General features: G+C 42.4%; 43 protein-coding genes and 1 pseudogene (2 of these 44 cut by a window edge). 25 read left to right on the forward strand and 19 right to left on the reverse strand.

Annotated features, from left to right (window positions below):
* From I2I13_RS05575 to I2I13_RS05620, 10 genes are all read left to right on the forward strand, one after another.
* Window positions 1-28 carry the end of a DUF4984 domain-containing protein gene (locus tag I2I13_RS05575; protein WP_195649048.1) on the forward strand. Its footprint begins 878 nt before the window's first position, so 28 of the gene's 906 nt are visible here — the last part of the coding sequence; its start codon lies beyond the left edge, outside the window; it ends in the stop codon at window positions 26-28.
* A 24-nt stretch (window positions 29-52) separates the two neighbouring features.
* Window positions 53-1,657, forward strand: coding sequence for a DUF5003 domain-containing protein (locus tag I2I13_RS05580; RefSeq protein ID WP_195649049.1), 1,605 nt, complete (start codon window positions 53-55; stop codon window positions 1,655-1,657).
* Window positions 1,658-1,678: 21 nt separating this feature from the next.
* On the forward strand, window positions 1,679-4,396 hold the full coding sequence (locus I2I13_RS05585; RefSeq protein ID WP_195649050.1) for a DUF4458 domain-containing protein: 2,718 nt from the start codon (window positions 1,679-1,681) through the stop codon (window positions 4,394-4,396).
* Between the two features lie 17 nt (window positions 4,397-4,413).
* On the forward strand, window positions 4,414-6,399 hold the full coding sequence (locus I2I13_RS05590; RefSeq protein ID WP_195649051.1) for a BACON domain-containing protein: 1,986 nt from the start codon (window positions 4,414-4,416) through the stop codon (window positions 6,397-6,399).
* 33 nt (window positions 6,400-6,432) lie between these two features.
* Window positions 6,433-8,526 (forward strand): subtilase family N-terminal domain-containing protein, encoded by a 2,094-nt coding sequence (locus I2I13_RS05595; protein ID WP_195649052.1) that lies wholly within the window; start codon window positions 6,433-6,435, stop codon window positions 8,524-8,526.
* Window positions 8,527-8,538: 12 nt separating this feature from the next.
* Window positions 8,539-9,312 (forward strand): DUF1573 domain-containing protein, encoded by a 774-nt coding sequence (locus I2I13_RS05600; protein WP_148366152.1) that lies wholly within the window; start codon window positions 8,539-8,541, stop codon window positions 9,310-9,312.
* A 20-nt stretch (window positions 9,313-9,332) separates the two neighbouring features.
* Window positions 9,333-9,806 carry a lipocalin family protein gene (locus I2I13_RS05605; RefSeq protein WP_148366153.1) on the forward strand — a complete coding sequence of 158 codons (474 nt, stop codon included), beginning with the start codon at window positions 9,333-9,335 and terminating at the stop codon, window positions 9,804-9,806.
* A gap of 289 nt (window positions 9,807-10,095) precedes the next feature.
* The gene (locus I2I13_RS05610) at window positions 10,096-10,524 is read left to right on the forward strand and encodes a Fur family transcriptional regulator (RefSeq protein WP_195649053.1); all 429 of its coding nucleotides are present in this window, start codon (window positions 10,096-10,098) and stop codon (window positions 10,522-10,524) included.
* 22 nt (window positions 10,525-10,546) lie between these two features.
* Window positions 10,547-11,107, forward strand: a complete 561-nt coding sequence (locus tag I2I13_RS05615; RefSeq protein ID WP_004297333.1) for an NADH peroxidase — start codon at window positions 10,547-10,549, stop codon at window positions 11,105-11,107.
* A gap of 94 nt (window positions 11,108-11,201) precedes the next feature.
* Complete coding sequence (locus tag I2I13_RS05620; protein WP_167511816.1) at window positions 11,202-11,837, forward strand: SagB/ThcOx family dehydrogenase; 636 nt, start codon at window positions 11,202-11,204, stop codon at window positions 11,835-11,837.
* Between the two features lie 109 nt (window positions 11,838-11,946).
* Here I2I13_RS05620 and I2I13_RS05625 read toward each other — a convergent pair whose 3' ends face one another.
* On the reverse strand, window positions 11,947-12,411 hold the full coding sequence (locus I2I13_RS05625; RefSeq protein WP_117937480.1) for a thioredoxin domain-containing protein: 465 nt from the start codon (window positions 12,409-12,411) through the stop codon (window positions 11,947-11,949).
* Window positions 12,412-12,428: 17 nt separating this feature from the next.
* Window positions 12,429-12,728, reverse strand: coding sequence for a thioredoxin (trxA, locus tag I2I13_RS05630; RefSeq protein ID WP_004306008.1), 300 nt, complete (start codon window positions 12,726-12,728; stop codon window positions 12,429-12,431).
* 170 nt (window positions 12,729-12,898) lie between these two features.
* Here trxA and I2I13_RS05635 point away from each other — a divergent pair, with 170 nt between their 5' ends.
* The gene (locus I2I13_RS05635; RefSeq protein WP_195649054.1) at window positions 12,899-14,026 is read left to right on the forward strand and encodes a glycosyltransferase family protein; all 1,128 of its coding nucleotides are present in this window, start codon (window positions 12,899-12,901) and stop codon (window positions 14,024-14,026) included.
* The gene (locus tag I2I13_RS05640) at window positions 14,023-14,205 is read left to right on the forward strand and encodes a type II toxin-antitoxin system HicB family antitoxin (RefSeq protein WP_004297339.1); all 183 of its coding nucleotides are present in this window, start codon (window positions 14,023-14,025) and stop codon (window positions 14,203-14,205) included. Before I2I13_RS05635 ends, I2I13_RS05640 begins: the two co-directional genes overlap by 4 nt.
* An 86-nt stretch (window positions 14,206-14,291) precedes the next feature.
* On the opposite strand, the gene I2I13_RS05645 is transcribed toward I2I13_RS05640, so the two are convergent.
* The 3 genes from I2I13_RS05645 to I2I13_RS05655 are packed head-to-tail and all read right to left on the reverse strand — an operon-like array spanning window position 14,292 to window position 19,888.
* On the reverse strand, window positions 14,292-16,451 hold the full coding sequence (locus tag I2I13_RS05645) for a S46 family peptidase (RefSeq protein WP_195649055.1): 2,160 nt from the start codon (window positions 16,449-16,451) through the stop codon (window positions 14,292-14,294).
* Window positions 16,452-18,611, reverse strand: a complete 2,160-nt coding sequence (locus I2I13_RS05650) for a S46 family peptidase (protein ID WP_195649056.1) — start codon at window positions 18,609-18,611, stop codon at window positions 16,452-16,454.
* 32 nt (window positions 18,612-18,643) lie between these two features.
* A complete protein-coding gene (locus tag I2I13_RS05655; protein WP_074637393.1) occupies window positions 18,644-19,888 on the reverse strand; it encodes an anaerobic sulfatase-maturation protein in 1,245 nt (414 codons plus the stop codon).
* Window positions 19,889-20,045: 157 nt separating this feature from the next.
* Between I2I13_RS05655 and I2I13_RS05660 the strand changes: the two genes are divergently transcribed.
* From I2I13_RS05660 to I2I13_RS05670, 3 genes are all read left to right on the forward strand, one after another.
* Window positions 20,046-20,780 carry a DUF4369 domain-containing protein gene (locus I2I13_RS05660; RefSeq protein ID WP_074637391.1) on the forward strand — a complete coding sequence of 245 codons (735 nt, stop codon included), beginning with the start codon at window positions 20,046-20,048 and terminating at the stop codon, window positions 20,778-20,780.
* A 42-nt stretch (window positions 20,781-20,822) separates the two neighbouring features.
* Window positions 20,823-22,577 (forward strand): hypothetical protein, encoded by a 1,755-nt coding sequence (locus I2I13_RS05665; RefSeq protein WP_195649057.1) that lies wholly within the window; start codon window positions 20,823-20,825, stop codon window positions 22,575-22,577.
* 165 nt (window positions 22,578-22,742) lie between these two features.
* A complete protein-coding gene (locus I2I13_RS05670) occupies window positions 22,743-23,219 on the forward strand; it encodes a polysaccharide deacetylase (protein ID WP_148366165.1) in 477 nt (158 codons plus the stop codon).
* 99 nt (window positions 23,220-23,318) lie between these two features.
* On the opposite strand, the gene I2I13_RS05675 is transcribed toward I2I13_RS05670, so the two are convergent.
* Complete coding sequence (locus I2I13_RS05675; RefSeq protein ID WP_004297350.1) at window positions 23,319-24,077, reverse strand: 1-acyl-sn-glycerol-3-phosphate acyltransferase; 759 nt, start codon at window positions 24,075-24,077, stop codon at window positions 23,319-23,321.
* Window positions 24,078-24,197: 120 nt separating this feature from the next.
* Between I2I13_RS05675 and I2I13_RS05680 the strand changes: the two genes are divergently transcribed.
* The 3 genes and pseudogenes from I2I13_RS05680 to I2I13_RS24685 form a co-directional block, all read left to right on the forward strand.
* Entirely contained in the window at window positions 24,198-25,451 is a 1,254-nt protein-coding gene (locus I2I13_RS05680; protein ID WP_148366167.1) for an exonuclease SbcCD subunit D, read from the forward strand.
* Entirely contained in the window at window positions 25,448-28,315 is a 2,868-nt protein-coding gene (locus tag I2I13_RS05685; RefSeq protein WP_195649058.1) for an AAA family ATPase, read from the forward strand. Before I2I13_RS05680 ends, I2I13_RS05685 begins: the two co-directional genes overlap by 4 nt.
* 511 nt (window positions 28,316-28,826) lie before the next feature.
* Window positions 28,827-28,871, forward strand: a pseudogene (locus I2I13_RS24685) (hypothetical protein); the annotation flags it as partial.
* 72 nt (window positions 28,872-28,943) lie between these two features.
* Here I2I13_RS24685 and I2I13_RS05695 read toward each other — a convergent pair.
* From I2I13_RS05695 to I2I13_RS05710, 4 genes are all read right to left on the reverse strand, one after another.
* A complete protein-coding gene (locus I2I13_RS05695; protein WP_074637383.1) occupies window positions 28,944-29,456 on the reverse strand; it encodes an RNA polymerase sigma factor in 513 nt (170 codons plus the stop codon).
* Between the two features lie 68 nt (window positions 29,457-29,524).
* The gene (locus I2I13_RS05700) at window positions 29,525-30,427 is read right to left on the reverse strand and encodes a vitamin B12 dependent-methionine synthase activation domain-containing protein (protein WP_099146416.1); all 903 of its coding nucleotides are present in this window, start codon (window positions 30,425-30,427) and stop codon (window positions 29,525-29,527) included.
* 172 nt (window positions 30,428-30,599) lie between these two features.
* Window positions 30,600-31,940 (reverse strand): dihydroorotase, encoded by a 1,341-nt coding sequence (locus I2I13_RS05705; RefSeq protein ID WP_099146417.1) that lies wholly within the window; start codon window positions 31,938-31,940, stop codon window positions 30,600-30,602.
* Window positions 31,937-32,680, reverse strand: coding sequence for a polyprenol monophosphomannose synthase (locus I2I13_RS05710; RefSeq protein WP_148366176.1), 744 nt, complete (start codon window positions 32,678-32,680; stop codon window positions 31,937-31,939). Before I2I13_RS05710 ends, I2I13_RS05705 begins: the two co-directional genes overlap by 4 nt.
* Window positions 32,681-32,972: 292 nt before the next feature.
* Here I2I13_RS05710 and mfd point away from each other — a divergent pair, with 292 nt between their 5' ends.
* Window positions 32,973-36,347, forward strand: a complete 3,375-nt coding sequence (gene mfd / locus I2I13_RS05715) for a transcription-repair coupling factor (protein WP_148366178.1) — start codon at window positions 32,973-32,975, stop codon at window positions 36,345-36,347.
* A gap of 286 nt (window positions 36,348-36,633) precedes the next feature.
* Here mfd and I2I13_RS05720 read toward each other — a convergent pair whose 3' ends face one another.
* The 8 genes from I2I13_RS05720 to I2I13_RS05755 all read right to left on the reverse strand — a co-directional run bounded on the left by I2I13_RS05720 (window position 36,634) and on the right by I2I13_RS05755 (window position 46,237).
* A complete protein-coding gene (locus I2I13_RS05720; RefSeq protein ID WP_195649059.1) occupies window positions 36,634-38,520 on the reverse strand; it encodes a YgiQ family radical SAM protein in 1,887 nt (628 codons plus the stop codon).
* An 86-nt stretch (window positions 38,521-38,606) separates the two neighbouring features.
* Window positions 38,607-38,849 (reverse strand): sulfurtransferase TusA family protein, encoded by a 243-nt coding sequence (locus I2I13_RS05725; RefSeq protein WP_074556428.1) that lies wholly within the window; start codon window positions 38,847-38,849, stop codon window positions 38,607-38,609.
* Window positions 38,849-39,166, reverse strand: coding sequence for a hypothetical protein (locus I2I13_RS05730; RefSeq protein ID WP_074556429.1), 318 nt, complete (start codon window positions 39,164-39,166; stop codon window positions 38,849-38,851). The genes I2I13_RS05725 and I2I13_RS05730 overlap by 1 nt, the downstream gene beginning before the upstream one ends.
* 79 nt (window positions 39,167-39,245) lie before the next feature.
* Window positions 39,246-42,155, reverse strand: coding sequence for a xanthan lyase (locus I2I13_RS05735; RefSeq protein WP_195649060.1), 2,910 nt, complete (start codon window positions 42,153-42,155; stop codon window positions 39,246-39,248).
* A gap of 226 nt (window positions 42,156-42,381) precedes the next feature.
* Entirely contained in the window at window positions 42,382-44,373 is a 1,992-nt protein-coding gene (locus I2I13_RS05740) for a glucosamine-6-phosphate deaminase (protein WP_195649061.1), read from the reverse strand.
* A 148-nt stretch (window positions 44,374-44,521) separates the two neighbouring features.
* Window positions 44,522-45,298, reverse strand: coding sequence for an amidohydrolase (locus I2I13_RS05745; protein ID WP_074556432.1), 777 nt, complete (start codon window positions 45,296-45,298; stop codon window positions 44,522-44,524).
* A 106-nt stretch (window positions 45,299-45,404) separates the two neighbouring features.
* Window positions 45,405-45,959: a 1-acyl-sn-glycerol-3-phosphate acyltransferase gene (locus tag I2I13_RS05750; RefSeq protein WP_074556433.1), complete on the reverse strand. Its 555-nt coding sequence runs from the start codon at window positions 45,957-45,959 to the stop codon at window positions 45,405-45,407.
* A gap of 8 nt (window positions 45,960-45,967) precedes the next feature.
* Window positions 45,968-46,237: a hypothetical protein gene (locus tag I2I13_RS05755; RefSeq protein ID WP_074556508.1), complete on the reverse strand. Its 270-nt coding sequence runs from the start codon at window positions 46,235-46,237 to the stop codon at window positions 45,968-45,970.
* Between the two features lie 743 nt (window positions 46,238-46,980).
* Between I2I13_RS05755 and I2I13_RS05760 the strand changes: the two genes are divergently transcribed.
* From I2I13_RS05760 to I2I13_RS05775, 4 genes are all read left to right on the forward strand, one after another.
* Window positions 46,981-47,934 carry a tyrosine-type DNA invertase cluster 3b gene (locus I2I13_RS05760; protein WP_099146420.1) on the forward strand — a complete coding sequence of 318 codons (954 nt, stop codon included), beginning with the start codon at window positions 46,981-46,983 and terminating at the stop codon, window positions 47,932-47,934.
* Window positions 47,935-48,345: 411 nt separating this feature from the next.
* Entirely contained in the window at window positions 48,346-49,098 is a 753-nt protein-coding gene (locus tag I2I13_RS05765; RefSeq protein ID WP_195649062.1) for a YjbH domain-containing protein, read from the forward strand.
* Window positions 49,099-49,105: 7 nt separating this feature from the next.
* Entirely contained in the window at window positions 49,106-50,323 is a 1,218-nt protein-coding gene (locus I2I13_RS05770) for a hypothetical protein (RefSeq protein WP_195649063.1), read from the forward strand.
* Window positions 50,324-50,370: 47 nt separating this feature from the next.
* On the forward strand, window positions 50,371-51,819 hold the full coding sequence (locus I2I13_RS05775) for a carboxypeptidase regulatory-like domain-containing protein (RefSeq protein WP_074556437.1): 1,449 nt from the start codon (window positions 50,371-50,373) through the stop codon (window positions 51,817-51,819).
* 244 nt (window positions 51,820-52,063) lie between these two features.
* Here I2I13_RS05775 and I2I13_RS05780 read toward each other — a convergent pair whose 3' ends face one another.
* Window positions 52,064-54,280 carry a patatin-like phospholipase family protein gene (locus I2I13_RS05780; RefSeq protein ID WP_148366183.1) on the reverse strand — a complete coding sequence of 739 codons (2,217 nt, stop codon included), beginning with the start codon at window positions 54,278-54,280 and terminating at the stop codon, window positions 52,064-52,066.
* 272 nt (window positions 54,281-54,552) lie between these two features.
* Here I2I13_RS05780 and I2I13_RS05785 point away from each other — a divergent pair, with 272 nt between their 5' ends.
* The gene (locus tag I2I13_RS05785; protein WP_074556439.1) at window positions 54,553-55,809 is read left to right on the forward strand and encodes an efflux RND transporter periplasmic adaptor subunit; all 1,257 of its coding nucleotides are present in this window, start codon (window positions 54,553-54,555) and stop codon (window positions 55,807-55,809) included.
* 3 nt (window positions 55,810-55,812) lie between these two features.
* A protein-coding gene (locus tag I2I13_RS05790; protein WP_195649064.1) for an efflux RND transporter permease subunit crosses the window boundary here: on the forward strand, window positions 55,813-57,671 show its 5' portion. It continues 1,246 nt past the right edge of the window; the window shows 1,859 of its 3,105 coding nt (coding positions 1-1,859); it begins with the start codon at window positions 55,813-55,815; its stop codon lies off the right edge, out of view.

Consider the following 57,671-nt stretch of genomic DNA (forward strand, 5'->3'; position numbering starts at 1 on the left):
GGAAAAATTAAAAGAACAAGGATATTAAAAAAATAAGTAATAGAAAATAGATATGAAAAAGTTTAGTTTAAAACCACAAGGAGGTTCCTGCATGAAGATGTTCTGCAAAAGTTGGCTCTTCATTGGCTTGCTCGCAACTTTCTGTTTGGCGGCATGCTCGGACGATGATGATAAGGCGGAGACTCCTGTATTTCCGGCAAAGCAGAATATCGTCTGCAATGCTGGTGAAACAACCGATTTTACTTTTACGGCGAATACAAACTGGAGCTTGGCTTCTTCTGCCATTTGGTGTAAGTTCAAAAGTGATACTACGGAAGAATATGTGGTATCCGGAACTGCCGGTACGCATACAGTAACCGTTATGGCTACGGACGACGACCAAAAGATAGAGAAAGCGAGCGTAGCTAAATTGGAATTGACAATGGATGGTGAGACTATCGTGATTGGTGAAGTTACTCGTTCGGCTGTGGGTACGGAATTGAAGATATTCGACCTTGAGGGAAATGAAATCGATAAAACCATTGGACTTAAGGTAGGATATGACAACTTTGCTCAATTCAAAGTAAAAGCTAACTTCCGTTTTGCTGCTACTAATCTGCCGGGCTGGGTAGAACTGCAAGGTGGTTCTTTTGTTGGCGCTGTGGATAAAGAAGTGACAGGCGGTTTGAAGATCATACAAGATGAAAATCGTGAGAAGTATCCGGTTGAAGCAAATATTGAGAAAAATGTGATTACGTTTGCCGATGAAGAAGGAAAAGCATTCTATGAGTTTCCTGTTTATTATGAGGGAATGAATCCAACGGAGATAAAACTTACTACTCCAACAACTTTTGCTACAGGTTGGGTTGTTACAATGGATGGAAAGACACTTACTCAACAAAGTATAGGTGGTACAGGAACTACAACTCTACAAAGGAGACTGCCATTTACTATTAAAACTTTGGAAGATGACTATGTAATTGTATTCATGAGTAAGGGTTGGGACGATAAAATTCACCTTGTAGGTTCAATGTATGACTTCTTTACTTATGACTGGATGCATTGCGAAGGGGAAAAGGGGAATTTAAGTATCATTATTGATGAATATAAGCCTAACTCTTGGAATGGTGATCCAGAAGAAAGAAGCGGGTATATTCTTGCATTTCCACGTGAAGTATATGAAAGGGATATTAAAGATAAGGAAGAAGAAGTTATTCTTGATGAAGAAGGAGAAATAGAGTATAGATATGAACAAAGTAATCTTATCATGGCTTTTACTCAAAAAGAAGTGAAAGAAGAAACGGGACCGAAAAGCTTTTTGATAAAGAAATCTGGATATGAAGAAATTTCAGCAACGCAAGCAACTGATGAGGATATATTAAATCTTCTTCAAGGAAACTATCAGCTAGAGAATGCTAAGGTTTATTCAATCTCCGCTGATGCAGGAAATTACTTCTCTATTTATCCCTTATTATCAGACAGTGAATGGACGGGAGAGGCTTATGTTATTAATCGTGAGGATAAAGATGTAGAAGTACGTCTCGAAACTTCAATGGATTCTGATGGTATGTATTTGGGAATCACTATACCTACTCCTTTTACAGAGGATTTAATAGTTGTTTTTAAAGGAACTGATTGGATCTTTAAGAAAGCTCTGGTAATTACTCCTGCCAATTAATTAACTTAGATAACTTAGTAAATGAATTTACATAAATTATACTCAATATTCTTCCTGCCGCTAATCGTCAGTCTACTGACAATAGTGGTAGTAAGCGGTTGTTCCGACGATGATGAGGAAATACTGCAAAGCCAATACGGCTATGTGCAGTTCAAACTCTACAAGGACGCCTCTTTTGGAAAGGAAGGAACCACCCGTGTGACGGACAAACTGGAAACGTTGTCTACGGCACAGAAGATAAAGGTGGTGATGGTGCACAACGGTACCACCGTTTCACAAACATTGCCCTTGAACTCATATAATGCAGGCAATGCGGAATATGGTGTGCGCAGTGATAAATTGAAGTTAGTAGTCGGTACGTATAAGGTGATCGGTTACGTGCTGTATGACAAACTCGATAAGGAAATCATGGCAGGTCCCGGTGGAGATAACGAAGATTTTACCGTTATAGCCGGAGGACTTCAAGAGAAAGCATTGACAGTAGATGCCGTATCTCGTGGTATGCTGACTTTCAAGTTGACGAAACAATGGGCTAACACACGTGCCACAGGTGAATATCTGTTCAGCAGCATTCGCTTTATCGATGTCACCTTGATGAATACCTTTACCCGTGAAACTACAGAGTTGAAAGGCATGAAGGTTACTTATAAAGAAGGTTCAAAGGAAAGTGTGAATCCTGCTAATCCGGAAGATAAGTACATGGATATAGAAGAAGCAACCTGCGACTCTGCCGTATGGGTTCCTTCCGGTACTTATCAGGTAGTAGCTTATACCACTTACACACAAAAGGGTATCACGAAACCCCAACTGGAAACGCAAGCTGTAAGAAGCGAGCCTATTGTTGTGAAAGATAACGAACTGACAAGCGAAGCGATCGTACCTATCCAGTTAAAGGAAACCGCAGAATATATCAAGGACTATAAAGCCTTGAAACAAATCTGGGAGGCTTTGGACGGAAAGAATTGGAGCTACAATGGCGGTACGGTGGATAATACAGTTCACAGTAAAAACTGGAACTTCAATAAGGAACTGGATATGTGGGGGAACCAGCCGGGCGTCGAACTGGACGAAAACGGTCGTATAACCGGACTTTCGCTCGCAGGCTTCGGTGCTAAAGGAAGAGTGCCTGATGCTATCGGACAATTGACGGAGTTGAAAACCCTTGCTTTCGGTACACACAGCGAAATGCTGAGCGGCAGACTATTCGGTGACGAAGAATTGACACCAGACATGGACGATGCGAAGAAAGAGAGGATACGCATGCACTATAAGCGGACTTTCCTTGATTACGACCCGCGCTCTCATATGTCGGAAATGCTGCAAGAAAGCATCAACCGTGATCCGGATATGAAGCCGATAAAGAAGGATAACCGCATCACGCTGAAAGATACGCAAATCGGTACGCTTACCAACCGTATCACATTTATCTCGAAAGCTCTCATGCGGTTGACAAAATTGCAGAACCTTAATATCGCCAATTCACCTATTCTCGCCGATGCTATTGCTACGGAGTGGGAGAATGAGAACTCGGAATATGCTAAGCAGTATGCTGATGAAGATTTGAGTTGGAGCAATCTGAAAGATTTAACAGATATAGAGCTTTATAACTGTCCTAAGATGGATAGGGTTCCGGATTTTATCTATGAATTGCCCGAGATACAGTCTCTGAACCTTGCCTGCAACAAAGGCATTAGTGCCGGTCAACTGAAAGCTGACTGGACAAAGCTTGCTGAGGAGAAGACTGGTCCTAAAATCCAGATACTTTATCTGGGTTATAACAATCTGGAAGAATTTCCGCCGTCTGAGTCTTTAGGGAAGATGGTTAAGCTTGGCTTGCTCGATTGCGTGCATAATAATATACATACGGTACATGCTTTTGGTACGAAGGTTAAACTGACCACCCTGATGTTGGGCAATAATCAAATTGAAGAAATTCCGGATAACTTCTGTGCTTTTACCGAGCAGGTAGAAGGACTGAACTTCTCTAATAACAAGTTGAAATATATCCCGAATATCTTCAATGCCAAATCAGTATATGTAATGGCATCAGTGGATTTCTCTTACAATGAGATCGGCTCGGTGGATGGAAAGAATATTAATTGTTCTATGGCGGATTATAAGGGTATCAATGCCAGCACAGTCAGTCTGTCAAATAATCAAATCAGTAAATTCCCTACAGAACTGTTTGCAACAGGTTCTCCAATTGGAACTATTGATTTGAGCGGTAACATGATGACCTCTATTCCGGAAAACTCACTGAAACCGAAGAACGGAAACTATAAGAATACGCATCTGCTCACGGTGATAGATTTGCGCTTCAATAAGTTGACAAGCCTGTCGGATGACTTCCGTGCAACGACTTTGCCTTATTTGACAAATATGGATGTCAGCTACAACTGTTTCTCCAAGTTCCCGACGCAGCCGCTGAACAGTAGCCAGTTGAAAGCTTTCGGTATCCGCCACCAGCGCGATAAGGATGGTAACCGTACTTTGCGTGAATGGCCTACGGGTATCACTACTTGTCCGAGTTTGCTGCAATTGCAGATTGGTTCGAATGATATTCGTAAAGTGAACGAAACACTCACTTCACGGCTCTATATATTAGAGATTGCAGACAATCCGAATATCTCTTTGGATGTAACCAGTGTATGTCCTTATATCGAGGCAGGCATGTATGTATTGCTTTATGATAAGACACAGGATATTCGTGGTTGTGATGCTTTGGGTATTGAACGATAATATAAAAGATTCTATTAATGAAGTATATTAGTAAAATAACATTAGGACTGATTCTTTGCACGGCGTTAGTGACCTCGTGCAAGGATGATGACGAACCGGGAATCGAGGGGCTTGCATTGGATAAGACCGAAATTACGATGGGTGCCGAAGGTGGAGTCGAAAAGATTGCCGTATCGTCCAGCGATCAATGGGTGACGAGCACCAAGGAACCTTGGTTAGCCATTTCGCCTGCCAACGGTATCGGTTCGGCGGTATGTGAGATAGCTATCGACTCCACACTGCAAAACCTTGCACGTACAACGGAGATACTTTTCGCCATGAACGGCAGAACACCTCAAAAGGTAACGGTTACACAGTTTGGTTTTAGCAAGCAAATCTTGATAAAAGAGTCGGAAGTGAAAATAGCTAGTTCGGATCGTTACGACGAACGTGTTTTCAAAAGTACTATCTCTACAAATGTCAAATTCAGAATAGACGGAGTAGATTATTCTTTCGCTGAAGAGGCAACTATGTCGGAGGAACAAAAAGCGGATGCAGAGAGTGACCGCGCAGATTGGTTGACATTGCCGAAAGAGAAAGATTTGAATGTGGAGTTAGACCGTGGAGCGCGTCCGCGTACCATAAAAGTAGATTTCCGTTGGGGAATGAATGTGGTTCCTTATACCCGTGTAGCTAAAATTCGTCTGATTCCGGAAGATCCCGAGGACCTGAAGGATTTGGTCGATGAAAACGGTAATAAGATAGATGCAGTGGTGCTGACTGTGAGACAGGAAGCTGCTATGAAGATTGAAGATAACCGTTCGGGCGACTCGCTGGCGGTGATTACTATCAATAATAAACTTCAGTCTATGACGCAGATTGATGCCAGTGAAAATATGATGAACTGGGCGAATGTGACGCTTTGGGAAGCTACGGATAAAGAAATACAAAACAACGAACTTCCTGAGGAAGCGGTAGGCCGTGTGCGTTCTGTAAGTTTTGCGATGATTAACCTGCAAGATGGTGAAGCCTTGCCCAAGGAGATTCGGCATTTGAAATATATAGAATCATTCGCAGTTCAGAGTAATGAAAACAGTCAGATCCGTACAATCTCTCTAGGAGAGGAAATCGGTGAGTTACAATATTTGAAACATTTGACTGTATATTCTGTAGGCATCAATGCTTTCCCCGATAATTTTATTAACTTAGGGAATAAGCTGGAAACATTGTATTTGGGAAGTAACAATTTCCCGTCATTGTCTGTGATTACCAATGTGGTGAATCAGAAGAATTTCGGCAAGTTGAAGGCTTTGACATTGACCGGATGCCGTGCTACGGATGTATTGCGTGATTTAAGTCTTATTAGTGGAGGCAAATATAATGGAAGAGACGTCGGCTTGCATGCAGACGTATCCAAAGAATACACGGAAAAAGAAGCCTTCTTGAAATTGTTGACATGGGATAAGTTGATTTCATTAGAAATGTCGTATAACTTCCTCGAAGGAGAATTCCCGACGGACGAAGAAGTGAAGAATGCGTTGACAGCAGCGAAGAAACCGCTTACTTATCAGCAAGAAGATTTCTTTACTAAAGATGAACTGGATGCTACTCCTGCTATCTATGAGTCTAAGTTATCTCAGGATACTTGCCAATGGTTGTTATCCACTGACAATTGGGTTACTTATAAGGATCAGGATGCGTTAAGAGGACAGGATATTCTGCGTGTATTGCCGTTTGCCCGTACGTTACATCTTAATCAGAACTTCATGACTGGTAAAATACCGAATTGGTTGCTGTTCCATCCGTACTTTGCATACTGGAATCCGGAAACGATGGTATTTAACCAGCAGGAAGGGGGTAAGAATTCTTCAGGAGATACAGTTGGATTCAGCAATGTGGAACTCGTGAACTACGATTATTCTTACTACTACGGCAGTGAAGACCCTGGAACAAACCAAAAGGTTGACGGCGTAGCTTATCCGTTGTATTACAAAGTATTTGTATTATCGGATACAGTAGAATAAATATCATTAACAAGAATAATTTAATAAGGAACAATGAAGAATAAATTCTTATATACAGCACTGTTTGCCTTGACGCTGACTGCCTGCTCGGAACAAGAGCTGATTGAACAACCGTCCACCCCGACAGGGGGGACGGAAGTCCAACTTCCGACGGATGTCACTTCCGGTGAATTGCTGATAAAGTTCGACCCGGCAATGACGGAGATCCTTGACCGGACTCTTGCGGTTGCTACCAGAAGCGGGGGAGCTATGACCCGTTCCGGGATTCCTTCTACCGACGAGGTGTTGGCTATTCTGGGGGCTTATCATTTTGAACGTATATTTCCGGTAGATCCCAGAAATGAAGAACGGACCCGCACCGCAGGATTGCATCTGTGGTATCGGGTGAAGTTTGATGAAAATACGGATGTGAAAGAAGCAGCCCGCCGGCTCAGTCAGTTGGGCGAAGTTTCCAAAGTACAGGCAAACAGCCGCATTCAACGTGCTTACAAGAAACAATCCTATCGCACTTATATTAGCGAAAGCGCTTTGAAACAAAAGGCAACTACGCGTGCGGGGAAAACAGAAAGCATATTCGATGATCCCGGTCTGTCGTATCAATGGCATTATATCAACAGCGGAGTTAATGCATTTGATAATCAGAATGAACTGCAGAATGGTTCGAAAGCAGGATGTGATGTCGGTTGTGCGGAAGCATGGAAGAAATGTACGGGTGACCCGTCTATTATTGTTGCCGTGCTGGACGAAGGCGTCATGAATACTCATCCCGACTTGATAAATAATATCTGGATTAACGAAGGCGAAAAATTGTATGCCGGTAAAGATGCCGACGGTAACGGTTATGAGGATGATCAGTACGGTTACAACTTCGTAAGCAATTCGCCTGTTATTACATGGCAGGATATCAACGATTCGGGACATGGCACACACGTTGCCGGTACGATTGCTGCTATGAACGGCAATCACGAAGGCGTCTGCGGTATCGCCGGTGGCGACGGTACACCTAATTCGGGCGTGAAGATAATGTCGTGTCAGGTGTTTTCCGGTGAGTATGGTGTGAGTCTGGATGGTGAGGCGCGGGCTATCAAATATGCGGCAGATAATGGCGCTGTTATCCTGCAATGTAGCTGGGGTTACAACTCTGCTTTGGCAAGTCTGGTAGACGGATATACTCCGGGTCCGGGTTCGGAAGAAGAATGGTCGGAACTTTATCCGCTGGAAAAAGAAGCATTGGATTACTTTATCAACAATGCCGGTTCTCCCAATGGGGTGATCGACGGTGGTCTGGCAATTTTCGCTTCCGGCAATGAATATGCGGCTATGCCTTCTTTCCCTGCTGCTTACTCTAAATGCATATCAGTAAGTGCGGTGGCTGCCGACTTTACTCCGGCTTCTTATACCGACTATGGTAAGGAAGTCACGATCTCAGCTCCGGGCGGTGATACGGAATATTATAATCCGGTGGGAGAGAATGATCCTGAAATATGGGAAGAAATAGACGGTGCTCATTCCGGTTCTATTCTCTCCACATTGATAAAGGACGGTCAGCCTGCCTATGGATATATGGACGGTACGTCTATGGCTTGCCCGCATGTATCGGGAGTAGCTGCACTGGGATTGTCGTATGCCGTTAAGTTGCGTCGTCACTTTAAGGCAAGCGAGTTTGTGGAACTGCTGAAAAAATCAGCGAAGCCGCTGGATCCCTATTATAGTAATGGAGCAGTGAAAAGGTTCTATCGTAACCATCTTACTCACGGAGCTTCCGCTACGAAAGTAGAGTTGTCGAGATACGTCGGCAAGATGGGTGAGGGACTGGCAAACGCCGGAGAGTTGTTGAACAAAATCGACGGCAGCGGTTCGGATATGGTAGTGCCTAACGTATATGTGTCAGAAGCAGCAACATCGACGGTAGACCTTGCTTCCTACTTTGTAAATGGCGAGAACCTGACTTATACCTGTACATCTGCTGATACAGCTATTGCTACGGTAAAGGTAACAGGTACGCTGATGGAGGTATCCGGCGTAAAAACCGGAGCGACCCGTATCATGGTGAAAGTAAGCAATGGAACGGAGCAAACAATCACCGTCACAGTTCGTAAAAAAGCCAATGACAACGGTTGGATGTAATTTTGATATTCAATGAAACCCATTATCTGGATACGGTTATTTATATGTTGTGCGGTTGTCGGACCGTTCCGGGCGGTAGAAGCCCGGAATGTCCGTTCCGTTCTGCAGGAGGAAGAAATTCTGCGTTTCGACCGGACGGTGCTGGATGTCGGTACACTGACCGAAGACGATGCTCCGCAGACCTACCGTTTCACTTGCACGAACGTAAGCGGTAAAACCGTGAAGCTCACCTGTGTGAAGACAACTTGCGGTTGTACGGCGGCTGATGTCCGTATGGGAGAGATTCTTCCGGGCGAAACAAGAGTGATAGCATTGACTTACACTCCGAAGAATCATCCGGGAACGATCGACACGAATGCTTTCATCTATCTGGCTTCTTCGGACAGTCTGCCGGCGGCACGCCTCACCTTAAGAGGAAATGTGCTTCCCGGAGCGGATGAATGGGCGCGCTATCCATATGTAATGGGAAAGTTGAGGCTGAAACAAAATCGGATGGAATTTCGCGAAGTGGCTGCTGGAAAGCGTCTTTCGGAACGAATTCTGTGCGGTAACAGCAGCGACAAACCACTACGCTTGTCGGCTTCCCAGCTTCCGGCATTCGCTGCTTTCCGTACGGAACCGGAAGTGATCACTCCGGGTAGTGAAGCCGATATAGTGGTTACGATAGATAGCTCACTGATTCCTGCGGATAAAGGCAGTTCATTTACCTTTCCGCTTGTGATAGAAGGAGTGGAGGGGCAACCGTCGGAACGGACATTGAATATTAAAGTAAACCGTATTAAATAACGATAAAATAAAAAGAAGACATGAAGAATATTTTCAAATTAATGGCTTTATTCGCCTTCGTGCTTTGTTTCTCATCTTGTGATGACGATGAAGATACAGCCCTTCCTACATTGCCGGTCACTGCTGCCAATCTGAACGGAGTATGGCAACTTGCCGAATGGAACGGGCAGCCTTTGGCGGAAGGTACCTATTGCTACATAAAGTTTAACCGCAAGGAACTCACTTTTGAAATGTACCAGAAGTTCGACAGTATGTACGCACGTTGCATCACCGGTTCTTTCAAGATTAAGAACGACCCTTATCTGGGCTACGTGCTTAGCGGAGACTACGATTTCGGCAATGGAGAGTGGAATCACGATTATATCGTAACCGATTTGCAGGAATCTGGCTCTATGGTCTGGACGGCAAAAGATGATGATAGCGACGTGAGCAAATATGTGCGTTGTAACAAAGTGCCGGACGAAATTATAGCGGAAGTAAAAGTGGACGAATAAAATTGATTTTTAGCTTCTTTAACAGAAAAGGAGTATATAAAACTTTTCGAAATATAAATACCCCTCACAAAACTCTTTTGTGAGGGGTATTTTTAAACAAAAAAATTGCTGATCTTTTATTGTCATGCAAATGGATGGTAAGTAAAAGGAAAATAGGTTTTCAATAATAATATTCTTAAAAAAATACGCCAAAAATATGGGAATTTATTTGATAATTCCAAATAACTCGTTATCTTTGCATTAAATTTATAATTGTAATGAATACAACTTTGAAAAGAAGGAAGAGATAATGAAATCATATGAACGATTATTAGAGCATAATATCAAGCCTTCCATGCAGCGTATCGCTATCATGGAATATCTGATGGATAATCCGATTCATCCATCAGCTGATGATATATATACTGCACTATCTCCTTCGATGCCGACACTTTCAAAAACTACGGTTTACAATACTCTGAAATTGTTTTCTGAACAAGGAGCGGCCTTGATGCTTACGATTGATGAGAAGAATACGAACTTTGATGCTGACACTTCCGTACACTCTCATTTTTTGTGCAGGCGTTGTGGACACATTTATGATTTGAAATGCCCGGAAGCCATAAAACAAGTGGAGAATGTAGACATGGATGGTCATCAGGTATCAGAAGTTCATTATTATTATAAAGGTATTTGCAAAAATTGCTTAAGTAAAGATAAAGAAACACGTATTGACTAATTAATTTAAAATTGAGAAGAAAATGAAAAAATTTAGATGTACTGTATGCGGTTACGTTCATGAAGGTGACGCAGCTCCTGAAAAATGTCCTTTGTGTAAAGCTCCTGCCAGCAAATTCGTAGAAGTGGTTGAGGTAGAAGGTGGCGCATTGTCTTTTGCTGACGAACACGTTATTGGTGTGGCAAAAGGTTGTGACGAAGAAATGATTAAGGACCTGAACAATCACTTCATGGGAGAATGTACTGAAGTTGGTATGTATTTGGCTATGAGCCGTCAGGCAGACCGTGAAGGTTATCCTGAAGTAGCTGAAGCTTTCAAACGTTACGCTTGGGAAGAAGCTGAACATGCTGCTAAGTTTGCAGAATTGTTGGGCGACTGCGTGTGGGATACTAAAACAAACCTGCAGAAACGCAAAGATGCTGAACAAGGTGCATGCGAAGATAAAAAACGTATCGCAACTCGTGCTAAAGCTTTGAATCTGGATGCTATCCATGACACTGTACATGAAATGTGCAAAGACGAAGCTCGTCACGGTAAAGGTTTTGAAGGATTGTACAACCGTTATTTCGGTGATAAGAAATAATTAAGCCTAATAAACTCTTAAAAGGTCTGTATTCTGCAACGAATACAGACCTTTTTTATTTATATTTGTCTATCAATTTTTAAATACCACAGTTATGAGAAAAGTACAACTATTGTTAGTTTGTTTAATGCTTTCGGCTGTTGCTTTTGCTGCTGATAAAGTGATTAAATTGCCGAAGCCTAATTTAAACCGTACCGGTGCGGTGATGAAGGCATTGTCTGAACGACATTCAACTCGCGAGTATGCTTCTAAATCATTGAGTCTGTCGGATCTGTCTGATTTGTTATGGGCTGCTAATGGGATAAACCGTAAGGAATCCGGAATGAGAACAGCTCCATCGGCTTTGAATAAGCAGGATGTGGATGTATATGTAGTGTTACCTGAAGGGAGTTATCTGTATGATGCTAAAAATCATCAGTTGACTCTGGTTGCTGAAGGAGATCACCGTGGAGCAGTAGCCGGTGGACAGGCATTTGTGAAAACAGCTCCGGTGTCTTTGGTGTTAATCAGTGATCTCTCCAGGTTTGGAGATGCGAAGAGTGCACGCAGCCAGTTGATGGGTGCTATGGATTCCGGCATCGTTTCTCAAAATATTTCAATATTCTGTTCCGCTGCTAACATAGCAACAGTGCCACGCGCCTCGATGGACAATGAACAATTGAAGAAAGTTTTGAAATTGAAAGATAGCCAAATGCCAATGATGAATCATCCTGTGGGATACTTCAAATAAGGATTGGCAAGATATACAAAAGAGTGAGGGTATCCCGCAAGGATACCCTCACTCTTTTCCTAGTATAGCGTTACTATCCCGACCGGATAGCGTCACTATATTTTCTTCTTTACTTCAAGAGAAATTCATCAATCGCTTTTTTGTAAGTTGCCTTGTCAGCAGCTCCACGGAAAAGCTGTGGATCTCCTTTCATGGGAATGAATACAAACAATGGAATACTTGTTGCATTAAATAAAGCTGCCAGTTCTTTTTGTTTATCTACATTGACTTTGTAGATGACAATTTTTCCGGCATATTCCTTTGCCAATTCTTTCATGATAGGAGCTGTCTGGCGACATGGTCCGCACCAATCTGCATATAGGTCGATGATGGCGGGCTTATTACCTTTATAATTCCACTCCTTTGATTTCTCATAATCGAAGACGTCTTTCAGAAACATTTCTTTGTTCATTACGACGACTTCACTGTTACCTGTTACTTCTTTTTTACCTTGATTAGTTTCCCTACTGTCGTTGAATGCGTATACAATCACGCTTATCATGACGAGGGCTACCATTACTAATACTTTCTTCATTCGTTATTATTATCTTTTTATGTATAATGCTTCTCGATAACCCCTTGTAGTTCGCTACTATGGATTACACCGGAATGTCTCCAGACAGCCTCTCCATTCTTGAACAGTATGAAGGTCGGTACAGCTTGTATGCGATATTTAGTAGCCAGGTCTTCATGCTGGTCAACGTCTATCTTTGCAATACGTGCTTTATCTCCCACAATAAGTTTTAGTTCTTCTAAAACCGGTTTCATTGCTTTGCAAGGTCCACACCATTCTGCAAAGAAATCAACTAAAACGGGCACTGGTGACTGTATTAAATCTTCAAATTTTTCCATAATCTTTTCTTTCTTAGAGTTAAAAAGCAGTCTTTGAAGACCGCAAATAGATTTTCTATTTTATTAATATAACGAGAAAAAGCAGATTTTGTTCATGAAATAGTAATCATAGAGTCATCATCTTGTAATGCGAAAGTGGGAACTTTGCGTATCTAAAAAATAGTAGAACTATGAAATTCTTATTTATTGTTCAAGGTGAGGGGAGAGGGCATTTTACACAGGCAATCACTCTCGAAGAAATGTTATTGCGCAATGGGCATGAAGTAGTGGAAGTCTTGGTCGGGAAAAGTTCGACACGTACTTTGCCGGGATTTTTCAATCGGAGTATTCATGCACCGGTGAAGCGATTTATTAGTCCGAACTTTTTGCCTACGGCAGATAATAAACGGGCGAACCTGACGAAAAGCGTTGCATACAATTTATTAAGATTACCGGAGTATCTTCGTAGCATGTATTATATAAATCAGCGGATCAGGGAGACAGGGGCGGAAGTCGTCATCAACTTCTACGAACTTTTAACCGGACTTACCTATGCACTCTTCCGTCCCTCCGTTCCGTATATTTGTGTTGGACATCAGTATTTGTTTTTACATCGTGATTTCGAGTTTCCGGATAAAAATTCGTGCCAGTTATGGATGCTGCGTTTCTTTACCCGGATGACCGCTCTAAGATCTTCGAAGAAACTGGCTTTGTCTTTCCTGGAAATGGAACAGGATGATATGAATCAAATAGTGACCGTTCCTCCATTGATTCGTCCGGAAGTGACAGCTATCCGTCCGGAAGAGGGTGATTATATTCATGGATATATGGTTAATTCCGGGTTTGCCGATAGCGTAGAGAACTTTCATGCAAAGCATCCGGGACTTCCTTTAACTTTTTTCTGGGATAGATCGGATGCCGAAGAGGTGACACGGATTGACGAAACATTGAGTTTCCATCAAATAGATGATGTGAAGTTTCTTAATGCGATGGCGGGTTGCAAGGCTTATGCCAGTACGGCAGGCTTCGAGTCCATTTGCGAAGCAATGTATCTTGGAAAACCTGTATTAATGGTTCCGGCACATATTGAACAAGACTGCAATGCCTATGATGCAATGAAAGCGGGGGCAGGAATAATCAGTGATTCCTTTGATTTGCAGCCGCTGCTTCGCTTTGCAGGAGAATATACTCCGAACCGTCATTTCGTTTATTGGGTTCGCAGCTGTGAACGTCGGATGATCCGTGAACTGGAGAAACCGGCAGCTTCACATTCAGAAATAACTTCAATACCAACATTCACTAATTATTTACCAATATGAAGCTAAACAGAACGGATTATGTGCTTGAACGCGCATCAGATGGTGGCTATTATGCCTGGTTGACTGTAAATATGCAATGTAATGCTTATGGGGAATCTCCTGAAGAAGCAGTTCAGAATTTACAGAATATAATGAATGAGATGATTGACGAGATGTATATGGTGGAAGAATTTATATAAATTGAGAGTTGAGAATTAAAAATTGAGAAATAAAAGTTATGCCATCTGGCATCATATTTCTCAATTTTTAATTCTCAACTCTCAATTTACTCAACAATGCTAAGTTCATTGATGATATGAGAGGCTCCCGCATATTTATCGATGATAAACAAGGTATAGCGGATATCGACGCAAGCGGCTCGTTGCGATGAAGGACGGAAAGCAATGTCGCCTGTTAAGCCTTCAAAGTTGCGGTCGAAAGCAGTTCCTACCAACTGCCCTTTGCTGTTAAATACCGGGCTGCCGGAGTTTCCTCCTGTATTGTCGGTGTTTACGATAAAGCAGACAGGCATTTCACCGTTTTTGCCATAACGTCCATAATCCTGGGAGTTATATAGTTCTTTTAGTTTTTGAGGCACTACGAATTCCCAGTTTCCCTGATCTTCTTTTTCCATCACACCTTTGAGGGTGGTATGAGCGTCATAAACCACACCGTCAGCCGGTTCATAAGAAAGCACCTGGCCGTATGTCAACCGTAAAGTAGAGTTCGCATCCGGATAAATCGGCATTCCTTTTTCCTGTCTCATGTCCATCATGCCTTTCACCCATACTTTATGAGCTGCGTCATAGTTCTGATTGGCTTCTTTCATGGCAATGGCTGTTTTCAGGATTCCGTCGGTAACAGAATATTTGAATAATACCATCCAGTCATATCCTATTTTATACAAACTTGGTTTCTTGATAAACTTCTCAAAGTTTTTAGGATTGCCGAAAATGGAATGTTCGAAACAGGCATCAACGAAGGCGTCAATACTTCCCTTGAAACGGGAATTGATGATTTCGAAGATGTTGATTCGTTGTTCTGCCGGAATGTAGTTGGCATAAGTCTTCAACATTTCTTTGGCTACCATCCGTTCTACGTCCGGGAAGGGGACAGAAGCAAAATACTTATCTCCTTCTTTCTTCAGTTTTAGTTTTGCTTCTTTTATCTGCTCTTTATCTTTCGATTTCAGAGCGGTAACCAATTCTGTCGTGGAAGGAATACGCATAAAATCAAGGGCAGTGACTAATGCTTCATTGATAGCCTGCTGATGATATAGCGCATCGCGTCGGTGAGATACAATAGAGCGAATCTCATCAAAGGCTTTCTGATACGAATCATCTCCCTTTTCACGGCCGCGGGCTAACAGTTCTTCTTGCTGTGCACGTTTGGTATCCAGTACATTGAGGCGTATCAGTCCTTCATTCATGCCGATGGCATTTTTCCAATAATTGGCCGAAGAAGCATATTTGCTTGCATAATGAATACGCACTGCCGGATCTTTCAGCATTTGCTCCATAAGTACTTTCTGACGGGCTCCGCGTACATGCTGGCGCATGAAATTGGTCGTTTGCATCCGTTCTTCCACTTCGTCGGCAATCATATACCGCCAGTTACGTCCGGGGAATCCCATGACAAAGGTGAAATCTCCTTCCTGAACTCCGGCGAGGCTGATCTTCAGATGTTTTTTCACTTGCAGAGGAACGTTGTCTTTAGAATATTCTGCCGGTTTTCCATTCTTGTCCGCGTAAATACGGAAGAGAGAAAAGTCGCCTGTGTGACGAGGCCACATCCAGTTGTCGGTATCAGCTCCGAATTTACCGATGGAAGAAGGAGGAGCCCCTACCATACGAATATCACTATACACTGTTTTGATGAACAGGTAATATTTGTTTCCTCCATAAAAAGCCTTGAGCTCCAACTTTGTTGCAGGAGTTATTTCTATATTCTCGGCTTTGGCAAAACGTTCTGCTACATTGCCAAGATAACTTGGTGATAGATAATTAACACCATCCGGGTCCGGATCTTTTTTCAGTTGCTCGGTGACGTAATCGGTCACATCGAGAATACGGTCGATAAAAGTGACGGTCAATCCTGGAGTAGGAAGTTCCGCATCACGGTTCATAGCCCAGAAACCATCTGTCAGATAGTCATGTTCTACATTACTATGTTGCTGGATAGCTCCATAACCACAGTGATGGTTAGTCAGTACCAGTCCTTCGGAAGAGATAACTTCTCCCGTACATCCTCCTCCGAAGTGTACAACAGCGTCTTTTAGAGAAAGACCATTTGCGTTGTATACTTCCTCTATCGGAATTTCGAGACCAAGTTCGCGCATGGCAACAGCGTTCTGTGCTTTCAGATCGGTTAGCATCCACATGCCTTCGTCGGCGTGGATGCTAAGAGTTGCCAATGAAAATAGGACAAATAGGATTTGTTTTCTCATTTATTCTACGATTGTCATTTCGTTGATCAGGTGTCCGCAGTTTCCTAATTTTTCCAGAATGAACAGGACGTAACGGATATCTAAATTAATACAACGTTGCAGGTTGTTGTCGAAGTTGATGTCACCGCTTAATGATTCCCAGTTGCCATCAAAAGCACAACCGATCAGTTCTCCGTTTTCATTCAGTACCGGGCTACCGGAGTTACCACCGGTGATGTCGTTGGTCGACAGGAAGCAGACTGGCATATCACCATTCGGTAAAGCGTAACGGCCATAATCTTTCTTTTCAATCAGTTCCTTCAGTTTGGCAGGTACAACGAATTCACGGTCTTCCGGATTTTCTTTTTCAAGAATTCCCTTAGTGGTCGTATAGTAGTTGTAGTGTACGCCGTCTTTCGGATCATAAGGTTTCACGTTACCATAGGTCAGACGAATGGTAAAGTTTGCATCCGGATAAGAAGGTACAGGCAACTTCATTTCACCCAGACCACGGATATAAGTTTTGTGTAGCAAAGCCAGTTCTTTATCCATATCCTTGAGTTGGGAAGCCAGTGTATCCATCAAGTCGTATTTAGACTGGCAGTATTGCAGTGCCAGATCATTGTCAATCGCTTTCACTGAAGGCTTCTTTGTAAACTTCTCGAAGTTTTCCCGGTTGGCAAAAATAGAGTTGTCATACATATCATCAACGAATTTGTTATAATCGCCTTTATATTTCTGCTCAATAACCTTATAAATAGAAGGACGTTGGTTTGCCGGAATCATTTCAGCATATAAGGGGAACAAGGCTTTCGCTACCTTGCGGTCTACTTCATGATCGTAATCTTTGTTATGGATGCTTTCGTAAGTGCTTTCCAAGGCTTTCATGCGTGCTTCGATTACAGAATCGTTTTTCTCAAGCAATGCTTCGCGTGTTTTAGCCAACATAATATTGCCAAATTCGATAGCTCCGAAGAAAGTCTCTCTCAAACAGGTGTACTGATAGTTGAGAGGAGTTGTCTTAGCTACCAGGTCATCAATATTCTTCACTACTGCTGCATATTCAGCATTGTTTTGTGCTTTTGCAAACTCTGCGAATTTGGCTTCTTGTGCAGCTTTTGTTCCTAATACATCATTATCGATGATGGCTTTATTCATGCCGATGGAGTTTTTCCAATAGTTGCTGGAACCTGCATACTTGTTAGCATACTGAATACGGATTTTGTCACTGGCATTCATTACTTCCTTCAGGACAGCCAAACGTGCACCACGAATACGGATACGTGGATCGTTCTCCGATTCCATACGTTCTTTTACTTCTGATACAGTCAGGTAGCGGCTCGTACTTCCGGGGAATCCCATAATCATTGCATAATCTCCTTCTTTCAATCCTTTGATAGAGATAGACAAATGTTTCTTGGTTTTCAGTGGGACGTTGCTCTCGCTGTATTCTGCCGGTTCACCATTTGCATCTGCATAAATACGGAACATGGAAAAGTCGCCGGTATGACGCGGCCACATCCAGTTGTCTGTTTCACCGCCAAACTTACCGATAGAAGAGGGGGGAGCGGCTACCATACGTACATCCGGATATATTTTCTTGTAGAAAAGATAGAATTTATTTCCGGCATAGAACGGAAGAGCTTGCGGAACAATTCCTTTTTTGTCTGCCAGGTCACTTTTAAAATAAAGATCATGAGCCAGCTTTTGAAGGAATATATTGCTGAATGATTCGGATTCGGTGATTTCTTTCGCCGCAATCTTGGCATTGACAATATCCGTAATATCTTCGATACGTTCGATAAATGTAAATTTCAGTCCCGGAGTAGGGAGCTCTTTGTCTCTGGAAGTAGCCCAGAAACCGTCAGTCAGATAATCGTGTTCAACACTACTATGTTGTTGGATGGAAGCGTAGCCACAGTGGTGATTGGTTAGAATCAAACCTTCGGGTGAGATAATTTCTCCGGTACACCCTCCTCCGAATATACCTACAGCATCTTTAAGAGAAATGCCATTCGGATTATATAGGTCTTGTGCTTCCAGTTTTAATCCCTGTTTTTTCATCATGTCTATGGAGTGTTGCTGTTGCATCAGTTGCAATAGCCACATACCCTCATCCGCTCTAACGGAACATACAAAAAGCGCGGTCAGCGCTAATAGATAAAGTCTTAATCTGTTCATTATTAAATGATAAAATTACAATATATGATTGGTTAGTATTCAATTTTTAAATCTCCGTTTTTCAGTGCTTCCATGATATTAGCAGGCGGGCGTTGATTCATTAGTTCGTTTTTCATAAAGTCCATGTAAGGAGCTACATGCTTAAAGAACTGATAATACCCTTTGCATAAGTAATTTAACCCCGGTTCGCCTTCGGCCGTTTGGCTGAAACGATTTTTCGGGCATTCTCCGTTGCAGGCAAACAGGAACTCACATTCCTTGCATTGAGTGGGGAGAGACTGATATTTCATGTTCCCGAAATTGTGCTGACGTTCGCTATGCATCATTTCCACCAGAGTTTTACTGTAAATGTTACCTAATTTATATTCGGGGAATACAAAGTGGTCGCAAGAATAAACATCTCCGTTGAATTCCATCACACCGGCATGACCACAGGTCTTTGCCATTGTGCATATACCGGGTTGTTCGCCCATCCAATTCGCCAAAGTCGAATCGAATATTTGTACGTAGTATTTGCCTACGTCTTCTTTCACCCATTCGTCGAAAAGAGTACAAAGGAAGTTACCCCATTGTTCCGGGGTGATCGAAAAATCAGCAAGAGTTCCGGCTTTATTTTCTGCAAGAGAAGCGAGGTGACGACCGTCTTCATGTGAGAGAATACGTTCAACGATAGGAGCGAACTGGATATACTGGCAACCGATTTCTTTAAAGAAATGGTAAAAGTCTAGTGGGTAGTCGGCATTGAAGTCATTAATGACTGCCATCGCATTCCATTCCACCCCATGTTTTTTCAAAAGATTGATGCCTTGCATCACTTTCACAAAAGAGGGTTTTCCCATTTTGTTTTTACGATACTCGTCATGAAACTCCTGGGGACCATCGATAGAGACTCCTACCAGCCAATTGTTTTCACGGAAGAATTCACACCATTCGTCGGTGAGCATGGTTCCGTTGGTTTGGATGCAGTTGTCGATCGTTCGTCCGCGGGCATACTTCTTTTGTAGTTCCATTGCCTTTTTATAGAAGGAGAGCGGCCGCATCAGCGTTTCTCCTCCGTGCCAGGTGAAAAGCACCTGTGGCATGGTTTGTGAGTTAATGTACTCGTCGATAAACTTTTCCAGAAGTTCATCGCTCATTACGTGTTTCGGATTGTCTTTGTATAGGTTGGCCTTTTCCAAATAATAGCAGTAATCGCATGCTAGATTACATACGGCACCTACAGGCTTTACCATTACATAAAGCGGTTTGGCAAAAGGGGCAAATGTTGATGTTTTCATGACTGCAAAATTAGATAAACTAAATGAAAAAAAGAGCCTTGTACCTATGTTTATAAGGATTATTAAAGAAAAGAGTCTTACAAGATTTAAATATTGATAAAATGTTTCTTTGAATTCTGAATCAGTTGTACCTTTGTACCCAGAATTTAATGAATAGATGAACGTGAATAAAATTTTGCCTTTTTTACTTTTGCTTCCGTTTTTTGCTTCCTGCACCAGTAAGTACAAGATTGAAGGAACCTCTTCAGTGAATAGTCTGGATGGAAAGATGCTGTATCTTAAATCCCTTCGGGATGGAGAGTGGGTGAAGCTGGATTCAGCTGAAGTAGTGCATGGTCTGTTCTCAATGAAAGGGAAAATAGATTCCGTACAGATGGTGACACTTTACATGGATGAAGAAAGCATTATGCCGATTGTGCTGGAAAGTGGGAAGATAACAGTTACCATTAGCAATACGGACCTCAAGGCAGTCGGAACATCTTTAAATAATGCACTGTATGAGTTTATCAGCAAAAGAAACCAATTGGAAGAAAGCATTGGTGAACTGGAGCAGAAGGAAACCCGTATGGTACTGGATGGAGGCGATCTGGATGAAATTCACGGTCAGTTGGTGGTGGAAGGAGACTCACTGATGAAAGCGATGAATCAGTATGTAAAAACGTTCATCTCCGATAATTATGAAAATGTGCTGGGACCCAGTGTGTTTATGATGCTCTGCAGCTCTTTGCCTTATCCGATTATGACTCCGCAAATTGATGATATAATCAAGGATGCTCCTTATTCTTTTAAAGATAATAAGCTGGTTAGAGAATTCCTGTCTAAAGCAAGAGAAAACATGAAGTTGATAGAAGAACATCAACGATTGGAACAAAATGCTTCAACAAATAAGTAATGCTTGAGTTTTTTGTGTATTTTTGCACAAAACTCAAGTAAAGTGAAAACGACTACTGTTCCGGTATACGCCGCTTTCTTTTTTATTTTAGTCTTATCGGTTTCTTGTCATAGAGATTCGGAGGCCCCTGATGCGGCATTCCGGAGGATCGAAATGTGCATGGAATCTCTTCCGGATACAGCTCTGTATCTATTAAAGTCAATACCTCATACTGAAAAACTACGTGGAAAGTTGCAGGCGGATTATGCACTTTTATTGACGCAGGCGATGGATCGGAACTATGTGAAGTTTACTTCTGACTCATTGATTGCACTGGCACTGAATTACTATGCTGTAGAGCGTGGTGACTCCGCAACACGTGCTAAAGCACAGTATTATTATGGAAGAGTGTTGCGTGAACTGGGCAAAGATGAAGAGGCTTTGACATTCCTGTCTTCGGCAAAAGAAATGTTCGGGAATATTCAATGTTGTAAGATGTTTGCAATGGCTACTGATGAGATAGGGATGATTAACCGGAAAAAGAAATTGTATCAGGAGTCGTTGGAGAATTTTCGGGAGTCATATACAATCTATGAAGAGTTGAAAGATTCTTTGAGTCTTGTCAGAGCCGGGCAAAATATAGGCCGGGCTTATTTGTTTCAGAATAAATGGGATAGCTGTTATTTCTATTATATTAATGCTTTAGCACTAGCCAGGGAAAAGCAATATTCGTCTGAAGTTTCCATTTTACATGAGTTGGGGATACTGTGCCGTTCTATGGGAGAACTGAAAAAGTCAGAACGCTATTTTCTTGCTGCTTATGAAAAAGAAACGGATGAAGAAAGGAAATACGTGGAGTGTATGTCTCTCGGTTATTTGTATATACAGATGGGCGATGTAGAGAACGCCCGGAAATATTTTAAGATGAGTATCAATTCTTCTAAAGAATATACCCGTATTGACGCATATAACAATTTATACTTTCTGGAAAAAGATATTGATAATTTTGAGGAAGCGATTATCTATCATGAAAAAGCGGACTCTATCGTGAATGTATTGGATGAAGTCGATTCGCAGGAGCTGATAACAGAACTGCAAAAGCAGTACGAGAACGAGAAGCTCCGGAATGATAATTTACAACTGAAAGTGGACCGTACGGTTTTTATATTTTGCGGTACGGTTATTTTCCTGATTGTGGCCTTCTATATGTGTTATTACTACTACAAAAGTAAGAATCACAGGAAGAAGATTGCCGAAATCGAATCCCAGATTAGAGATAATGAAGAGGAGATAAAGCGATACCAGCAGGAGATGGAAGAAATTCAGGAGTTGAAAGATCAAGTACTGGAAGAGAACCGCATACTGGAAGAAAATCGAATGAAGGTAGGCGAGTTGAATGGAAAGATTGTTCTTTTGAGTATGCAGAACAAAACCTTATCGGGACTGTTGAAAGAACTGGGAGGAGAATTAACTGTCGGACCCTCTTCTGAACAGTACATATCCGCTTTTCGTCTGCTGCTTGCTATCAAAGAGGGAACATTAAGAGGCAAATTGTCTAATGGAGAACGCTATAAATTGTTTAGCCTGTTTGATTTACTCTATTCTAATTACGTTACCCGGTTGCTTGACAAAACTCCTTTATTGACTAAACATGATCTTGAGATCTGTTGCTTTCTTAAATTTGGACTGACCAATGAAGAACTGGCACGTATTTTTCAGACCTCTTCCGATTCTGTCACTAAAGCAAAAGGGAGGCTGAAAGGTCGATTAGGCATTTCTCCACAAGAAGATTTGAATGTGTTTTTAAGGGACTTTTGATAAATAAAAAATGAATTGTCCGGGTCATTAATAGAACGATAGTCTGTATTTTATTGAAATGTAGGTGTTTACGGAAAATCAGGCGCGCTGATTTTGTCCGGGTGACTTTTTTTGTGTTTTCGGATGCATGCCGTACTTTTGACACAACAAAAACCAAATAGCTATATGAAAAATCCTAATGAATTATCTGCCGCCTCTTCTTTGAGAGGTGACGAATTGCAGTTAATAGAACAAAAAGTCAGCATTGTTGTCGGAATAGCTAATTCTCGCACCAGGTTAAGGATAGGAGTTCTATTAAGTAAATATTCAGAGTATCAGGTGGATTATATATCCTCCGAGAGTGAAATCGGTAAACTGATTGAAGAAGCCGACTTGATTATTGGTGCGGGAATTACCGCTTACGAAGGGGTCTTGCGCCGAAAGCCGGTGATTGTAGTGGGGGATTATGGCTTGGGAGGTCTGGTTACTCCGGATACATTCCGCAAGCATTATAACAATCGGTTTAGAGGGAAGATTAATGGCGTCAGAAATGAATCTTTCCCATTAGAGAATTTAGAAAAGGAAATTTATAAAAGTTTTAATTTGACTTTTCAAGAATTACAAATGATGTCAAACCAAACCATAACCTTGCAAAACATCTAAATATCTGAATTTCTTAATTTAATAGTTTGATGCATAAAACTGGTTAGGAATATGGGGGTGCGTGAGCATCCTCATATTTATATAAATATTATGTACTGATTATCGGTCTTGATCTTCGTTTTTCACCATTCCCTTGTATTGTTCCGGCAGGGCACTTTCAACCGCAGCGTAGGCTTCTGCCATGGTTGCCTTGATATTTTCCATTCCTTTCCCTTTGGGCGGAATCGGTTCATGAATAGTCAGAATCATGCGATGACGGTGTATCCATTTGCCTGTGCGTGGCAGAATTTCGAACGAGCCGTCAATGGTGACGGGTACAACCGCCAGCTGTAAATCATCCGCCAACTGGAAGGCTCCTTTCTTAAAGTATCCCATGTGTCCTGTAAATGTACGCGCTCCTTCAGGAAAGACAACGAGAGAAACCCCATCTTTCAATGAGTCTTTTGCCTGCCGGATTGTTTCCAATACTTTTTTAGGGCCGGATCTGTCTACAAAGATATGTCCTGCACTTTCACAGGCTTTTCCTACAAACGGCAGTTTACGCAGGCTTTTTTTCATCATCCACTTAAAGTTTCTTCCGATGAAGCCATAAATAAGGAAAATATCGAATGAACCCTGATGATTAGGTACGAAAATATAGGAAGTTTTGTCATGCAACTTTTCACGTCCCTCAATCTTCACGGGAATCAACAGAAACAGACAAATTAATTGTGACCAAATCTTCCCCGGATAATATCCCCAGATGTGGGCTCCTCCCAAGAGAGAACCTACAATAGTGACGATTGCCGTGAGGATGGTCAACACTAATAAAATAGGCAAAGCGATGCAAATCTGATAAATATAATACAGTATCTTCATAGGGTTGGATTTTTATCCTGCAAATATACATGATTATTGGTAAAAAAGAGGGGCAGATGTGATATAATCTTTTCGATTGTGTTATTTTTGCCTCTTGTTATTAGAGATAGTTACAAAATTATGATACGTATATTGCATACTGCCGACTGGCATCTAGGACAAACCTTTTTTGGTTATGATCGCACGGAAGAACATAAAGTATTCCTGAATTGGCTGGCAGAAGAAATTCGTCAGAAAGAGATTGATGCATTGATTATAGCCGGAGATGTTTTTGATGTTTCCAACCCTTCCGCTGCATCCCAAAGCATGTATTATCAGTTTATTTATCGGGTGACAGCAGAGAATCCGTATTTGCAGATTGTCATTGTTGCCGGCAACCATGATTCGGCAGCACGCCTGGAAGCTCCTTTGCCTCTGTTGCAAGCTATGCGGACGGAAGTCAGAGGGGTAGTTCGCAAGCTCGAAGGCGGAGAGATCGATTATGACCATCTGACTGTAGAACTGAAGAACCGGCAAGGGGAAGTAGAATTGCTTTGCATGGCAGTTCCTTTTCTGCGTCAGGGAGATTATCCGGCCGTGCAAACGGAAGGTAATCCGTATGCGGAAGGAGTTCGCGAACTTTATGCACAACTTTTGCAAAGATTATGGAAGCGAAGGACGGAGAATCAGGCGATTCTTGCCATCGGTCATTTGCAGGCCACAGGATCGGAGATTGCAGAGAAGGATTATAGCGAGCGTACCGTGATTGGCGGGTTGGAGTGTGTATCTCCGGAAGCTTTTTCCGAACAGATAGCTTATACGGCATTAGGACATATACATAAAGCGCAACGAGTGTCCGGAAGAGAGAATGTGAGATATGCCGGAAGCCCCATTCCGATGTCTTTTGCCGAGAAACATTATCATCATGGAGTCGTGATGGTGACTTTCGACGGAGGCTGTGCGGTGGATATTGAACGGTTGGAATGCCCGAAATTAATACCTTTGGTGAGTGTGCCGAATGGAGAACCCGTCTCACCGGAAGCTATCTTGAAAGCCTTGAAGGAACTACCCGAGACAGAAGCCGTAGCCCCATATCTGGAAGTAAAGGTATTGTTGGAGGAACCGGAACCCATGCTTCGACAGGAGATTGAAGAGGCACTGGCAGATAAAAACTATCGGTTGGCGCGTATTGTTTCTACCTATCACACTGATATCGGAAATACGGTGAAAGAAAATGAAAACTGGAAGAGGGGGTTGCAGGAGATGTCTCCCTTACAGATTGCACAGTCTGCCTTTGAGAAGATTTATCAGGTGGAAATGCCTGTAGAACTGACAGGTTTGTTTGAAGAGGCCTATTTGGCTGCTACCCGTAAAGAAGAGGAGGAAGAAGAATGAAAATACTAGCTATACGATTGAAGAATCTGACCTCGATAGAAGAGACGGTAGAAGTGGATTTTATGGCAGAACCATTACATTCTGCAGGTATATTTGCCATTTCAGGACCTACCGGTGCAGGTAAGTCTACTTTATTAGATGCCTTATGTCTGGCATTGTATGATAAGGCTCCCCGCTTCGCTACTTCAGTGGAAAATGTGAACCTGGCAGATGTGGGAGATAATCAGATTAATCAGTCTGATGTTAGAAATTTGTTGCGCCGGGGGACAAGTGACGGTTATGCGGAAGTCGATTTCTTAGGTATTGACGGACGGCGTTACCGCTCTCGTTGGTCGGTGAGGCGGACAAGAAACAAGATAAACGGTTCTTTGCAGCCACAAACGCTGGAAGTGAAAGAATTGGATACGGAGAAAGAATTTCAAGGTACCAAGAAAGAGTTGTTGATTCAGTTGGTGGAGTTGGTTGGCCTGACGTATGAACAGTTCACCCGTACAGTATTATTGGCACAAAATGATTTTGCTACATTTCTGAAATCAAAAGGGGCGGCGAAAGCAGAATTACTGGAGAAGTTGACAGGAACCGGTGTTTATTCCCGGATTTCTCAAGAGGTTTATGTCCGGAATAAGGCGGCACAAGAAGAGGTGACCTTGATTCAGAATCGAATGAATGTGATCGAACTGATGCCGGAAGAAGAGCTGCTTGCTCTGCAAAAAGAGAAAGAACTATCGACTGAAAAGCGTGCAGTAGGGATTAAACTGCTGGCAGAACAGAATGAACAACTGAATGTGGTTCGTTCATTAAAAATACAGGAAGAACTTTGGAAGAAAAAGCAGCAGGAAGAACAGGAGGAACAGGCCAGAGAGAAAGTACTGCAGAGTGCATTAGCTTCCCAAGAGGAAGGATTGGTGCATTTTAAGGCACAATGGGAGGCCATACAGCCGGACTTGAAGAAAGCGCGTCAATTGGATGTACAGATACAATCACAGCAAAGCAGTTATACACAGTCGCAGCAGATTTTACAGGCGGCTAACAGGCAGGTGGCGGAGCAGGAACAAAAAATGCGGGTGGCTGCGGAACAATTACAGGTGTCTTATTCTTCTCTGAACCGCTTATTAAGCCATGTAGGGATAGAAGAAGTACTGCAACTTGAACAGGTGGAAGAGATTCTACGGCAAGAAGAAAGCAAACTGGCTGCCGCTACAAGTACGAATGAGGAACGTTTATTGCGCTTAAATTCTTTCGGATATCCGTTATTGGCCGAAGAACAGGTGAAGTTGCAAAAAGAGTTGACTCGTCAGCAGAATATCCGGCAATTAACGGAAACGCAGACGAAAGCAAAGACGGAAATAGAAAGACTAGAGAAAGAAGTGGCCGATTGTCTGAAACAATTGACGGAGCAAGAAACCGCATTGAACGTTACTCAACGTCTTTACGAAAATGCACGTATGGCAGTGGGAAAAGATGTAAAAGCATTGCGCCGACAATTACAGCAAGGGGAGGCTTGTCCGGTTTGTGGAAGCACAGCGCATCCTTATCATCAGGGGCAGGAGGTGGTAGATACTCTTTTCCGGAGTATAGAGCAGGAGTATAATGCAGCAGCAGCCAACTGTCAGCAGATGAATAACCGGAGCATTGCCCTGCAACGTGATTTGGCACATCAAAAAACGGTGGACGGACAAATCGGAGAACAGTTGGCAACATTATATAAAGCAGGGATTGAAGCCGGAAACGAAGAGCAGATACAACACCGTTTGGCGGAACTGTCAGAACGTATTTTGGAATATCGCAATCTTTACGCAGAATGGCAGCGCGGCGATGAAGAAATTAAAAAGATGCGTGCACATTGTGAAGCCCTCCGTGAGAATGTTTCTCTCTGTCGTTTGGCTATGCAGAAAGTATCGTCAGCCAAAGAACAGCTGGTAATTTTACAGAATGCTGCTTCGGCCGAGCTAAAGAGATTTGAAGTGATAGAAAAAGCGCTGAATGTGCTTCGTCAGGAACGTTCGCAGCTATTGAAAGGAAAAAGTGCGGATGAAGCGGAAGCTGTCGTAGCAAAAAGAGAGAAAGAGCTGAATCTCGCTTTGGAGAAAGCGCGTAAAGAAGTAGAGGCGGTACACAACCGGCTCTCCGGTTTGCAAGGAGAGATGAAGCAAATTGCACTGGCTATAGGAGAGTTGCAGGAACAGTATAAAAAGATAGAGTCTCCCGAACTGCTTCCCGAAATAATAAAGAAGCAACAAGAAGAAAATATGAATGTCGAACGTGCCCTTTCTACCATGGAAGCCCGCCTGCTACAACAAGCAAAGAATAAACTGACTGTGGAACAGATTGCGAAGGAACTGGCAGAGAAACAGACGGTTGCCGAACGTTGGGCAAAATTGAATAAACTGATTGGCAGTGCGGATGGGGCGAAATTTAAAGTGATTGCTCAAAGTTACACTTTGAATTTGCTGCTGCTTCATGCCAATAAACATTTATCTTATCTCTCTAAACGTTATAAGCTACAACAGGTGCCCGATACGTTGGCACTTCAGGTAATAGATTGCGATATGTGTGATGAAATACGGACTGTATACTCTCTTTCCGGAGGTGAATCGTTCCTGATTTCTTTGGCACTAGCTTTAGGTTTGTCTTCCTTGTCAAGTAATAATCTGAAAGTTGAATCTCTTTTTATTGACGAAGGTTTCGGCTCTTTGGATGCGGAAAGTTTGCGTACAGCCATGGAAGCATTGGAGCAATTACAGATGCAGGGACGGAAAATAGGAGTCATCTCTCATGTGCAGGAGATGAGTGAACGGATTTCTGTTCAGGTGCAGGTACATAAAAAAGTGAATGGAAAAAGCGTGCTTACCGTGGTGGGGTAAGCACACTCCTTAGCCTACTGTATATGAATTATTCAGCTTAGATTCTTTTACATTAATTCGTTCAGTTCGCTTAAATTCTTCTTGATTTCGTGGATACGATTTAAGAACTTCTTGCGGTAAATCCATAAGATCAGGCCTAGTCCTCCGCCCCATAACAGGATGAAGAAAACTATCATACCCATTCCATATTGCCACACTTGCCAGTAGATAAATGAAAGTATAGCCAGGACTAGGAGGAAGGCAATAGCAATCAATCGTTCCCTGATGGTCCATCGATGGATACGGTTCACGCGGCTGATTACTTCTACCAAAGGCATCTCGTCTATTTGTGTCCGTTGGAGGAAACGGGTGGTGACGATATCCCAGCAAAGAGCAGGAATCCATGCGAAAATGATAATGATATAGATCGGGTTCAATCTGTTGTGCAACAGTACCTCCGCTAAAAATAAGATCAGTATCGGCAGAGAAATCAGAATAAGCTTGATGTTCAGGCTGGCAATGGCGTGGATACCTTTGTCCGCATGCCTTATCAGCTTTTCAAGCTCTTCTTCTTTAATGAACTTTTTGTCTTTCAAGTGTTCATCCAGGGCATTCCAAGATTTTTTCAGTTCTTCCAGTTCCATATATCTTATTCCTCCTTTTTCATTCTTTTAAGTTTGTCTTTGATACGACTTAGTTTGGTCGCTACATTGGTAACCGTCAGTCCGGTGATTTCTGCTATTTCTTCGTAACTCTTGTCTTCGAGATAAAGCAGGATAATTGATTTGTCGAGCTGTCCCAGTTGGTTGATCATCTGATAGAGCTGTTTCAGCATTTCGTTGATCGGGTCGTGTGCTTCTATGGCCCAGTCGGTATCTTTGGTGAGGCTGACTATTTCCGGCACATTCTTTTCTTTACGATAGAAGCTGATACAGGTGTTGAGGGCAATACGGTAAATCCAGGTGGAAACCTTACATTCTTTTCTGAATTTGGGATAGGCTTTCCAAAGGTTTAATACCACGTCCTGATACAGATCATTGAGAGGAGCATTGGGATTGGCATACAGATAGCATACCTTATAGATCACTCGTTCATATTCGCGGATCACCGACAAAAACTCTTGCTCAATAGGGGCGCTGACCTCTGTTGTTTGTTCTCTCATGGAGTCTATGATTACTTTTCTGGTTAGTTAGTCGTGAGAAAAGGAGAAAAATCACAGGAGAATAAGGACTATTGAAGATTGGCTGCCAGAAACTTACACATTTCTTCGATGCTTTTTCCCCGGCGGCGGGCATAATCTTCGAGTTGGTCTTGTCCAATCTTTCCGACGGAGAAGTATTCGGAAGCAGGATGCGCGAACATAAGTCCGCAAACAGAAGCGTGCGGGTACATAGCTCCGTTTTCGGTTAGTGAAATGCCTATTTGCTTCATATCCAATAGTTCATCCAACAGGAAGTTGACAGATTGATCCGGTAAGGACGGGTAGCCGACAGCAGGTCGGATGCCTTGATATTTCTCGACCAGTAAATCCGCTATGCCTAAATTCTCGTCTTTGGCATATCCCCATGCTTCTTTGCGTACATATTCATGCATCTTTTCTGTTGCTGCTTCTGCCAGTCGGTCGGAGAGAGTTTGGACAAGCAGGTGTTTATAAGGATCCTGTTCGTACAATCCTTCCATGTCCGCATCAATGGAAGAAGCAAAAGCACCGATGGTATCCGGGATGCCGGAAGAAATCGGACGGATAAAGTCGCTTAGACAAAGAAAAGGACTACCATCTCTTTTCGGCGTTTGTTGGCGCAGTAAAGGAAAGGTGATGAACCGGTCTTTTTCTTTCTCAATAATCAGGTTATCCCCGTCAGAGTTTGCCTTGCAAAGCTTGAAGATGGTCTTTACTTCATAATCCCGGTCAAGCAGATCGAGCATCCGATTGGCTTCTTTGAATAGCTGCATTGCTTCGGAAGCTTTATTACGCTCTTCTTCCGGGAAAGTTGTCAGCCACGAAGCACGGCAGGCATCACATCCGTGGATGTTGGCGATGGCTGCAAAACGCGGTTGGAAACCCCATGCGTGGAAAAAGTAAATCCAGTTGATGTAGGGAGTGACTGTATGTATTTTATAAGATAAAATCATAAATTATGCAATTAAATAGGAGTTTAATGGCGGCAACGTAGTGCCAGGCAAGATTTCCTTCAGGATATTGATGTTCTTAGGCACGGATTACACGGATTACGCTGTTGTTTTATATAGTCATATTTCTAAAAACCGTGAAATAAATCCGTGTAATCCGTGCCTGAAATATTATTTATCGCTCAAAGAACAATTCCTGTCCGCGATAAGTCTCGTCTATTTCTCCGTTGTTATATAACAGATGTCCGTTTACAAATGTTTTCTCTACTTTCCAGTCGAATGTGTGTCCCTCTAATGGACTCCATTTGCATTTGCTTAGAATACAATCGGTTGTTACCGTCCATTCGCTTCCGGGACGGACTAATACCAAGTCAGCCTGATAGCCTTTGCGAATGAATCCTCTGTTTTGTATCTCATACATCTGCGCAGGAGCATGAGCCATCTTTTCTACTACTTTTTCGATAGTAAACACTCCTTTTTCTGTCAACTCCAACATGCTGACGAGTGAGAACTGAATCATCGGCATTCCGGACATTGCTTTTAAGGCACCGCCTTCTTTTTCGCTAAGTAAGTGTGGGGCATGATCTGTGGCAATGGCATCAATCAAACCGCTATTGACAGCCTCTTGCAAAGCTTTCCGGTCTTGCGCTGTCTTAATGGCAGGGTTGCATTTGATGCGGGCACCCAGTGTCTGATAGTCCTCTTCCGTAAAGAGCAGATGAGAAACACAGGCTTCTGCCGTGATCTTTTTTTGTACCAAAGGTACATTAGAAAACAGGCTCAACTCTTTAGCTGTGGAAATATGCATGATGTGCAGGCGGGCGTTTGTCTCACGTGCCAACTGCACTGCCAGTTCGGATGAACGATAGCAAGCTTCTTCCGAACGAAGGAGCGGATGAAGAGCCAAAGGTACATCGTCTCCGTATTCTTTCTTATATTTATCCGTATTTTCTTTGATAATTCCCTGATCTTCGCAATGAGCAGCGATGAGCAGATCAGTTCCACCGAATATATTACGCAGACTGGCCATCCGGTCTACCAGCATATTGCCGGTGCTTGACCCCATAAATAGCTTCACTCCACAAACCCGGTGTTTATCCAGTTGTGCAAACTGGGTATAGTTATTATTCGTTGCTCCGAAATAGCAGGAATAGTTGACAGCCGACTTTTCACCCAACAGAATAAATTTTTCTTCCAAAGCCTCCAATGTAGTAGTTTGCGGATTGGTATTGGGCATATCCATGATAGAGGTGACACCTCCTGCTGCCGCAGCACGACTTTCTGTAGTGATATCTGCCTTATGAGTCAGTCCGGGATCGCGGAAATGCACATGTTCGTCGATGGCACCCGGCAAAAGATAACATCCGGTTGCGTCTATTATCTCGTCATAGGGGGCAGTTGCGTTTTCTTCACCGACCCATATTTCGGCTATCTTTTCATTCTCGATTACTACTGAACCCAGAACTTTTCTTCCTTCGTTGACAATAACGGCATTTTGAATCAGTGTACGTTTCATTTCTTTTGTGGGAATTTATGGAACCAACTATTTACTTTTAATTTTATCACACCAAATATGGCTTCTCCAAAGATGCTGCTATTCATTTTAGAAGTCCCTAATTCACGATTAATGAAGATAACGGGAACTTCGATGATTTTGAAACCACACTTGGATGCAGTGAATTTCATTTCAATCTGAAAGGCATATCCTTTAAAACGAATATGATCTAAATCGATCGTTTCCAATACCTGACGGCGGTAGCAAACAAATCCGGCAGTGGTGTCATGTACAGGTATTCCGGTGATAAACCGCACATATTTAGAGGCGAAGTATGACATCAATACCCGTCCCATCGGCCAATTCACTACATTCACTCCGCTGACATAACGGGAACCGATAGATACATCTCCTCCTTGTTCCGAACAAGCCTGATACAAACGGGGTAAATCATTCGGATTATGACTGAAGTCTGCATCCATTTCAAAAATATACTCGTATGCGTGCTCTAGTGCCCATTTAAATCCGGTAATGTAGGCAGTGCCCAGTCCCAGTTTTCCTTTACGTTCAATCATAAAAAGCCGTTCGGGAAATTCTTGTTGCAGTTTTCTTACGATGGCTGCCGTCCCGTCCGGAGAGCCGTCTTCTATGACCAGAATATGGAATACTTGGGGAAGGCCGAAAACGGCACGGATGATATTTTCTATGTTCTCCCGTTCATTATAGGTGGGGATAATTACAATGCTATCCGATGTCTGCATATAGATACTATAAAATTTAGAAACAAAAGTAGTTCTTTTCCTTTAGTTATAGCTGAACTAAGGAAAATTTAACGTGTTTCATACCCCCATTCGGAATAAGACGGCATGTTGTCGGAACTAAGCCCACGCCTTAGCAGTGCTCATCCCACGGCTCACGGATGTTTAGCCCACGGTTTAACAGCACTCGCCCCACATCTAAGTAATGTCCGGCAGATACCTTATTATAATACTTCTGTTCTTTGGGTGTATACTCCCAATCTTTTTTGTAATTTTGCGGGGAAATTTTATAGGTATGACAATAACTGAGTTGCAACAACAATATGCTGCCCACCCCAATATGGCAGTAATGAAGCGCTTGTTGAAGGACACTTCCGTTCAGACTGTTTTTTGCGGAGGACTGTGTGCATCCGCCGCTTCTCTTTTTTCTTCTGTACTGGTGCAAGAGGGTGGTTGCCCGTTTGTATTTATTTTAGGTGATCTTGAAGAAGCCGGATATTTCTATCATGACTTGACGCAGATATTAGGTACGGAAAGAGTCTTGTTCTTTCCATCTTCATTCCGTCGCTCCATCAAGTATGGACAAAAAGATGCGGCCAATGAGATTTTGCGCACAGAAGTACTTAGCCGCTTGCAAAAGGGGGAAGAGGGATTATGTATCGTTACGTATCCGGATGCATTGGCGGAGAAAGTGGTGTCGCGCAAGGAATTGAGTAATAAAACGCTGAAGCTGAATGTAGGAGAGAAAGTGGATACCACTTTCATCACCGATGTGTTGCATAGTTATGGTTTTGAATATGTAGACTACGTATATGAACCGGGACAATATGCTGTTCGCGGTAGTATTATCGACGTTTTCTCTTTTGCTTCGGAATATCCTTATCGTATTGATTTCTTTGGTGATGAAGTGGAAAGTGTCCGTACCTTTGAGGTGGAATCCCAATTATCCCGTGAGAAGAAAGATGGAGTGTCTATTGTTCCCGATTTGGCGGTGACAGGTGACGTAACGACTTCTTTTCTGGATTTCATCCCGAAAGAGACTACTTTGGCAATGCGCGATTTTCTTTGGTTGCGCGAACGAATCCAGGTAGTACACGATGAGGCGCTGACGCCACAGGCAATAGCTGTTCAGGAGGCCGAAGAGAATGGTGGCATTACATTGGAAGGGAAATTGATAGACGGCAGTGAGTTTACTGTACGGGCACTCGATTTCCGCCGGTTGGAATTTGGTAATAAACCGACCGGAACGCCCAATGCCAGCGTTACTTTCAATACATCTGCCCAGCCTATTTTTCATAAGAATTTCGATCTGGTAGCTTCTTCTTTCAAGGATTATCTGGAAAAGGGCTATTCGCTATATATCTGTAGTGACAGCATGAAGCAAACAGATCGTATCAAAGCGATTTTTGAAGATCGAGGTGATAAGATTAATTTTACTCCCGTAGAACGTACTATTCACGAAGGTTTTGTAGATAATACACTGCAGCTCTGTATCTTCACAGACCATCAGTTGTTTGATCGTTTCCATAAATATAATCTGAAAAGTGATAAAGCCCGTTCGGGAAAAGTGGCACTATCCTTGAAAGAACTGAATCAGTTCACTCCGGGAGACTATGTGGTGCATACGGATCATGGTATCGGACGTTTTTCCGGTTTGGTACGTATTCCGAATGGTGATACTACGCAAGAGGTTTTGAAACTGGTGTTTCAAAATGAAGATGTGGTGTTCGTCTCTATTCATTCCCTGCATAAGGTTTCCAAATATAAAGGTAAAGAAGGAGAGGCTCCCCGCCTTAACAAATTAGGTACAGGTGCATGGGAGAAACTGAAAGAACGTACGAAGAGTAAAATCAAGGATATTGCCCGCGATTTGATTAAATTGTATTCGCAGCGTCGTCAGGAAAAAGGTTTCTCTTATAGTCCCGATAGTTTCTTGCAGCGTGAGTTGGAAGCATCCTTTATTTATGAAGATACACCGGATCAGAGCAAGGCGACGATTGATGTCAAGGCGGATATGGAAAGTGACCGTCCGATGGATCGTCTGGTCTGCGGAGATGTAGGATTTGGAAAAACCGAGGTAGCGGTCCGTGCGGCTTTCAAAGCCGTTGCCGATAATAAACAAGTGGCCGTTTTGGTTCCGACAACAGTGCTTGCTTACCAGCATTTTCAGACTTTCCGTGAGCGTCTGAAAGGGTTACCGTGCCGGGTGGAGTATTTAAGCCGCGCACGTACTGCCGCACAGACCAAAGCTGTATTGAAGGGATTGAAAGAGGGAGATGTCGGTATTCTGATAGGTACCCATCGTATCTTGGGAAAAGATGTCCAGTTTAAAGACTTGGGATTGTTGATTGTGGACGAAGAGCAGAAATTTGGAGTCTCTGTCAAAGAAAAGCTGCGTCAGTTGAAAGTAAATGTGGATACACTGACGATGACTGCTACTCCAATTCCCCGTACCCTTCAATTTTCATTGATGGGTGCACGCGACTTGAGTGTGATTTCTACTCCGCCACCCAACCGCTATCCGATTCAGACCGAAGTGCATACTTTTAATGAAGAAGTGATAACGGATGCCATCAATTTTGAGATGAGCCGCAACGGTCAAGTCTTCTTTGTCAATAACCGGATTGCGAACTTGCCGGAATTGAAAGCGATGATCGAACGTCATATCCCGGATTGCCGTGTAGCAATTGGACATGGACAGATGGAACCGACAGAGCTGGAGAAGATTATTCTGGATTTTGTCAACTACGACTATGATGTACTCTTGGCAACTACAATCATCGAAAGTGGTATTGATATTCCGAATGCCAACACTATCATTATCAATCAGGCGCAAAACTTTGGATTGAGTGATCTCCATCAGATGCGTGGACGGGTAGGACGTAGCAACAAGAAAGCTTTTTGTTATCTGCTGGCTCCTCCGTTGGGTAGTTTGACGGCCGAAGGAAGGCGACGTCTTCAAGCGATTGAAAACTTTAGTGATTTGGGAAGTGGTATTCATATTGCCATGCAGGATTTGGATATTCGTGGAGCCGGAAATCTACTTGGAGCCGAACAAAGCGGATTTGTTGCCGATTTGGGATATGAGACATATCAGAAAATTCTGACCGAAGCTGTCCATGAGTTGAAGACAGATGAGTTTGCAGAACTGTATGCGGATGAAATCAAAGGCGAAGGACAAATTAGTGGAGAAGAGTTTGTAGACGAGTGTCAGGTAGAAAGCGACCTCGAACTATTATTGCCCGCCAACTACGTAACTGGCAGCAGCGAACGCATGTTGCTATATCGTGAACTGGATGGACTGACATTGGACAAAGATGTGGAAGCTTTCCGTGCTCGTCTGGAAGACCGCTTCGGACCGGTTCCCCGGGAAACGGAAGAACTACTCCGTATTGTGCCTCTACGCCGTCTCGCAGCCCGTTTGGGTGCAGAGAAAATCTTCCTGAAAGGTGGGCGGATGACCTTGTTCTTTGTTTCCAATCCGGATAGTCCGTTCTATCAAAGTAAGGCTTTTGGTAAAGTGATAGATTATATGATGAAATATACCCGTCGTTGTGATTTGCGTGAACAGAACGGCAGACGGAGTATGCTGATTAAGGATGTTACTAATGTGGAAACGGCAGTCAGTGTGTTGCAGGAGATTGTGGCTTTGCCGGTAAAGGAAGCATAAATGAGTTGAAGATGCTATTATTGGCAACAACTCATCACTATGTAGCTTTTATTTCTTTCTCTTACCTATATTATTTTTTCGATTGCCTAATGAGTTTTCGTTTGACTTAAGTTGAACTAACGCCCGACAATAATTGAACTATCGTTTGACTATAGTCAAACGAAAACTTACTAGGTAATCAAATATATATCAATTGGAGAGCGCTAACTTAAAAGTAGCCAATAGAATCACAAGTTATAATTGATTCATAATCATGCCTTATGCTTGATTTATAATTTATTTCGTTCTATCTTTTTCCTTTCCCTCTTTCCATGTCCTTTCCTTTTCCGTATAACTTGTCTATCAAATCTGAACGTCCGATACGTCTCAACTCATTGATGATGTTTTTTCGTTCTTCCGGTTTATACCAGAAAAAGAACTGGCGTTGTGCAAGTTTCTCCCGTTGGGTTTTGGCACTGAAGATCGGTTCTAGCGTGTATGGATGGAATCCACTATACCAGGCTTCGGTAGCCACTGTCATCGGAGTAGGAGTGAAATCCTGTACTTGTTCCAGGTGGAAGTCCAGACGTTTAGTGATAACGGCAAGCTCCGCCATATCTTCTTCGTTGCATCCGGGATGCGAAGAGATAAAATACGGAATCAGTTGCTGACGCAGATTCTCTTCCCGGTTGATACGGTCGAATATCTTCTTGAATGTTTCAAATTGCTCAAAAGAAGGTTTGCGCATTACGGATAATACCCGGTCACTGGTGTGTTCCGGAGCTACTTTTAACCGGCCACTCACATGATTGACTATTAATTCGCGGGTATACTCGGCAGTGCTACGGTTGATAGCTTCATCTTTGCTTTGATGAAGTAACAGATCATAGCGTACACCGCTACCGATAAACGATTTTTTGATTCCGGGCAAGGCATCCACAGCATGGTAAATATCCAGTAGAGGGCGGTGATCGGTATTTAGATTCGGACAAACTTTCGGGTGAATACATGACGGTCGTTTGCATTTCTTGCAAATAGCTTCCTCTTTCCCTTTCATCTGATACATATTAGCGGAAGGACCTCCCAAATCACTTAAATATCCTTTGAAATCGGGTAACTGAATAACCTCTTTTACCTCTTTCAGTATAGACTCTTTGCTTCGGCTGACAATAAACTTTCCCTGATGGGCGGAAATGGTGCAGAATGCACAGCCACCAAAACATCCTCGGTGAATGTTGATGGAAAATTTAATCATATCGTATGCCGGAATCCGTTTCCCTTTGTATTTTGGATGAGGCAGGCGGGTATATGGTAGATCAAACGAATGATCGAGGTCTTTCTGGCTCATCGGAGGATAGGGAGGATTGACAACTACTATCTTATTTCCTACTGCTTGTGTGATTCGTGAAGCCGAATATTTATTGGATTCTTCTTCGATATGTCGGAAATTACTAGCCTGTTTCTTTTTATCTGCCAGACATTCTTCGTGTGAATAAAGTTGAAGGTCATCTTCCGCAGATGTCCATTCTGTTGCACGACAAAGATAGGCTGTTTGGGGTACAGAACCGATAATTGTTCTGAATTTGCTGCTTGTCAGTACAGGTTCTTCAGCGGTGAGCAGACTTTTCATATTCTTCACCAGGTCTACAAGAGGCTTTTCCCCCATTCCGTAAATGAGCAGATCTGCCCCGCTGTCGCACAAAATACTCTTTTGCACTTTGTCCTGCCAATAATCGTAATGGCTCAACCGTCTTAAACTGGCTTCGATTCCTCCGATGACTACCGGAACATCCGGAAAGAGTTTCTTTAGTATCTGGCTATAAACCGTGGAAGGATATTCCGGACGCATATCCGGTCGGCCGTCCGGAGTATAGGCGTCTTCGCTGCGTAGTCGTTTGTTGGCGGTATATTTATTAACCATTGAGTCCATGCATCCGCCGGAGATACCGAAGAATAGCCGTGGACGTCCCAACTTCCTGAAGTCACGCAGGTCGTCACGCCAGTTAGGTTGGGGAACGATGGCTATTTTCAAACCTTCCGCTTCGAGAATGCGTCCGATAACGGCAGCACCAAAAGAAGGATGATCCACATATGCATCAGCACTGAATAGAATGACATCCAATTCATTCCATCCTCGAAGTTCTACTTCTTTCTTAGTAGTGGGTAACCAGTCGGTCAATCGATATTCTTTCATGCCGCAAAGATACGGATAATAAAAAACATCCCAATGATTTTTTTATTCATTGAGATGTTTCACTTCGTTCATTAGGATGTTTTCTTTCAATTATTAGGATATTTTTTTAACTTCCCGTTGATTGTGAACTGTAATGTCATTTGTTCACCGTCATAGATTTCACGGAAACCAATACCTTGCTCGGACAGATATTCCTTTAGATCCTGAAACGCATCGGCATGGTTCATGATAATCTCTATCGTTTCACCCGGAGAGGCAGTGCACATCGCTTTTATTGCAGGAATCAGCGGACTGTATGCTGTTATTCCGCAGGTATCTACCGTAATCATTATTCCTCCTCTTCTTCCGCTTCCGGACTGGAGAGCCAGGTAAGATAGAGCTTGATGAGCTGTTGCAAGCCGAATGCCTTCATATTATTGTGATAAATCACGTCGATACAAAGGTCCAGCAAGTCTTTGCTATCTTCCTCCTGGCTGGCGATAAGGGAACGGACATTAAGTTTCAACTTATCCAAAACTGCTTCATCTACAATACCGGTACTGTCGATAAGATGACGGAACAGAGCATATTTTTCAATCGTTCTCAAATTTTCATTAGATACTTCTATGCTGCGTGTACCGCTGGGATTTGCTTGTATAGTATACATTGTTTTTTAGTTTTAAAGGTTATTATAGTAGCAAAGATAGAATTTAAAATGAAAAACGGATTAAAAAAAAGGATATTTTTTATTTTTGAGTAAAGAATCCCAGGATGCCTGCCATAATGGTTGCCCGGTCCGCTTCGGACTGGATGCTTTCAAAAGGAAAGCCCAATACAAAAGTACGGTAGTTTCCTTTGTAGGCAATACCTGCACTCTGATTGCCGGGTGCATACGTAAATACGGGGAAGGCAGTATCTACGGGAACAATACAATCCGCAGCAGGCACAGCATAGCTGCTTTCATTAGGCAGACGTGGGATTGTAATAGTACGGCCCAATCCTTTAATCTGATTCGAACTTTTATCCGTCAGGCTACCTTGATAACCATACTTCAGTATCTTCTCCGTAAATTCCCGGTTTCCTTGTGTTCCACTCATATCACTTCCTACATAAGCACCGCTGACAAACAGGTTACCTCCCGCTTGGCAATAGCTGGTCATAATCCGTTGCATAGCCGAAGAGAATGTCTTGTAATATGCTTTACTTGCAGGATCTTCTTTTTCCAGTCCCAAAATATAATCTACCACCGGATAATCTTCTAACGTAACTAATCCGTTCTCTACCGCTTCGTCGCTGCATGATACGAAGCTATATTTTCCGGCTGCCTGAATCGCTTTTCCGTGAATAAAAGGATAGTCGAACGTGTTTCCTGCAATTTTCATTCCTTCTAATTCGCTTCCACTATGCCCCAGACTTCCTTTTCCTTCTTTACCGGCTTGTGTACGGTCGAAACTGGTTTGTGCTCCGCAAAATGAAATATTCGATATATACGGAACGCCGGGATCTTGCATTAGATCGAATCCGGCTTTTTCAGAAGTGTTAACGACCGCCGGACCGCTGATTCTGTCAAAGCCATTGATGATGATGACTTTTCCCTGTTCACGTTTGGCTTTATAAGCGGAGAGGATTTCAGAAGGAAAACTTTCCCCGCCCCGGTTTACAGCAGTTACCTTGAATGAATAAACGAGTCCCGGTTCTATCTTAACGGTATGGGACGTTTTGCTGACTAAAGTGCCATTGTCAAAACCTCCATAACCGATGCGGGTATATACAATGTATTCCCGTGGTCGTGCAGTCGGTTCTTGCGGATCGTCTTCGCCTTTCCATGAAAGTTCTAATGTATTCTTTTTCTTTCCGAATTGAATGGCGAAATTGCTCACAGGCAGAGGCTGAACGATGTATTCTTTATCATGCTGGCTGGTAATGAATTGCAAAATTCCTTTGTAGATGGCACGTCCCACTGTAAATTTAAAGTTCGGATCATGTCCTAACTGCATATCTGCGAAGTTCTGGTGGGAGAGTAGTTCAATAATTGTAGAAGGCGTAGCCGGAAGACGTGTTTCACTATAATTCCGGTTCCACATGCTGCGGCGTGTCCACGGCAAGCTGTAGCTTGAATAAATATCTTTCTGAATCTGTGTCAGCAGAATGTCTGCCAAATCACGTGAGGCATACCGGTCTGTTCCTGCATTCAGTTTGCCATTATTGAAATCGGTGGTGTAAATGCCGAGTGATCCGATCAGTTCGTCTGTTTTGCTGCATCCGGCGTCACTGTGCAATGCCATCGTCATTTCCAAAGGTACGCCCAGACCCGACTGTTGTGGGTTATAGACGGAACTGCCCGATAAATAATTGATAACGTTAGAGCGTGTGTTGATATCGTCTATATAGTCGTTTTCACCTTTTCGTCCGGCATATACTTCGTATGGCATTCCCGCCCATTGAGCAGAGTAGCGTGCTCCTTCCAAGTAACGCGGTAGCCCACTGATTCTTCCTCCACGGGCAATGTTACCCATTCCTCCTCCAAAACGTACTGCATCGGCACATACAACTCCATGTTCGCTGCTCTCGTTGCTAAGAACCACCATGCCGTAGTCGTTGTTCCCTTTGTCGAATTCAAAAGTACCGAGATAAACCCATGTGCCTCCACCTATCTTTTGATTTACTTTAAATTCGGTAACTCCACCGTTATGGAATACCAGATATTTGGCGTCGCTTACACTGTTGGGCAATGTCTGGTAGGAAACATAAACTGCATACTTGCCTGTTACCGGTAGAGTAGGCACCCATTCGGCAAATACCTGGTCTTTATTCTTCTTTTTCTTTTTCTCTGTTGGAATAAAACGACAGGTCCCGTCAGTGAAAGGATTTTCTTCCTCTTTATAGATTGTTTTCTTTTGAGCAAATCCTCTTACCGGAGCATTTGTCCAATTAGTCTTTTTACCACCCACTTCCAAATAAAGAGAAGCGCTGGGAGTATCATTATCTACGATGATTTCATTCTTTTGTGTATCCCGTTCGCGGGGAGTGTAAACAATCGCTCCTGCATTTTCCAGCATTGGAATCACATAAGGAAGGACAAAAGATTGAGTGAACATATCTTCTGTGGTGCAGAACAATCGGGGGCGTTGCCATCCCCATTCGTTTTTGTCATTTTTGAAATAGTTGCCGTGGCTTTGCCAGATTGCAATGTGGCGGTCTTGTAGTCCGCGTGAGATTTCATTAGGACGTGAAGTGTTTTTCACCCAGGGAGCTCCTTTATAATCTACATTTAAGGATAACCGTCCTTTATCCTTTTTCTTGTTCCGGTAGAAATTAGGTACCAAATCCTCAATAGGTTTCCCATCCGCATAAATGGTGAGCTGGTAATAATGAACGGGACCCGGAAGCAACTCTTTTACTTGATTATAAATATTTTCTACAGTTTCCGGTCGGAAAGGCTGATAGGCGAAGCTCTCCGATGCATAGATTGCAATCGTCTTACGGTCGTAATTAATATCGAAGCTATTCAGTTTAGGAGTGCTGATTTGGGCTGTTGCGGTATATTGGTTGAAGTAATCCGTCAGCCGCTCTTTTACATTTCTTTCAATGTCTTGAGCGAAAAGGTAGTTTGCGCCTATAATGAGGCATAGAAGAAACACTATTATCTTTTTCATCATTCAATGCTTTTATTTTCATTTTCACCACAGAGGAAAGGAGGACACAGAGGTTAAATCTATGAAGCGATATAGCGATATAAAATGGTTGTTCATAATAACTCTGTGTCCTCCTTTCCTCTGTGGTGAATTCTCCCGCAAAAATAAACAAAAAAGAGCGAGAAGTATCGAAACTTCCCACTCTTCTTTCATTGTTTTATATTCTCTTAATTAAGAATGATTACTCTTATAATGGAACATATTCTACAAATGCTTCCATTGCTTCGTAAGAAGCCAGTCCCAACTGATCGTACAAAGTAGCTGTACCACGGTTACGATCTTCGCTACGTTGCCAGAACAAACGTTCGTCGTTACCCAGGAACGGAGCACTTTCCATTTGCGACTGATGTTTCAGGATAGAGTTACGTTTTGCACGAAGTTCTTCCGGACTGATAGGCACTGCCATTTCAATATTCTCGATTTCCCATTCAGCCCACGCACCACGGTACATCCAGATACGACAGTCTTTCAGCCATTTGGCACCTTCTTCTTTTTCAAGATCGACAGCAGCAAATACAGCGTCTGTACATACACGGTGAGTTCCATGTGGGTCGGCTAGGTCACCTGCAACGAAAATTTGGTGAGGTTTTATTTCACGGAGCAAGTTGCGTACAATTTCTACGTCTGCTTCACTGATCGGGTTTTTCTGAATCTTACCTGTTTCATAGAATGGCAGATCAAGGAAATGGCAACGTTCCAACGGTATATTATTATAAGTACAAGCCGTACGGGCTTCACCACGACGAATCAGACCTTTGATAGTCAGAATATCACGGCTGTCCATATCACCGTCTTTCTTCTCTTTCAAGAAATTGCGTATTTCTGTATATTTTTCATTGATAACCAAGTCTTCACTGTTATTGAAGAGTTGGTTGAATCCATTGATGAAATGCATGAAACGAACTACTTCCTCGTCACTTACAGCGATATTACCGGAAGTTTCGTAAGCTACGTGTACTTCGTGTTTCTGCTCTACCAAACGGCGAAGTGTACCACCCATGGAAATAACATCATCATCCGGATGCGGAGAGAAGATGATTACGCGTTTCGGATATGGTTTTGCGCGTTCCGGACGATAGGTATCATCAGCATTAGGCTTGCCACCCGGCCATCCGGTAATGGTGTGCTGCAAATCATTGAAAATTTTGATATTTACATTGTATGCAGAACCATAAAGTGCCAGAAGCTCACTTAACCCGTTTTCGTTATAATCTTTATTGGTCAATTTCAGAATCGGTTTGCCGGTCAGCTGACACAGCCAAACAATAGCGCTACGGATTAACTTATCGTTCCATTCGCAGGAAGTGACTAACCAAGGACGTTGGATACGTGTTAAGTTCATGGCTGCCGAAAGATCGAGAGCTACATGCGCATTGTTGTGAGTTTGCAGGTAAGAAGCAGGAATTGTGTCAGTGATCGCACCTTCCACACATTCTTTAATCATAGCTGCTTTATTCTCACCCCAGGCAAGCAGATACACTTTCTTTGCACCAAGAATAGTGGCTACTCCCATTGTAATAGAACTGATCGGAGTATTATCCAACGTTCCGAAAATCTTGGATGCCTCATTGCGTGATGCGTTATCCAACAAAATCAGACGAGTGGTAGAGTTCAGTCGGGAACCCGGTTCGTTGAACGCAATGTTACCTACACGACCGATACCTAACAAAGCAATATCAATACCTCCGAAGCTTTCAATGCGTTGTTCATACAGGCGGCAATATTCAAAGATAGTATCTTTGGCAATGCTTCCATCGGGAGTGAATATATTCTGCTTGTCAATGTCGATGTGGTCCAGCAACATACTCTTCAAAGCGTTGAAGTTGCTGTTGATTGCATCGGGAGACAACGGATAATACTCATACATATTAAATACGATCACATTGCGGAAGCTAAGTCCCTCTTCCTTATGCATACGGATAAGTTCGGTATATACGTGGCTGGGTGAGTCACCTCCGGGAAGTGCCAATACACAGAAACGTCCTGCCTTTTGTTTTTCGCGTATGGTTTGTGCTATTTCGCGCGCAATATAGTTAGCACCTTCTTCTACGGATTCGTAGATGTCCGTAGGGATTTTCTCGAGTCTTGTCAAGACTGATTTTTCAAATGCATTCTCCGGTCTGTAGTATCTGGGGGAGACCCGGTGGAGACTGATTTGAGAACTAAGATTTGTTTTCATAAAGTTGTTAATTAAGTTATGTAAGATTAGCGTCCTTACGACTGTATTTTCACGACAAAGATACAAAAGAAGTCTATATAATTAACTACCGAGTTATAGGTATTGTTGCTGCAATAATCTGTTTTTAACATTTGTTGTTTTGCCAATGTTACAGATGGAATTCGTCTGCATCTTTCCATACCGGGAACTTCTCTCTGAATTGGTTAAGAGTATTCAGATTAAGGCTCACAGTAGCTATTCCTTCCTTTTCATCTGGAAATGAGCCTATTTCTTCTCCGAAAGCAGAATAAACTCTGCTTCCTCCATTATATGTAAGCTGATATCCGTCTATGCCTACCCTGTTGACACCGCATACATAGCATTGATTTTCCAAGGCACGTGCCCGGAGTAGAGTGTCCCAAACCAGACGGCGGGGGATAGGCCAGTTGGCTACATATATTAAAAGGTCGTACTCGTTGTTTACGTTCCGGCTCCATACAGGAAAACGGAGATCATAGCAAACCAGCAGGCAGATATTCCATCCACGGTAAGGGATGATAAGTCGTTTATCACCAGCCGAAAAATGTTCAGCTTCCCTTCCCATACGAAACAGGTGACGTTTGTCATAATAGAATTCTTCTCCTTCCGGTGTCAGGAAGAAGGCCCGATTATAGAACTGGTCGTTTTCAGTTGCTATATAACTTCCACAAATGGCTAGCTGAAATTGGGCAGCCCATTGCTTGAGTGTTGTAATGGTCGCTCCGGAGTTCGGCTCTGCCAGCATTTTACTCTGCATGCTGAATCCGGTGGAAAACATCTCCGGTAAAACAACCATCTCCGTTATTCCACGAAGACTTTGCAGCTTTTCGTGGAGCAAACGGAGATTTTCTTGTTTATTTTCCCAAGCAATATCGGTTTGTATGATGGAAATACGGATAGACTCCATACTAACTAAGTGTTAAATAAGTATTAAGTGTCAAGTATTAAGTATTAAACCGTGCGGATAGGTATGTCAGAAGCTACGATTAATACTTATTACTTAATACTTAAAATCATATTTCTCCAAGAGCAAAATTCTCCGGATGTTTTCCTTTGAAATCTTTGAAATAAAGTTTGATTTCTTTCATGTCCTTATTAATATCTCCTGATGGCATGATGGCTTTCGTTGCAGAGATTGTTTTCTTGCTGTAATCAATGCCAATCAGAACGATAGGAACCTGGGCTTTCAAGGCTATAAAATAAAATCCTTTTTTCCAGTTTGGATTCGCTTTGCGGGTTCCTTCGGGAGTGATAGCCAAATTAAACTTTTTATATTTAGCAAAATTATGAACCATCTGATCTACTAGCGAAGTTTTTCGGCTGCGGTCAACGGGAATTCCGCCAACAGCTTTGAAAAAAACTCCGAGTGGAAAGAAAAACCATTCTTTTTTCATCATGAAACTTGTCTTACGGCCTATAGCACCATAAAATAGTTTTCCAATAAATAAATCAAGATTTGTTGTGTGTGGAGCGGCACATATCACGCATTTATCATAATTAGGCACCGTAACGTTTGTCTTCCACCCTAACAGGCGGTAATAGATAAAGCTATAAATTGCTTTTTTCATTTCTGCTTTTAGTTCAATTTTCCGATAGCTTCAATAATCTCGTTAATCTTTGCATTAAAGTCTGCACGGAATTTCTTATAAAAACCTTTCACGTTGCCCGGTTCTGTATGGCTGATACGAGTAACAAACTCATCCTGCATTTTCAGTACCTCTGCCATCAGTTCATCAGCTTTCGCTTTGTCTGTGCCGGGGATAAGCATGCTGTTAATTAAACACTCGGTGAATAATTCTCCTGCGATATAGTTTACGTTCTTTTTGAGTTCTCTTCTACTTGCCATAATCTTTATATTTAATGGTGAATAATAAAAATATTTGCGGTAAAGATAGGCACTTTCTTTGATTCTAGCGAATAATATAGGGAAAAACATTATTCAGGCCTTCATCTTCTTAACTCTATCCCTTTATTTAAATAATTTCACAGGCTATTATTGATGGAATAACAGGTTTGATTGTGATCCTGAATAGTATTTTGGTTATGTATGAGCCAAATATTATTTTTTAGTGAAGCGGTAACCCGAAAAATAATATAGAATTTACCTAACGGACAAACGTACGTTATCTACCGTGTGAATGTCCGTTACCCACCGGACGAGCATCAACAACCTGCCAGACGAAAGCCGGTCATCTGCCGGACGAATAACTCATGAGGGACGCGGGTACAGAAACGGCACCGACGAAGTGATCCGAACCGACAGCGGTAGCAGCTAAAGCCATTTTCTCTGCCCTATATTATTGCTATTATTTATAACAGAAATAATACTTTTCTCTTCTCTTCTCTACTCTACTGGTTTTCGTTGGCTTTTCCCCCTTTACTGGCGGGCGTTTCAGCGCTTTGTACAGCCCTCTTTGGATACCTTCGTTTTTGTACCGATTTCACTTGTTTTCTCACCGAAATACAAGAATAACTTTCACGTGAATGGCGGTTTTTCTCTTACTTTTCTTTTTTTATAATAGTTGCAATCATAAAGTAGGTATTTTTGTTCTTTCTCTTAATTTATTGTATAATCTAAAATAACTAATGATGCAAAAAATGAATAAGAATGGATTTAACCAATGTGCCGGAGCGTACATTGAGCGTTTGCGAAAAGAAGGGAGATATTCTACCGCTCATGTTTATAAGAATGCTCTTTTTTCTTTTAGTAAGTTTTGTGGAACAACAAACATATCGTTCAGACATGTCACGCGGGAATGTTTACGTTGCTATGGGCAGTATCTTTATGAGTCAGGATTGAAGCTCAATACGATTTCTACCTATATGCGTATGTTGCGTAGCATCTACAATAGGGGAGTGGAAGCGGGAAGAGCTCCTTATGTGCCCCGGTTGTTTCATGACGTCTATACAGGTGTAGATATCCGGCAAAAGAAAGCATTGCCTGTGCTCGAATTGCATAAACTTCTGTATGAAGATCCGAAGTCCGAACGCTTGCGCCGTACACAGACGATTGCTGCTCTGATGTTTCAGTTTTGTGGGATGTCATTCGCGGATTTGGCGCATTTAGAGAAATCAGCTTTGAACCAGAATGTGCTTCAATATAACCGTATCAAGACTAAAACACCTATGAGCTTGGAAATTTTGGATAGCGCAAAGGAGATGATTGATCAGCTTCGAAGCAATAAACCCGCTGTCCCTGATTGTCCCGACTATTTATTCAATATTTTACATGGCGATAAGAAACGGAAAGATGAAAGAGCATATAGGGAATATCAATCTGCTCTTCGGAGTTTTAATAATTGTTTGAAGGATTTGGCTAGGGCACTACACCTGAATTCCCCCGTCACTTCATATACCTTCCGACATTCGTGGGCTACTACCGCTAAATATCGCGGAGTTCCGATTGAAATGATTAGTGAATCGTTGGGACACAAATCTATTAAAACCACACAAATATATCTGAAAGGCTTTGGATTAAGAGAACGTACAGAAGTTAATAGAAAGAATTTATCTTACGTTAGAAATTGCAATGTTAGCAGGTGATATATAGACAAAACTCTAATAATCAATATTTAATTATGTCTGTTACTTCTTAGGTAACGGATTCTAATACGACGCAAAGATAAACAAAAATATAGATAGCAAACAAATATAATCTCATTTTTTTCGTTTTATCTGATATATATGGCAAAAAAAAATCCGAACATGAAATAATCTTATCTTCATGCCCTATGATTTATATGTCCTGTTAAAAAAAGAATTTCCCCCTTCGCTAAAGGCCAAAACTCTTCTATTACTGTAATTGTCGATGTTTTTCTCTGCTTTCATTCCGGTTGTTCTCGATTGTGTGTTTACTGTTACCTAAGAAGTAACGGAATTATATAAGGTAAAAATAGTAGATTAATCAATGGTTTTGAGAATATCTCTATTTAAAAGTATAATATACAAATAAAGATGAAGCAAACTAAAACAACTTTTAGGAATAAGTCATTTATTTCATTGAAAGGTAGTATTCTATTTTTGATTCTCATTTCGATGACCACCAGTCTGGTTCATGCTCAATATTCTATAGGAACAACGGGGCAGTTGATGATACCTACCGCTGAAATGCAAGAGGCCGGAACATTTATAGGTGGAGTTAATTTTTTACCTGAACAGCTTACTCCTTCGGTTTTCAGTTTCCCTACCATGAACTATTTTGTAGATATGACTCTTTTTTCTTTTATCGAATTCACTTATCGGATGACATTGCTCAAAATGACAACAGCTACGGGTAGAACCGGTTATCATAATCAAGACCGTTCTAATACGATTCGTATTCGTCCGATAAAGGAAAGTCGTTATTTCCCGGCTGTTGTGGTTGGTGGAGACGATCTCTTGACGGAAAAGAAGACGCCATATTGGGGAGCTTATTATGGTGTATTAACAAAGACTATCGGATTCCGTTCGGGGGATCAATTGGCTGTGACGGCAGGTTGGTATATTCATCAGGGCGATTGCCGGGTATATAATAAGGGGCCTTTCGGAGGTGTCCGCTACACGCCTTCTTTTTGCAAGGAGTTAAAGTTGATGGCTGAATATGATACGCGTGGATGGAATCTGGGTGCTGCCATGCGCTTTTGGAAGCATTTGTCCGTCAATGTGTTTACTCGTGAATTTACATGTGTTTCCGCTGGTCTGCGGTATGAATGTACATTAATACATTAAAATAAAGATGAAAAGGATCGTTAGTATAGCAGCCGTTTTTCTCTGTGGTATTTCTTTGTTGCAGGCACAGCTACTTCGTGTGAGTGATACCCTGAAAGAATTGAAAATGAAGAATATTTCGGTTGTGGAGAAAAAAGACACGATAACTGCCGCTTTTGAGACCTCTACCTATAGAGGTATTTATAATGGAATAGGTATTGCCATACGCCATTTGGCTGCTATACCGGAGATACCGACTTTGCAGTTGCTTATATTAGATAATGCCTTACCGCAATTATGCATAACTATTCCTGTGGAATTGATTCAAAAATATCAGTCTGGTGAATGTTCGTTGGGCGAAGTGTATCGTAATATGGGGATGACAACTTCTACCAGAACTGCCGTGAATCGCTTGAAAGGTATAAAACGGAAAGAAAATTCTTTCGGTAAAGTGGATTTGGTAGTATATCCCAGTGTAATGTTAGTCAACAATGTAACTTATAAGTTGTATAAAGCGGCTTTGGAATTACAGCCTGCTTTAGAAATGCAATTATGGAAGGGAGCTTCGCTGCGGATGCAGGTTTCTTTGCCTATTGTGAGTAATGAAGATGGTAAGTGGGACTGTGTTCGCTTGGGATTCATGACTTTGCATCAGGATTTTCGCTTGGCTAATCATTGGAAAGGATACCTTGCTGGTGGTAGCTTTTCTAATGATCGTCAGGGACTTGCTGCAGGAATCGGCTATTTTTCTGCGAATGGTCGGTGGACGGTAGAAGGTGGCGGAGGAATTACCGGTTCTTCCCATTTCTATGGTAGTGAATGGAAAATGAGTAAGTGGGGAAGAGTTAATGGACAGCTTAGTGTAGGATATTACGTACCGGAAGTGAATACTCTGGTGAAAGTAGAAGGAGCTCGTTTTATTTATGGAGATTATGGAGTACGTGGAACCCTTTCACGTTATTTCGGTGAATATATTGTAGGTATATATGGCATGTACACAGATGGAACAACAAATGCGGGATTTAACTTCTCTATTCCGTTACCGGGGAAGAAACGCAGGCGATATACGCTGCGGGTGATGCTTCCCGAATATTTTGCTTTTCAGTATGATATGCGTAGCGGAAATGAATATGCCCACCGTTCGTTGGGCGAAAGTTATAGTATAGAACCTAAGTCTGCTGAGAACTCACGTTTCTGGCAGCCGGATTATATCCGTTATTATTTGATTAGAACGAGTGAGAAATGAATCATGATTGATATTTGAACTAGTATTTTTAACAAAATTAAAACATTATGAAAAGTGTAAAATGGTTTTATGTGGGTGCCATGGCGATAGCCTTGGGTGTGTTGTCTTTTGCGACAGTTGCATGTCATGATGATGATGACGATCCGAAACCGGCAGAGGGGGAAGTAATTGAAACTCCGAAACCGATAGTGGAGTATTACATTATGGGTACAGTAACTTCAAAAGGCGCAGGAATGAGTGGGGTGACTGTGAAAGTAGGAAGTAAAAATTGTACAACGGACTCCAATGGTAAGTTCTCTGTTACCGAAAGCGCCACAGGTATTTATGAGATTGCCGTTACTCATACCGGTTATCTCTCTCAAAAGACTTCTGTGACAATAGCAGACAATACGGAGAACCGTAGTGTGATAACTGTGGCTTTAGCTCTAACTGGGGAAAGTCCGAAAGAAGAAGTCAAACTGGACGCACAGGAAGCAACTGTTGTGGAAGATAAAAGTACATCAAATACAGAAATTCCGGCAACTTCAGAGGATTTGGGACAGGTTACACCGGATAAGGTTGTAGAAGATGTACCCTTGGCGAAAGTGTCCATAGAGATTCCGGCAGGGGCTATTGAAGCAGAAGGGCAGAATACAGGAATTGTGGAAAACAATAAAGTTGATATCAGTGTCACTACGTTTGTTCCTGCTCCCGAAAAGGTTACTACCGAGGTTAAACCTGCTGAAGAAGGAAAGGCTGTAGAAAAGAGCATTCCTTTGGCAGCAGCTCATTTTGAACCGACAGGATTAAAATTCAAAGAGGCTGTCAACATATCTATTCCGAACCCTATTCCGGGTATAACTTTCCCGAAGAGTAGTATGCAACTGACTTATCTGAATCCGCAATCAGGACAATGGGAAGTGGAGAAAGACGGGGGACAAAATGTAGCAGTTACTTTGAACGAAAGTGGTAGTTATACAGCTCCGGTTAAGCACTTTTCTGCTTATGCAATAGAAAACAAAGTGTCTAGCACTATTAGCAAAGAGGAAATTCAGAAAAGCGAAGTTTTGGGACAGACAAGTCATGATAATAGCGAGAATGCGAAAGCGGTGACAGGTATCGTGTTGAAATATTCCGAAAAGGCCGGCTGGGATTATGTCGGTGGCGTAGAGGGAATGGTTACGGCTATAAAAAATGCCTTAGGTACCAGTGACCAAACGACAATAAATGCAATGGCGGCTTATCTCAGAACTCGCATGTATTCGTTGATGGGTTCAACATCAGGAATCACTACTACCGAACGTATATATAATACGGTAAATGTAAATGGCTATACTACGATGGATTATGCTTGTTATGCCAAGACTCGTACAACTACATTGACTACAACAGTCATCTATAACGGGCAGACAAAAACGATATCTATCTCTGCAAAACGTTATACAGGTGCTGACCAGCAATATAAGACGGTAACTTATAACCCGACACATAGTGGTGGTAAAGGTGGTAGCATGTAAATTGATCCATGTACCAAAATATAATTTGATACATATTTCCCATACATATCAACTGTCTGTGAAGATTGTTGATATGATTTTAAAGCGATTCATTGAATCGCTATGTAATATTTTTTAATAAAAACCTTTTGAATATGCTTCTTTTTTTCAATAAACCCTTTTTAGCATATTCATATAGAGTATAGAGGGAGGAGGTCACTGTGAAGCGGTCTCCTCTTTTGCTTTTTGGAAATACTGTAATCCATTAGAAATAATATCCTAAATTCACAAAGCAACTTCCTTTATCTGTCTGATTAGAATATCCTAATGATATTTCCAATGGTCCGAAGATGCTATCCATACCATAACCTGCGCTAACACCGAACAATTGCTTCCCTTTCAATATATCGAAGAAATTACTATCCGTTAGCCCGTAGTTACCTGTCAATGTGAGATAATGAATGGCTCCCATCCGTTGTCTGAATTTAATAGAGGCGATCATAATGGTGTTATCCATTAATTCCAGATTGGTAACCCCGGCAAAAGGTAATTGCTGTGGAATATAGAAACCGGGGACATCACCGCCAATAGCATTTTGTAATGGATAAGGAAAATCCCTTCCGATCAGGATACGTCCATAAATGGAAGGAATGACAGAGAAGCGGCGGGTCACTGGAATGACACTTGCCCACGAAGCATTCAGTGCTGAAAATGGAGCATGTTCGTTGTATTGTGCCATATTATCCGTATAGAGCGAATAGGCAGCTCTGAAGTCACTTCCTTTAGAAGGGAAACGTCCTTTATCATAGGTATTATATTGTACTTGGGCAAAATAACTTAGAAAATGTTCCGATTCTACTTTCAGGTCGGAGATTTCAGGTTTCTTAAACAGGAAATCCTTGTATTTGTAATATTCAAAACGAAGACCGAGTCCGAAACGGAAATTCTTGTACCATACATCAGAGAAACCGAATTCGGCCAGATGATATTTGTAAGTTGTATTATAGGCACGGTCACCTTCTTCGTAAATATTGATATCGTTGTATTGGAACATATACGAGAAGTTGAAATTACGTTGTTGCATGGGTTCCAACGTGTAGTCTATGCGGGCGGCATATCGTTTACCCAACCGACCGGTAAGAGCCAACCGGGAAGGAATATGAGTTTTGAGGTCTGCCGTTGCATTGACCAACAACGATGCGATCTCTTCCGAGTCGAAACGGATGCCCAAATTGATTCTTCTTTCATATTTTTCTTGCAACAGGAAGTTGAGATGATAGCCTTCAGGTGTCTCTTTCAATGTATAACTGGCACTTGAGTAGGATTGGCTACCGCGTAACTGATACAAGGCCTGTTCTATTTGTAGAGTGGAGATATTACTGTTTTCTTTCAAATTGCATTTCTTCATCAGCCATTTTTTGTCATCCACTTCTACACCCGAAAATGAAATGTCGGTCACATAAACAGTACGTGCATTGGATAGGGAAGAATAAGGGCCGTGTTGTTTGGGAGTATAATCCTCGGCTATTCCTATTTTCTTTTTTAAGGCAAGCAACGAATCCCATTGGTCTCTTGCCGCTTCTTCACCTCTTCGCATCAAGCTATCAATAGCAGTCGGAGTAAAACTGGCGGATGAATATCCCTCTACATTGACACGGATATAAGTATCTGTGAGGTCTACATTCTTTTCATGATTAGACTGACAGGTAATGTCTACAATCTGTCCCAGAATGTCGGGGACGCTATTGAGCTTGTCGGCCTTTTTGAGAGCGTTTTGCACGTCTACTCCGATAATAATATCAGCCCCCATTGCTTTCACTACATCCGCCGGATAGTTGTTTACAATACCACCGTCCACTAACACCATGCTGTCTTGCCGTACCGGAGTAAATACACCGGGGATGGCCATACTGGCGCGCATGGCAGTAGAAAGTATTCCGTCATGGAATACGATTTGCTCTCCGTTGACAACATTGGCAGCCACACAGGCAAAAGGAATGGGAAGTTTATTAAAATTGATAGAATCATGATATCCCACGGTAAGGTCTGAAAACAGATTGGCCAGATTCTCTCCTTTCATGATTCCTCCGGTAGCGGCATCTTTGGGAGTTTTGGTGAAAGGGATAGAGACTGTATATTTTTCAGATCGCTCACGATCTGTTAATGACATGGCGCTTCTTTTGATACGGTCACTCAACAGGAACGTCCAATCTTGCTTCCGTACCATACTGTCCAATTGTTCCGGAGTATAGCCGATGGCATAAAGACCACCTACGATAGCTCCCATACTGGTACCGGCTATATAGTCGATAGGAATGCCGGCTTCTTCGATCACTTGCAGTGCTTTGATGTGTGCCATTCCTTTGGCACCCCCGCCGCTCAGTACGACACCTACTTTTTTTCTTTGCTCCTGAGAATGCAAAGAAAAAGGCAATAATAAGCCAATTGATAAAACTAATGTTGAAAAGATTTGTTTTTTCATTAGGACATGGTCTAGTGTTGATGTTTAATATAATACAAATGTAGAGCATAATTTGTTTAGTTGTTGAAATGGGAATTAAAAAAAATGTTCCAAAAGTCGGAAATGTGGATAATTTCTACACAATACAGCGGATTTCCACACTTTTGCAAAAAGAAGAAGAATTTGTAATGCTTTGATTGTAAGTTAATAATGTCTGCGACGCATTTTTGGTATGTGAATTGCATATAGGAGTAAAGAACAAACATAAGTTAAATTAAATAATAAGATTCGATATGAGATTATTCTTTTCGAAACATGAGTTGAAACTGAGGAGAAAGAGAACCATTGCTGCTATAATCTGTGCGGTAGTTGTGTTGGGTGTATATTGGATACTGACCCGACCTCAGAAGGCTGCACCGGAAATGCCGACAGTCATTGTGGAACCGGTAGTGAAAGATGATGTAGAGATATACGGGGAATATGTAGGGCGTATTCGCGCCCAGCAGTTCGTCGAAGTCCGTGCCCGGGTGGAAGGCTATCTGGAAAATATGCTTTTTGCCGAGGGGACATATGTCAATAAGAATCAGGTTTTGTTTGTCATTAATCAGGACCAGTATCGTGCCAAAGCTGATAAGGCCAGGGCGCAGTTGAAAAAAGACGAAGCGCAGGCTTTGAAGGCGGAGCGTGATTTAAAACGTATCCGTCCGTTGTTTGAGCAGAATGCTGCAAGCCAGTTGGATTTGGATAATGCGGAAGCTGCTTATGAAAGTGCCGAGGCAACGGTAGCCATGAGTGAGGCGGATCTGGCACAGGCTGAACTGGAGTTGGGCTATACCATTGTCCGTTCGCCTTTGTCGGGGCACATTAGTGAAAGAAATGTGGATTTGGGTACGTTAGTAGGACCCGGGGGAAAATCGTTGCTTGCTACTATTGTGAAGAGTGATACGGTGTTGGTTGATTTTAGTATGACAGCACTCGATTATCTGAAGAGTAAAGAAAGAAATATTAATTTGGGACAACAGGACTCTACCCGTTCCTGGCAGCCCAATATTACCATTACATTGGCGGATAACACGGTTTATCCATTCAAAGGATACGTGGATTTTGCCGAACCGCAGGTGGACCCTCAAACCGGTACTTTCTCCGTACGTGCAGAAATGCCTAATCCGAAACAGGTATTATTGCCGGGGCAGTTTACAAAGGTGAAATTGTTGCTGGATGTTCGTGAAGGAGCACTCGTTGTTCCGATGAAAGCCGTTACCATCGAAAAGGGTGGAGCATATATTTATACCATGCGTAAGGATAATGCTGTAGAGAAACGTTTTATTGAATTAGGACCGGAAGTCGGGAATAATGTGGTGGTAGAAAGAGGATTGGCAGAAGGAGAAATGGTTGTTGTGGAAGGATTCCATAAGTTGACTCCAGGTATGAAAGTACGGGTGAGCCAATCGGATGCAGAGGCCCAGGATAGTATAACTGCGACAAAAAATGAAGTGGTCGGGGCGAAAGAAAATGTTACCGGAATGAAGGATAATGCGAAAGGAGAATAAACGATGAAAGTTACTTTTTTTATAGATAGGCCGGTCTTTTCGGCTGTAATCTCCATCGTGATTGTGATTGTCGGTATTATCGGTCTGACGATGCTTCCGGTGGATCAATACCCGCAGATTACCCCTCCGGTAGTGAAGATCAGTGCTTCCTATCCGGGTGCGAGTGCACTTACTGTATCACAGGCAGTGGCTACTCCGATTGAGCAGGAAATCAATGGTACTCCGGGGATGCTTTATATGGAATCAAATAGTTCTAACTCCGGAGGCTTTTCGGCAACAGTTACTTTTGATGTATCTGCTGATCCGGATTTGGCAGCTGTTGAGATTCAGAACCGTGTGAAACTGGCAGAATCCCGTTTGCCGGCGGAAGTGATTCAGAATGGTATTTCGGTAGAGAAACAGGCTCCCAGTCAGTTGATGACGCTTTGTCTGACTTCTACTGACCCAAAGTTCGATGAGATTTACTTGAGTAACTTTGCTACTATCAATGTGCTCGATGTGATTCGCCGTATTCCCGGAGTGGGGCGTGTATCCAATATCGGTAGCCGTTATTATGCCATGCAGATATGGGCGCAGCCGGATAAGCTGGCAAACTTCGGACTGACCGTACAGGATTTGCAGAATGCATTGAAAGATCAGAATCGTGAATCGGCAGCGGGGGTGCTGGGACAACAGCCTGTACAGGGATTGGATATCACGATTCCTATCACGACACAGGGACGTCTTTCCACTGTAGGACAATTTGAAGATATCGTAGTGCGTGCTAATGCGAATGGTTCTATCATTCGATTGAAAGATGTGGCACGTGTATCGCTGGAAGCTTCTTCCTACAATACAGAGAGTGGTATTAACGGTGAGAATGCTGCCGTGCTTGGTATTTATATGTTACCGGGTGCCAATGCGATGGAAGTGGCCGAGAGAGTAAAAGAGGCGATGGATGAGATTAGCAAGAACTTCCCGGAGGGATTGAGCTATGAGATTCCGTTCGATATGACGACCTATATTTCCGAATCTATTCATGAAGTATATAAGACGTTGTTTGAAGCGTTGGTTTTGGTGGTTCTGGTGGTTTATCTATCCTTGCAGAGCTGGCGTGCAACGTTGATTCCGGTAGTGGCGGTACCTATTTCATTGATCGGTACTTTCGGATTCATGCTGATTTTCGGTTTCTCACTGAATATCCTGACATTGCTCGGATTGATCCTTGCCATCGGTATTGTGGTGGATGATGCGATTGTGGTGGTGGAAGGTGTAGAACATATCATGGAAACGGAGCACCTAAGCCCTTATGAAGCTACGAAAAAAGCGATGAACGGACTTTCCAGTGCTTTGATTGCCACTTCACTGGTATTGGCGGCTGTGTTCGTCCCGGTTAGCTTTTTAAGTGGGATTACAGGACAGTTGTATCGCCAGTTTACGGTGACAATTGTAGTGTCCGTACTTATTTCTACGGTAGTGGCTCTGACATTGAGTCCAGTGATGTGTTCGCTGATTCTGAAACCGGATAGCGGGAAGAAAAAGAATATCGTTTTCCGGAAGATTAATGAATGGCTGGGTATCGGTAGTAATAAGTATGTAGCTGCCGTAACTCGTACAATCAAGCATCCTCGTCGAGTTTTGAGTGCTTTTGGTATGGTGTTGATTGCTATCATGTTGATTCATCGTATTATTCCGACCAGTTTCTTACCTGTAGAAGATCAGGGATATTTCAAGATTGAATTGGAACTACCGGAAGGAGCTACTCTGGAACGTACCCGTATCGTGACAGAGCGTGCCATTGCTTATCTGGAAAAGAACCCGTACATTGAGTATATACAGAATGTAACGGGAAGTAGTCCGCGTGTCGGAAGTAACCAGGGACG

The sequence above is a fragment of the Bacteroides sp. D55t1_190419_B8 genome (assembly GCF_015558905.1).
In the GTDB taxonomy this organism is placed as follows: Bacteria; Bacteroidota; Bacteroidia; order Bacteroidales; family Bacteroidaceae; genus Bacteroides; species Bacteroides vicugnae.

Bases quoted from the DNA above. Each gene is read 5' to 3' on its own strand.
- I2I13_RS05580 (WP_195649049.1), top strand. From the start codon at position 53: ATGAAAAAGTTTAGTTTAAAACCACAAGGAGGTTCCTGCATGAAGATG.
- I2I13_RS05585 (WP_195649050.1), top strand. From the start codon at position 1,679: ATGAATTTACATAAATTATACTCAATATTCTTCCTGCCGCTAATCGTC.
- I2I13_RS05590 (WP_195649051.1), top strand. From the start codon at position 4,414: ATGAAGTATATTAGTAAAATAACATTAGGACTGATTCTTTGCACGGCG.
- I2I13_RS05595 (WP_195649052.1), top strand. From the start codon at position 6,433: ATGAAGAATAAATTCTTATATACAGCACTGTTTGCCTTGACGCTGACT.
- I2I13_RS05600 (WP_148366152.1), top strand. From the start codon at position 8,539: ATGAAACCCATTATCTGGATACGGTTATTTATATGTTGTGCGGTTGTC.
- I2I13_RS05605 (WP_148366153.1), top strand. From the start codon at position 9,333: ATGAAGAATATTTTCAAATTAATGGCTTTATTCGCCTTCGTGCTTTGT.
- I2I13_RS05610 (WP_195649053.1), top strand. From the start codon at position 10,096: ATGAAATCATATGAACGATTATTAGAGCATAATATCAAGCCTTCCATG.
- I2I13_RS05615 (WP_004297333.1), top strand. From the start codon at position 10,547: ATGAAAAAATTTAGATGTACTGTATGCGGTTACGTTCATGAAGGTGAC.
- I2I13_RS05620 (WP_167511816.1), top strand. From the start codon at position 11,202: ATGAGAAAAGTACAACTATTGTTAGTTTGTTTAATGCTTTCGGCTGTT.
- I2I13_RS05625 (WP_117937480.1), bottom strand. From the start codon at position 12,411: ATGAAGAAAGTATTAGTAATGGTAGCCCTCGTCATGATAAGCGTGATT.
- trxA (WP_004306008.1), bottom strand. From the start codon at position 12,728: ATGGAAAAATTTGAAGATTTAATACAGTCACCAGTGCCCGTTTTAGTT.
- I2I13_RS05635 (WP_195649054.1), top strand. From the start codon at position 12,899: ATGAAATTCTTATTTATTGTTCAAGGTGAGGGGAGAGGGCATTTTACA.
- I2I13_RS05640 (WP_004297339.1), top strand. From the start codon at position 14,023: ATGAAGCTAAACAGAACGGATTATGTGCTTGAACGCGCATCAGATGGT.
- I2I13_RS05645 (WP_195649055.1), bottom strand. From the start codon at position 16,451: ATGAGAAAACAAATCCTATTTGTCCTATTTTCATTGGCAACTCTTAGC.
- I2I13_RS05650 (WP_195649056.1), bottom strand. From the start codon at position 18,611: ATGAACAGATTAAGACTTTATCTATTAGCGCTGACCGCGCTTTTTGTA.
- I2I13_RS05655 (WP_074637393.1), bottom strand. From the start codon at position 19,888: ATGAAAACATCAACATTTGCCCCTTTTGCCAAACCGCTTTATGTAATG.
- I2I13_RS05660 (WP_074637391.1), top strand. From the start codon at position 20,046: ATGAACGTGAATAAAATTTTGCCTTTTTTACTTTTGCTTCCGTTTTTT.
- I2I13_RS05670 (WP_148366165.1), top strand. From the start codon at position 22,743: ATGAAAAATCCTAATGAATTATCTGCCGCCTCTTCTTTGAGAGGTGAC.
- I2I13_RS05675 (WP_004297350.1), bottom strand. From the start codon at position 24,077: ATGAAGATACTGTATTATATTTATCAGATTTGCATCGCTTTGCCTATT.
- I2I13_RS05680 (WP_148366167.1), top strand. From the start codon at position 24,198: ATGATACGTATATTGCATACTGCCGACTGGCATCTAGGACAAACCTTT.
- I2I13_RS05685 (WP_195649058.1), top strand. From the start codon at position 25,448: ATGAAAATACTAGCTATACGATTGAAGAATCTGACCTCGATAGAAGAG.
- I2I13_RS05695 (WP_074637383.1), bottom strand. From the start codon at position 29,456: ATGAGAGAACAAACAACAGAGGTCAGCGCCCCTATTGAGCAAGAGTTT.
- I2I13_RS05700 (WP_099146416.1), bottom strand. From the start codon at position 30,427: ATGATTTTATCTTATAAAATACATACAGTCACTCCCTACATCAACTGG.
- I2I13_RS05705 (WP_099146417.1), bottom strand. From the start codon at position 31,940: ATGAAACGTACACTGATTCAAAATGCCGTTATTGTCAACGAAGGAAGA.
- I2I13_RS05710 (WP_148366176.1), bottom strand. From the start codon at position 32,680: ATGCAGACATCGGATAGCATTGTAATTATCCCCACCTATAATGAACGG.
- mfd (WP_148366178.1), top strand. From the start codon at position 32,973: ATGACAATAACTGAGTTGCAACAACAATATGCTGCCCACCCCAATATG.
- I2I13_RS05720 (WP_195649059.1), bottom strand. From the start codon at position 38,520: ATGAAAGAATATCGATTGACCGACTGGTTACCCACTACTAAGAAAGAA.
- I2I13_RS05725 (WP_074556428.1), bottom strand. From the start codon at position 38,849: ATGATTACGGTAGATACCTGCGGAATAACAGCATACAGTCCGCTGATT.
- I2I13_RS05730 (WP_074556429.1), bottom strand. From the start codon at position 39,166: ATGTATACTATACAAGCAAATCCCAGCGGTACACGCAGCATAGAAGTA.
- I2I13_RS05735 (WP_195649060.1), bottom strand. From the start codon at position 42,155: ATGAAAAAGATAATAGTGTTTCTTCTATGCCTCATTATAGGCGCAAAC.
- I2I13_RS05740 (WP_195649061.1), bottom strand. From the start codon at position 44,373: ATGAAAACAAATCTTAGTTCTCAAATCAGTCTCCACCGGGTCTCCCCC.
- I2I13_RS05745 (WP_074556432.1), bottom strand. From the start codon at position 45,298: ATGGAGTCTATCCGTATTTCCATCATACAAACCGATATTGCTTGGGAA.
- I2I13_RS05750 (WP_074556433.1), bottom strand. From the start codon at position 45,959: ATGAAAAAAGCAATTTATAGCTTTATCTATTACCGCCTGTTAGGGTGG.
- I2I13_RS05755 (WP_074556508.1), bottom strand. From the start codon at position 46,237: ATGGCAAGTAGAAGAGAACTCAAAAAGAACGTAAACTATATCGCAGGA.
- I2I13_RS05760 (WP_099146420.1), top strand. From the start codon at position 46,981: ATGCAAAAAATGAATAAGAATGGATTTAACCAATGTGCCGGAGCGTAC.
- I2I13_RS05765 (WP_195649062.1), top strand. From the start codon at position 48,346: ATGAAGCAAACTAAAACAACTTTTAGGAATAAGTCATTTATTTCATTG.
- I2I13_RS05770 (WP_195649063.1), top strand. From the start codon at position 49,106: ATGAAAAGGATCGTTAGTATAGCAGCCGTTTTTCTCTGTGGTATTTCT.
- I2I13_RS05775 (WP_074556437.1), top strand. From the start codon at position 50,371: ATGAAAAGTGTAAAATGGTTTTATGTGGGTGCCATGGCGATAGCCTTG.
- I2I13_RS05780 (WP_148366183.1), bottom strand. From the start codon at position 54,280: ATGAAAAAACAAATCTTTTCAACATTAGTTTTATCAATTGGCTTATTA.
- I2I13_RS05785 (WP_074556439.1), top strand. From the start codon at position 54,553: ATGAGATTATTCTTTTCGAAACATGAGTTGAAACTGAGGAGAAAGAGA.